Consider the following 47,477-nt stretch of genomic DNA (forward strand, 5'->3'; position numbering starts at 1 on the left):
TTGCAGTGCGGCTTGTTCCGCGAAAACTTCTCTTTGGCCATGGCGAACCAGGTTCCTTGAGCTCACGTGATGAGGGTTTCTTGGCGGCGGTTCGATAAGGCGTTTCGCCCGCCACTGCAAGCTTGGTGCGTCAGAAGGGCTTGGCGAGTGGAGCGGGTGAAGGGAATCGAACCCTCGTATTCAGCTTGGAAGGCTGCTGCTCTACCATTGAGCTACACCCGCGTACTCGGCACCAAATAGGTGGTGGGGGAGGCAGGACTCGAACCTGCGAAGGCATAGCCAGCGGATTTACAGTCCGCCCCCTTTGCCGCTCGGGACACTCCCCCACGAAGCCGGCTCCTTGCGGAGAAGGCAAATCGCAGACGCGGAAAACACTGGGTTGCGACACCCCGTGTCCAGCGGCGGCTCTTATGGTAATCCGCCGCCGCGCTGTCAACAAGTAAGGTTGAGCATGCCTCGTTGCCAAGGCGTCCGGCCCGTGACAAGGAACGAGGATGAGCCGACCGCCCCGTTCCGCTGGCGCCAAGACGCCGAACCGCTTCAGCCGCCCTGGAAACGCGCGGCCGCGCCGCGACGAGGACGACGATACGGTCATCCTCTACGGCTTCCACCCCGTGATCGAGGCGCTGAACAATCCCAGCCGCAAGATCCGCCGCCTGCTGGCAACGGAGAACGCGATCAAGCGCCTTGCCGAGGAGGGCGTCCAGCCGAAGGTTCAGCCCGAGATCGTGCGTCCGGGTGATATCGACCGCCTCCTCACTCCGGATTCGGTTCACCAGGGCCTCTACGCCGAGGCTGATGCCCTGCCCCAGCCGCGCATGCGTGATCTTCCGGACACCGGAATTGTTCTGGTGCTCGATCAAGTCACCGATCCACACAATGTAGGCGCCATCCTGCGCACGGCGGCCGCCTTCGCGGTCGACGCCATCATGACGACCAACCGTCACTCCCCGGCGGCCACCGGTGTGCTTGCCAAGGCCGCATCCGGCGCGCTGGAACATGTCCCCTTCATCACCGTGACGAACCTGTCGCGCGGACTCGATGAGTTGGCGGAACGCGGCTATCGGCGAGTCGGGCTCGATTCGGATGCGCCCGAGAACCTGGACGACATCTCTCTGGCGCCGCCTCTGGCCCTTGTGCTTGGGGCCGAGGGCAAGGGGCTCCGGCAGAAGACAAGGGAATATTGCGACGTGCTCGCCCGCATGGACATGCCCGGCGCGATCCGCAGCCTCAACGTCTCGAACGCGGCCGCGATCGCGCTGCATGCCGCCCACCTCGCACGGTCACGCTAAACCCGAGGAATGCGCTCGATGACCGGGCGCGGAAGGCCGTAACGTGGCGGCCGAAGTCCGCCGGGTTCAGCCACGCGAGGCTTCGTCGGCTTGAAAGCACGAGGCTTGCGTCTCTCCGGCGGCACTCCGCGCCTGATTTCGTTCGGTCGGTGAAGCCGTGTGTTGCGCTGTGCATCGAGGCTCCATCGATTCTCGACGCCCAGCGGCGAAGCCATGGAGGCCGGCGGAAGCGAAGATAGCCCGAGAGCGGCGGCAACCAGGAAGAATAGTATCCTCATGCGAAACATCTGGTGATTATTCGAGCTATTTCCACCGAGTTAGCGGATGTGGCCAAAAAAAGGCGCGCACCGGACAAGAAGTCGCGGTAGGCTTTTCACCTTGAAACGAAGGGCGGTCCACGCCCTCGCAATGGTGAGGATTGCAGATGGCCTATACGGGAGACGCACTGCAGGCACGGGCGAAGCCGCGAGACATGACGCGGGAAGAGAAGAAGGTCATCTTCGCCTCGTCGCTCGGCACGGTTTTCGAGTGGTATGATTTCTATCTCTACGGCTCGCTGGCCGCCATTATCGGCGCCCAGTTCTTCAGTGCCTATCCTCCGGCCACGCGTGACATCTTCGCGCTTCTGGCTTTCGCCGCAGGCTTCCTCGTGCGGCCATTCGGCGCCCTGGTGTTCGGCCGCATCGGCGATCTTGTCGGGCGCAAATACACCTTCCTTGTCACCATCATGATCATGGGCCTGTCCACCTTCATCGTGGGCATCCTGCCGAACGCCGCCACCATCGGCATCGCGGCGCCCGTCATTCTCATCATCCTGCGCCTGCTGCAGGGCCTCGCGCTTGGCGGCGAATATGGCGGCGCAGCCACCTATGTGGCCGAGCATGCCCCTCCGGGCCGCCGCGGGTTCTACACCTCGTGGATCCAGACCACGGCGACTCTTGGCCTGTTCCTCTCGCTGCTTGTGATCCTCGCGACCCGCAGCGCCGTCGGCGAAGCCGATTTCGCCGCCTGGGGCTGGCGCATTCCGTTCCTGATCTCGATCGTGCTGCTCGGCATTTCGGTCTGGATTCGTCTCACCCTGAACGAATCTCCTACTTTCCAGCGCATGAAGGCCGAAGGCAGCACCTCGAAGGCGCCGCTCACCGAAGCGTTCGGCCAGTGGAAGAACGCCAAGTTCGTCATCATCGCGCTGCTCGGCCTCACCGCCGGTCAGGGCGTCGTCTGGTACACCGGCCAGTTCTATGCGCTGTTCTTCCTTCAAAGCATCCTGAAGGTGGACGGCTACACGGCGAACCTGCTGATCGCCTACTCGCTGCTGCTGGGCACGGGCTTCTTCGTGTTCTTCGGCTGGCTGTCCGACAAGATCGGCCGCAAGCCGATCATCCTCGCGGGCTGCCTCATCGCGGCGGTGTCGTACTTCCCGGTCTTCAATCAGATCACGACCTTCGCCAATCCGCCGCTCGAGCGGGCCATCGAGCAGGTCCAGGTGAAGGTGGTGGCCGATCCGGCGACCTGCGGAAGCCTGTTCAACCCCATCGGCACCCGCGTCTACACCGAGCCGTGCGACCAGGCGCGTGACGTGCTGGCGAAGTCCTCCGTCCGGTACTCCACGGAGCCCGCGCCTGCCGGCACCCCAACCGTCGTGGACATCAACGGCACACAAGTGCCGTTTGGCCCCGACTTCGCGAAGACCTTGGCCCCGGCGCTCCAGGCTGCCGGATATCCGAACAACGCACAGAACGCCGAGATCGTGAAGATGGCGCATCCGTTCGACATCTTCCGCCCACAGGTGGCGGCGGTCATCGGACTTCTGTTCGTGCTCGTTCTGTTCGTGACCATGGTCTATGGGCCGATCGCGGCGGCTCTGGTGGAACTGTTCCCCACCCGTATCCGCTACACCGGCATGTCGCTGCCCTACCACATCGGCAATGGCTGGTTCGGCGGTCTTCTTCCGGCTACCGCCTTCGCCATGGTGGCCGCCACCGGCGACATCTATTACGGCCTCTGGTACCCGATCGTCATCGCCGTGATGACCTTCATCATCGGCGTGTTCTTCGTCCCCGAGACGAAGGATCGGGATCTCGACAACTGGCACTGACACGGTGTCATGCGGCTCCGCTACGGCGGGGCCGCTTCTTTTCGGTGCGGGATGGACGGCTGCCGCTCCGGGATGCGATGCACGGAGCAGGACATAACAGCTCCTGCGGATAAGCCTCCATGTCTCTCGATGTTGAACTTCAGCGGGCCTACTACGCCCGCACGGCTCCCGACTACGACAGCAGCCACGTGTTCAGCGATGTGGAGCACGACATCGCATTCCACATCCTTGCCGGATGGCTGCCGCGCATCGGCGTCAACAGCATTCTGGATGTGGGCGCCGGCACGGGCCGCGCACAGCGGCTGGCCAAGAGCCTGGGCATCGCGGCAACGATCACGGGCATAGAACCCGTCTCAGCCCTGCGCCGGATCGGTCATGAAAACGGGCTGGGCGAGGACGAACTCACAGACGGCGACGCGACAGAGCTTTCTTTTGCAGAAGACAGCTTCGACCTCGCGATGGAATTCGCCGTACTGCACCACATCCGCGACAACGCCAAAGCGGTACAGGAAATGTGCCGCGTCGCCCGGAAGGGCGTGTTCATCTCCGACACGAACAATTTCGGTCACGGCTCCCTGCCCGCACGGCTGGTCAAGAATTCGCTACGCGTGCTGGGGCTTTGGCGTGCATTCGATTTGATCAGGACGAGAGGACGCGGCTTCCATCAGTCCGACGGCGACGGCATCTTCTATTCCTATTCGGTGTTGGACAGTGTTCCGCTGCTCCGGGCCAAGTTTCCGCACATCTACCTGTTCTCCACGGAACCGGTCGGCTCATCCATGCTCAGGCTTTCGGCGCCTCATATCGCAGTGCTGGCCCTGAAGGAGAGAGCCGGCTCCCTGTCATGACGCGGAACGCTATTGATGGCCCGTCCTGCCTCTGCTAACCGGTCCGTGCGTGCCGGATTAGCTCAGCGGTAGAGCAGCGGTTTTGTAAACCGAAGGTCGGGGGTTCAATCCCCTCATCCGGCACCAGTTCCTCAGGCCTGAAACCATCCGAAGCCTGCGACCAGGACGCCGTAACGGGCGGCCTTGCCGATGGTGACCAGCACCAGAAATTTGAAGAACGGCACGCGCAGCATGCCCGCCACGACCGTGAGCGGATCGCCCGCGACAGGAAGCCAGGCGAACAGCAGAAGCCAGCTTCCGCGACGCTCGAACCAGCCCGATGCCGCTTCCAGCTGACGCTCGCTCAAGAACCATCGCCGTCCCGCGAAACGCGCAGCGAACATTCCGGCGTAGAAGTTGGCGACAGAGCCGAGCACATTGCCGCCGGTTGCCACGAGAAAAAGGAGGATGGGCGAACCGTGCCCCGCAGCCAGCAGGCCTCCCAGCGCGAGTTCCGAAGATGCCGGCAAAAACGGAAGGAAGGTTGCCGCTACGAAGGCAGCCGCGAATAGGCCTCCGTAGATTGCAAGATCTTCCAGACCATCCTCCGATCCGAGCCTCTACCCGCGATTGGTGAAGCGCGCATTCCCGAGACCTGTGCCGACCGTCAGGACGCCCCAGCGCTCCACATCGGTCATGAAGGGCACTTCGCTCAGCCCCTGCACGACAGCATCGTTGTGCATCAAAATCATGGTCTCGCAACCCGCGATCGTCGGAATGCCTTCTGCGATGGCGGTGGGCAGATGGAACCTGCTGGACGCCCAATTGCCCGGCAGGTTCTGAGATCCCCGCTCGATCGAGCCATCGGCATCGATCACGCCCGGGCAACCGATGCCGATGAACGGCGCCAGCGCCAGATCCTCCGCTTCCGCCTTGTCGATCATACCTGCCAGCATCGAAATCAGCTTCGCCACGGCCTCTTCACGCGACGGCTTCTCATCCCTGTGCCGCCACAGATCTGAGGCGACGACCTCCGCACGCGACAGATCCGAGGCCTCCTTCAGGCGCAGCCGTACAAGGCCCACCCGGATATTCGTACCGCCGATATCGACCGCCAGAAGCGCTCGATGCCCGGCGAACATCCATGCGGGGGCGAGATGACCTGCGCCGAGCAGCCCGGCTTCATCAGGATGATGGCGGATAGGGCAAAGCTTCACATCTATTCCGGCTCTCTTCAGGAGCGCGGATGCACGGCCGATGGCGATCTCGCCGGCGCGGCTGTTGCGGAAGCCGCCCCCTACGACGATGCGCTGGGTGCCCTTCCACTCCTTGACCTTCAGGAATCGTTGGATGATGCCTGCCAGTTCATTGGAGAAGCGCTCGATCGCGCTAAAGACGATCCCGGCCGCCTCCACATCCTCGATCAGATGCTGATCGATCGCCTTTTTGCTCAATGAAGCGCTGTCCTCCTCCCCGAGCGGATCCTCCCCGCTTTTGGCGAACAGCTTGCGCTCCTCATCCAGATAGGATCGAAATGCCCCCTTGGAGGCGCGATCGCCAATGAAGCCGCTGCTGTCGGAGAGCTCGAGATTGTAGCTGTCGACAACGATGCTCGGCAGTTCCGATGCACCGTGCTGCCCGATGAGGCGAAGTCCCGAAACCTCGTCCTTCATGAGCGCGGCCGCCGGAGATGGGGCTGCGCAGAAGAGCCCAAGACGGCCCCGCCCGCCTCCGCGGTCAACAGTGATCCAGCCATCTTTCCTGGTCCCCAGCCCTGACGTGAAACAGCAACGTTGTCGCTGCTCTTGTGTTCCTTGCCGGAAAGGGGAACCCATAGGCCGCCAGCAGGATTCACAGGCTCGTGTCTGGTCTGCTGCGAAGCTGCGTCTAGTTTCGTTGTGCGCAAGGCATCATGAGCGCCACAGGAGAGCAGGAATGACGAAGTCAGGATTCGAACCAGCTTTCACCCGCCGCGCCTGGATGGCGGCCGGCGGCGCTGCTGCCGTGTCCACCCTCCTGCCGGCCGGGGCGGCACGTGCGGCGGCACCAGCGGCCGGCCGTCAGGTGCCGGGCATCTACCGCTACCGCATCGGCGAGTTCGAGCTGACGGCGATCAATGACGGCGCGAACATGATGACGCTGAAGGACGGCTTCGTCCGCAACGCCGCTTTCGAAGACGTCAAAGCCTCGCTTCACGACGCTTTCCTGCCGACGGATGTGGTGGCGATCCCCTTCAACCAGCTCGTAGTCAACACCGGGCGCAAGCTCGTCTTGATCGACACGGGGACGGGCGGACAACTCGCGCCGACCGCCGGTAGGCTGGTCGAGAACATGGAGGCCGCGGGTCTCGACGCGAAGTCGGTCGATACGGTGATCATCTCGCATTTCCACAGCGACCATATTCTTGGCCTGCGCACGAAGGAGGGCGCCGCGGTCTTCCCGAACGCCGAGGTGTTTGTGGGCGAGGCGGAATACGCGTTCTGGATGGATGACGGCCAGATGAGCCGCGCCCCTGAGGGGCAGAAGACGACGTTCCAGAACGTCCGCAAGATCTTCGGCCCCATGGCCAAGGACCTGACGCGCTACACGGGCGAGCAGGAACTGGTGCCGGGCATCGTAGCTCACGAGGCGTTCGGCCATACGCCCGGCCACATGATCTTCCGCATCTCATCGGGCGGCGATCAGGTTCTCTTCCTGTCGGACACGACCAATCATCCTGCGCTGTTCGTGCGCAACCCCGGCTGGCACGCCGTGTTCGACATGGACCCGGTGATGGCCGAGGCGACCCGCCGGCGGGTCCTCGACATGGCGGCTGCCGAGAGGCTGAAGGTTCAGGGCTATCACTTCCCCTTCCCCGGCCACGGCTACATCGCCAAGGAAGCCGACCGCTATCGCTACGTGCCGGCTGGTTGGCTGCCGGTGATTTAGGTCGCAGAAGGCCCGCCGGTCTGCATCACGATCCAGTCCGCGAAGCGGGATTCCGCATCCGTGGACTGGAACGCCGTGATCGCCGGGACGTCATATGGATGACGGCTCTCCACGGCAGCCATCAGGTCCGCGACACAACGCGGTTGGGTCTTCAGGATCATGACGACTTCAGCTGCCCGCTCCAGCGTGCCTTTCCATTCGTAGATGGAGGTCATCCCCGGGATGATGTTGGCGCACGCGCACAGGCCCTTGCCTACAAGCTCTCTTGCGGCAGCTTCGGCGTCGTCTGCCGAAGGCCATGTGGTATAGACGAATGTGGGATGCTCCATGTAAGCCTCTTCTCTGTTCCACGGGGCACGGGCCGCCCCGCATCAAGGCGCCTGGCGGATGGTGGACCCCTTGCAGCAATCATCCGACGTGGTCGAGTTCCTGACCGCCGAGCCTCAGGCCAAATCGGCTCCACGTTTCTCTCGGGTGTCCTTCATCGCCAGCAATGCGGATGAAGCACAGAAGGCCGCCCGCCGGCTTTCCCACGTCTACGGCAACGCGCCCGCCGAAGAAGCCGATGTGGTGGTTGCGCTGGGCGGTGATGGCCTGATGCTCAATGCGCTGCACCGCTTCATGCCGAAAGACGTGCCCATCTATGGGATGAATCGGGGCACCGTCGGTTTCCTGATGAACCATTACAGGGAGGAAGGCCTGCTGGAGAGGCTGGAAGCCTCTGTCCCCACCGTGGTTCGCCCCCTGGTCATGCATGTGCTGGACACCGAGGGCCATCGGCACTTCGCACGGGCGGTGAACGAGGTTTCACTGTACCGGCAGACCTTCCAGGCGGCGAAGCTCGAAGTCTGGGTGGACGGCACGATCCGCATGAAGGAACTGGCGGGCGACGGCGCGCTGGTCGCCACCCCCGCCGGATCAACGGCCTACAATCACTCGGCCTACGGTCCGATCGTGCCGCTGAACTCCAAGCTGCTGGCGCTGACGCCCCTCAATCCATTCCGGCCGAAGAGATGGCGCGGCGCCCTGCTCCCGGATCATGTGGAAGTGCGCTTCGGCGTCCTCGACCCCATCAAGAGGCCGGTTTCTGCGGTGGCCGACCATACCGAGTTTCGCAATGCCAAGGAGGTCGTGATCCGGCTGGACCGCGACCGCAAGATGGTGATGCTCCACGATCCCGAGCACGGGATGGAAGAGCGCATCATCGCCGAGCAGTTCGCCGCTGCCCAGCTGATGTAGGTATCGCTCAGGCCGCCCGGGCGAAGTGCTCGGGAGCGTGCTGACGAAGTCTGGCTCGCGACACCTGGCGGGAGGCATCGGCTCCGCTCTGCACGAACAGGCCGGCCGCTGCTCCTTCCGTTGCGGCAAGCACGCGTTCGGCCACCAGTTGACGCGCATGCGCACCTTCGAGCCGCTGCCGCTCCGCTTCCCCCCATGCCCCGAGTGCCTGCTGGAACACGGACAGGGATGACCGCGGCATTCCGGCCTGACGGTGCAGCGCGCGAAAGGCCGCAGCTTCCGGATCCTTCAGGAGGCCACCGACGCGGGCGGGGGTCACGCCGGTCAGTTCACTGAAGGCCGCGATCACGAAAGCAAGGTTCCCCTCGCTCAGGGCTTTCAGCACAATGGCGGTGGTCAGTTGCCCCTCATCCCGAAGATGGGAGACGAGGCCCGCGAGTTCGGTTCCTGCATCTTCGGCGACGACGAGGGCGGACCTCTCGCGGCCATCCTGCGTCATATGTTCGGCGCGCCGTTCGTCCATGCCAAGCCGGTCGCTAGCCATGCTGCCCAGTTCATCGGCAATGTTGCACAGCAGCCGGTAGCGAAGGGGCGCCGGCAATTCGGGCCGCAAGAGCAGGCGGCTGCGCAGGTCCGCATCCGTTCCATGCCGTTCCAGCATCCGCACGAGGAGGCCGGGCTCCAGGCCAACTTCGGGATTGCACGCCAGAACCATGCAGATGCGGGCCGAGCCATACTCGACGAGCGCGAGGGCAACGAGTTGCGAGACTGCGTTGCGGGCCGCAATGGCCGCCTGCTCCTGCTCTCCCCGCGTCGTGACCAGTTGAACGAGGTCCGCATCGTGCAGCAATGGGGAGAAGACGAGGACCGGCAAGGCCACGTCCGGCACGTCATAGGCGAGAGCGCGGATCACGGCAGGCGGCGCCTCTGCGCTGCGGGCAAGCGCGCCGGAAAGGCTGGATCTCACCCGGAACGAGCTGTCCTCGGTGAACAGCGCCAGGACGTCGGCAACGATCTCACGCGAACTCTGCGAAAGGTCGGAATAGAGAAAGGCCCGCGCCAATGCAGCGACACCTTCGGCTCGCGCTTCCGGAGCGGCGGCCGGGGCCCAGTCCAGAAAGCGCGCGACGAGATCGTTTTGGCTCCCGCCGAGAACTGCGGGCACATCGGCATGGTGCGGCATGGGCAAGCGGGCCTCCGATACGCGATAACAGGGCCAGCTTCCTCCCGTATGGTAAACCCGGAGTTAAACCGTTGCTGTTCGCGGCATGCGAAACAGCTCACTGACTTCGGCATAGTCGGCCAGGTAGCCGCAGCGTGCGAGCGGCCTCGCCGCAGCGGTATCGAACAGCCCCTCCTTTAAAAAGGACGCGTCGATGTGAACGCCAACCACCTGTCCGAGGACAAGGAAGCGACCAAGCGCGTTGCCGTCCATGTCGCGCAGCTGCGTGATGCTGATCAGCCTGCACTCCATCGCCGCGGGACTCTCGGCGACGCGCGGTGCACGCACGAGGCGACATGCCGCCGCTGTCAGCCCCGCCGCCGCCATCTCGTCCACACCGTCCTCGAAAGGCGAGCCGGTGATGTTCATCTGCTGGGCCAGTGGTGCCGTCGCGAGGTTGAAGACGAACTCGCCAGTCGCCTCGATGTTGCGGACGCTGTGCTTCCAGCCCTCGCTGCAGAAGCCGATGATCGGCGGAACGGAGGAGAACGCGTTGAAGAAGCTGTAAGGCGCCAGATTTGGGCGGTCTTCGGCATCGACCGTCGAGATCCACCCGATCGGGCGCGGCGCGATGATGGCCTTGAACGGATCGTGCGGAAGGCCGTGCCCCTTGGCCGGTTCGTAGAAGTGGACGCCACTCACGGGGCTGACCAGCGGGTTACGATCTCCTCCAGCGGCGGCCGGGGACGGTCGGGCATCGGTGCCTCCGGGGTGCCAATGTGGATGAAGCCGGCAACTCGCTCGCCCTCCACCAACCCCAGAGCCGGTGCGGCAGAAGGATCATAGGCCGCACGTCCGGTCAGCCAATTCGCCGCGAAGCCGAGGGAATGTGCGGCGGTTATCAGGTTCATGCAGACCGCGCCGGCCGAAAGCACCTGCTCCCATTCCGGGATCTTCACATGGGCCGCCGCGCGGCTGACCACGATGACGATGAGGGGCGTGGCGAAGCGCTTCTTGTCCTCGGCGATCCGCTGGGCGTCGGCCGACGGATCGGCAAGCGCAATTTCAGCCAGCCGGTCGGCAAGCGCAGCGCGGTCGTCGCCTTGCACGAGGATGAAGCGCCAGGGGGCGAGCTTGCCATGGTCCGGCACGCGGCTGGCGATTGTGAGCAGTGTCCGTATCTGATCCTCGGTCGGGCCCGGTTCATGGAGCGCGAACGGGGGAACGGAGCGGCGGCTGAGCAGAAGATCGATCGTATCGGACATGGGCACCTCTGGGGCGTTCATCGCAAACCAGCGCTCCCACGGCAACCGCGCGCGCCTTGCAAATGCCCCGGTTTCATGGAACCCAGCCGGTATGCGTTTTCGACTTGTTCGAGTCCCCCTCCTCGCCGCATGCGCCATTCTCGCGCTGGCTTCCGCGTCCCGCGCGCAGGTGCAGGCTCCGGCGCTCGCCGACCCCTCCTCGCCTTTGCGGCTTCCTCCCGAGTTCGACCCAGGGTCACCGGGCAATATGCTGAGGCGCACGCCTACGCTTGCGCCGGTCAGCCCGTCTTCGCTGACCAAGACCGTGTTGAGCCTCAGCGCGCAGTTTGAGGAGAAAGGCCCCTCCATCAAGTCGGGTCTGCAGTGGCGAATTTTCTCGGACCAGCCCGACGTAAACGGCAATCACGCTCTGGTGATGGAAACGACCGACGCCAATCCGATGATGACGCTCGATCCTGGCGGTTACATCTGCCACGTGACCTATGGCCTCGTCGGTGCCACACGCCACATCGTGCTCGGTTCGACGGCCCTGAACGAGCGTGTGGATTTGAACGCCGGCGCGCTGCGCTTCACGGGAAGCGTGGCCGGCAAGCCCATTCCGAACGAGCGACTGGGCTTCGAGGTACGAAGGAACAACGGGGCCGGCGGTGACGAACTCGTCGCCGAGGTGAAGGCAGGCGTGCTGCTGCGGCTGCCCGCGGGTTCCTATCAGGTGACGTCCACCTATGGCACCGCGAATGCCCGGATCGATTCCGAAGTGCGGGTGGAGCCCGGCAAGCTGACGGACGCCGCTGTCCTGCACAAGGCAGGGACGGTGGACCTGCGCCTGCTGGCGCCGGACGGCGCCGAGATCAGCGACGCCACGTGGAGCATCCTGACCCCCGGCGGCGACGTGGTCTCTGATGGCGTACAGGACCAGCACAGCATCGTGCTTGAAGAAGGCGAGTATCTCGCGGTCGCCCGCGCCGATGGAGAAACCGTGCAGAAGCCGTTCGAGGTCAAGGCGGGCCAGAGCGAACGGATCGAACTGGCCCGCAATTGAGGCCTCAGCCTTGCTTCAGGTCGGGCGGCAGCGCCTCGGCCGCGATGTCCCTGACAAAGCTGTCCAGTTGCACCGTCTTCTGGTCGGGTGAGCCGAGCCGACGGATCGACAAGGTCCGTTCGGCGCCTTCCTTGCGGCCGACAACCGCCAGCACCGGCACCTTCGCAAGCGAGTGCTCGCGCACCTTGTAGTTGATCTTCTCGTTGCGAAGATCGGCATCGGCGCGAATCCCGGCCTCGCGCAGGATGCGGGTCACCTCCACTGCGTACTCGTCGGCATCCTCGGTGATCGTGGCGACGATCACCTGCTGCGGCGCGAGCCAGAGCGGGAACGCGCCGGCGTGCTGCTCGATCAGGATGCCGGTAAAGCGCTCCAGCGAGCCGAACATCGCGCGGTGCAGCATGACCGGCTGCTGCTTCTCCCCGGAGGATGCGATGTAGAACGCACCGAGACGCCCCGGCAGGTTGAAGTCCACCTGCAGGGTGCCGCACTGCCAGTCGCGCCCGATCGCGTCACGCAGCACATATTCCAGCTTCGGCCCGTAGAACGCGCCCTCGCCTTCATTGATCGTGTAGGGCCGGCCAGACGCATCGAGCGCTGCCTTCAGCGCCTCCTCGGCGCGATCCCACACCTCGTCGGAACCGATGCGCTTCTCCGGGCGCGTGGAGAGCTTGATGCGGACATCCTCGAAGCCGAAGTCGCGGTAGATGGAGAGGATGAGGTCGTTGACCTTTAGGCTCTCCTCCATGATCTGCTCGGGGGTGCAAAACACGTGTGCGTCGTCCTGCGTGAAGGAGCGGACACGCAGCAGGCCGTGGAGCGCGCCCGACGGCTCGTAGCGGTGGACTTTTCCGAATTCCGCAATCTTCACAGGCAGATCGCGGTACGACTTCAGGCCGTTCTTGAAGATGCAGATGTGGCCCGGACAGTTCATCGGCTTGAGCGCGAAGACGCGGTCGTCCTCGGTCTTCGTCGTGAACATGTTCTCGCCGTAGGAATGCCAGTGGCCCGAGGTTTCCCACAGGCTGCGGTCCATCATGTCGGGCGAGTTCACCTCGGTGTAGCCGGCGGCGTTCTGCTTGCGGCGCATATAGGCGATCAGTGCCTGAAACAGCGTCCAGCCCTTGGGGTGCCAGAACACCGATCCGGGCGCCTCCTCCTGGAAGTGGAAGAGGTCCATCTCACGGCCAAGCTTGCGGTGGTCGCGGCGCTCTGCCTCCTCGATCTGATGAAGGTAGGCGTCCAGCTCCTCCTGCTTGGCAAAGGCGGTGCCATAGATGCGTTGCAGTTGCGGCCGGTTGCTGTCGCCGCGCCAATATGCGCCGGCCACCTTCGTGAGCTTGAACGCCGTCCCGACCTTGCCCGTGGACGTCATATGCGGACCACGGCACAGGTCCAGCCACTCGCCCTGGCGATAGATCTTGAGGTCCTGCCCGGCGGGAATGGCATCCACCAGCTCGACCTTGAACTCCTCGCCGGCAGCCCGGAAGAAATCCTTGGCCTGATCGCGCGTCCAGATCTCCTTCGTGAACGGCGCGTCGCGCTGGATGATCTCGCGCATCCTCTTTTCGATCGCCGCAAGATCGTCGATGGAGAACGGCTCCTCGCGGTGAAAGTCGTAATAAAAGCCGTTCTCGATGACCGGGCCAATGGTAACCTGCGTTCCCGGGAACAGCCCCTGCACCGCTTCCGCCAGCACATGCGCCGTGTCATGGCGGATCAGCTCGAGCGCGCGGGGATCGTCGCGGCCGATCAACTCGATGCGGGCATCGTTCTCGATGACATCCGCAAGATCATGCACGGTGCTGTCGAGCGCCATGGCGACCGTGCGCTTGGCGAGCGACGGGGAGATGGCCTTGGCCACGTCAAGGCCAGTGGAGCCGGCGGGATACTCACGCGCGGCGCCATCAGGGAAGGTCAGAATGGGCATGGGATGTTCCTCAAGCGCTCAGCCCTGCACACCAAGCAGGTAAGCGGCGGTCAGTTGTTTTCGGCGGTCGGATCCTGCCGGTCCAGCCGCACGGTCATATGACGGCCGGTCCAGCGGCCATAGCGCCACGGGATATACCACCGCCCCGACGCGGGCAATTGCTGCGGCACCGGGTCAAATCCCGACGGGGACCATGGGTGGCAGCGGCACAGCCGCGCCGTCCCGATCCATCCGCCCCGCCAAACGCCGTGTCGCTCCACGGACTCTGCCATGTAGGCGGAGCATGTGGGCTGATACCGGCAGCGTGGCCCGATCAGTGGCGACACGAAGTGCTGGTAGAAGCGGATCGGAAACAGCAGCAGGCTTTTCATGCAGCCACTATATGGTGGCGCGGGCACCGGCTTGGAAAGGCTTGGCGCGAAGTGGCCGCGAAGACGCACTTGCTGTGAGTCATATCCGTGCGCTGTTCACGTTCGGTACTCCCTTGTGCGATAGTCCGCCCCGAAGGAATCACAGCGAAGACATGGCCAATCCCGATCTGTTTTCATCTGGCGGCAGCGCTGCTCGGAAGCCCGTAGCGGCGCCCGAACCACAACGAGGCACACCTGGCGAAGCCGGCTATACAGCCGCGGATATCGAAGTTCTGGAAGGGCTCGAGCCTGTACGTCGCCGTCCCGGAATGTATGTCGGCGGGACGGACGAGAAGGCGCTGCATCACCTCTTCGCCGAAGTGATCGACAATGCCATGGATGAAGCGGTGGCGGGCCATGCCTCCTTCATTCAGGTGGAGTTCGACGCTTCCGGCGCCGTGACCGTTTCGGACAACGGGCGTGGCATCCCTGTCGATCCACATCCGAAGTTCCCGGACAAATCGGCTCTCGAGGTGATCCTTACCACCCTTCATTCGGGCGGCAAATTCGGATCGAAGGCCTATGCCACGTCCGGCGGCCTCCACGGCGTGGGGGTGTCCGTGGTGAACGCGCTTTCCGAGCGCCTTGAGGTCGAGGTCGCGCGCGGCCAGGTGCTGTACCGGCAGGTCTATTCGCGTGGCGCACCGCTGACGGCGCTCGAAGAGATCGGCCCCGTTCACAACCGCCGAGGCACCAAGCTCCGCTTCATGCCGGACCCGCAGATCTTCGGAGAAGGCGCGCGCATGAAGCCGCAGCGCCTGTACACGATGACGCGGGCCAAGGCCTATCTGTTCGCAGGCATCGAGGTTCGCTGGTCGTGCGCGCCGGAACTGCTGGTGGCGGTGGAGGACGTTCCGGCCAAGGAAGTGTTCCGCTTCCCCGGTGGCCTGAAGGATTACCTCAAGGCCAGTCTCGAGGGTCAGGAACTGCTGACGTCCGAGATCTTCGCCGGCCGTGTGGAGGCGAATGAGGGACCGGGCGCCGTTGAATGGGCGATCGCCTGGACAGAGGATGGCGACGCCTTCACGCGCTCCTACTGCAACACCATTCCGACCCCGGAAGGCGGCACGCACGAGCATGGCCTGAAGGGCGCCCTGCTGCGCGGGCTGCGCGCCTATGCGGACCTTGCCGGACAGGCCAAGAAATTCAAGGACGTCAACAGCGACGACATCCTTGCCGGCTGCGCGGTAATGCTCTCGGTGTTCATCCGGGAGCCGGAATTTCAGGGGCAGACCAAGGAAAAGCTTTCGTCGGCCGAGGCTATGCGCCTCGTGGACGGCTCGATCCGCGATCCGTTCGACCATTGGCTCGGCTCCTCCCCCAGCCAGGCGCGCAAGCTTCTGGACCGGGTGATCGAGCGTGCCGAGGAACGGCTTCGCCGCCGCTCCGAGAAGGACACGCTGAGGAAGACCGCCACACGAAAGCTTCGCCTCCCCGGCAAGCTTTCGGACTGCTCGCAGAACGGTGCGGCCGGGGCGGAACTGTTCATCGTCGAAGGCGATTCGGCCGGTGGCTCGGCAAAGCAGGCGCGCCAGCGCGCCAATCAGGCCGTGCTCCCGCTGCGTGGCAAGATCCTGAACGTCGCCAATGCCGGTGCCGACAAGCTGGCTCAGAACCAGCAACTGTCCGACCTGCTTCTGGCGCTGGGCTGCGGCACCCGCTCGTCCTACCGCGAAGAGGATCTGCGCTATGAGCGGATCATCATCATGACGGACGCCGACGTGGACGGGGCACACATCGCCTCCCTGCTCGTCACCTATTTCTATCGTGAGATCCCGGCGCTCATTCGCGGTGGTCACCTCTTCCTTGCGGTGCCGCCGCTCTATCGTATGACCGTTGGGCCGGTGACCGTGTACGCCCGCGACGACGCCGAGCGCGAGCGCCTGATCGCGACGCGCTTCAAGGGCAAGAAGGTGGATATCGGGCGCTTCAAGGGTCTGGGCGAGATGATGCCGCAGCAGCTGCGCGACACGACCATGGACCCGAAGAACCGCACGCTGCTGCGTGTCGAGATCGCCGAGGACGACGAAATCGAAACCCGCAACGCAGTGGAGCGTTTGATGGGCTCCAAGGCCGATGCGCGTTTCCGCTTCATCCAGGAACATGCGCCCTTCGCGGGCGAACTCGACGTCTAGGAGAATGCCATGACCAGCCGGAGCGTGCTTGCCCTTGTTCTTCTCTCCGGCCTGATCGCATCGCCATCACTGGCACAGACGCCGCCGGCGGCTCCCTCGACTGTCACGGGACCGGCGGCACCGGCCGACCCGGCGCCCAGCCCTCCGGCAGCGACCGCACCAGCGCCTGCGCCACAGCCGACCGCGCCGCAGGCTGCCACACCGGACGCCGCAACACCCTTCTCGGACATCAAGGCTGCCCCCAACAGCGCCGACCAGGACAGCAACTCAGCTGATGCGGGCCTCGGCATCCCGACCGACATCCTGATGGTGCGTGTCTTGGGGCCCTGGGCGGCCGATGGCGGAAGCGGATTCTCCCGCGCCATCGGCAAGGTTTCGGCCGGCGCGCTGCAACTCTACGTCCAGTGGATTTCAGACGAAGGCGAGATCATCCAGACGCAGGAAATCGAGCAGGAATCGGAGACGCCGCAGCTTGCCTTGGCCTCCGTACGCAGCGAAACCGGGGACGAGGAATCGGCGGTCTATTTCGACACGCCGCAGGATGAACAGGGCTTTCGCGAGACCTTCGTGCTGATCGTCGGCGCCCCGGGGACCGCCCGCTTCGGGCCAGCCACGAACTGACCCTGCGAGACATCGGAAAGGCCACCCGGGGTGGCCTCTCCATTAGCTACTGCCCGGCGGTGATGATGCCGCGCTGGGTGACGACAGCCCATTGTCCTCCCAAGCGGCGGATCGCGAGCACCCGGTTGCCATCCGGCAGTTCATCTCCCGGCTGCACCTCCATCAGGCCGCGTCGGCTCTGAACCACTGCCGTGCCGTCATAGACGTCACGGACCGTCCACCCCGCAAGAATCGGATTGTCCGGGCGAGCCGCCGAGGCAGCAGGCGGCGGCGGAACGTCTGCAGGCGTCTGATCCGCGCGTGCCGTCACGGGGGGACGGGGCTGCGGGATTGCCGGCGGCGTCGGCGCCGCTGCCTCTTCCTGAGGCGGTTGAGTGGTTTCCGGTGCCGATGCGGTCTGGGCAGGAGCCGGCGCGGCGGGTGTCACCACACGCGGGGCTTCAGCAGCAGGGCGTTCATTCGTCGTCGACGTCGCCGGAGCGGTTCTGCTGGCTTGCTCGAGCCTGTCGAGCCGCGTGGCAAGTTCGTTGACCCTCGTCGCATCTCCTGCCGACGACGTGGACGCCGGCTGCCGTGCGGCGACTTCGTTCATCCGGGTTTCGATCCGTGAGAAACGCTCCTCAAGCTGCGTGAGGTGATCGCGGATGAGACGAAGATCGTCCGATGACGGCTGCGCCGCCTGTTCCTCGTTCCTGACCGGGACAGGAACAACAGCCGGCGGGGGCGCCTCGTTGCGCGCCTGCTGCACGGGCTCCGGAGTGTCGTCGCCGCTCATCGCGTAGAGCACGCCACCTCCCGCGACGAGAAGAAGCAGACCGGCCGCGGCAACGCGTCCAAAGCCGCCCCGTCCCTGCCCTGCATCTACAGGGGGCGGCACCTCGGCTCGGACTTGTTCAGGACGGTGGTCCATCGGCGCGACGCGATCTCCCGCGATCAGCGGGGTCGCTGCCGGAGCCGCTCCCAGCGCAGCCGCTGCGGCCAGGGGTTCGGGGTCATGGCGAACGGGTGGCGCCTCATCCAACGTCTGGACAGGAGCCACGGGCGGAACGTCGGCGGCCGAAAGCCTTTCGGGCTGGACCGGCGGGACCACGACGGTTGCGCTTTCGACGCCGGCGTCATGCGCAGGAACAACCGCCGCTTCAGGAACCGGAGCGGCGGGCAGCGGATCGAGAGCCGGCTCACCGAGCGAAGGATGAGGTCCCTCGACTGGAGGCGGCACGCTGGCGCCGCCGGCATCTTCCGCCACCACATCGTCCAGGCGGGGCTCCACGCGCTCGGGGTTCAGAGCTTCGAGCGCCTGCACATGCTCGTCGACACTTATCTCGTCGTGGGGGCGCGGCCAAATCGGACGCTCAGGCTTCACCTCCGGAATGGAGACGGGCTCCTGAACAATACCTGTCTTCTCGTCACTCGACTCGGCCATGATTTCGGAAGCCCCGGGAAGGATTGGGCTTCATTATCTGCCGCGTAATCTTGTCTGAAGCGCGGCAACACATCGGCGGCAACGCGCCCTTCGCTTGACACGCACGGAGCGCCGCCTATGTTGCGCCCAGCCGGTGACGCAATGGACCGCCGTCTTTCTCCAGCGTTGCGCCGAGAACATCTTTCTATGAGCTTTGAAACACTCGGGCTAAGCCCCAAGGTCCTCGCGGCCGTTACCGCGACCGGCTACACCGAACCGACCCCGATCCAGGCGCAGGCTATTCCTGAGGTTCTGGCCGGGAAGGATGTGCTTGGCATCGCCCAGACCGGCACCGGCAAGACCGCATCCTTTACGCTTCCCATGCTGACGCTGCTGGAAAAGGGCCGGGCCCGGGCTCGCATGCCTCGGACGCTGATCCTTGAACCCACGCGCGAACTGGCGGCGCAGGTCGAGGAAAGCTTCAATCGCTACGGCACCAACCACAAGCTCTCCGTCGCACTCCTGATCGGCGGCCTTTCCTTCGGGGATCAGGACGCGAAGCTGACGCGCGGCGTCGATGTGCTGATTGCCACGCCGGGGCGCCTGCTCGACCATTTCGAGCGCGGCCGCCTGCTGATGACGGGCATCGAGGTCCTGGTGATCGACGAAGCCGATCGCATGCTCGACATGGGTTTCATCCCGGACATCGAGCGCATCTGCAAGCTGATCCCGCCGAAGAGACAGACCTTGTTCTTCTCGGCAACGATGCCGAACGAGATCAAGCGGCTGGTCGACCAGTTCCTGCGCGATCCGGTGAAGATCGAGGTTTCGAAGCCCTCGACGACATCGACGAACATCACGCAGAGGCTCATATCGACCGGATCCGATGCGGCCGAGAAGCGCGACGCCCTTCGTCGCAGCATTCGTGCGGAAGATTTGTTCAAGAACGCCATCGTCTTCTGCAATCGCAAACGCGACATCTCTGTTCTGCACCGCTCTCTTCAGAAGCACGGCTTCAAGGCGGTGGCGCTGCACGGCGACATGGACCAGCGCGCCCGCATGCAGGCGCTCGATCAATTCAAGACGGGCGAGGCCGAGCTCCTGGTGGCCAGCGATGTCGCTGCACGCGGGCTGGACATCCCGGCTGTCAGCCACGTCTTCAATTATGACGTTCCAATCCATGCGGAAGATTACGTCCACCGCATCGGCCGTACAGGGCGTGCGGGCCTGACCGGTACGGCGATCACGCTCGTGGCACCTTCAGACCGTCGCTACCTCGAAGCGATCGAGAAGAGCACGGGCCAGAGCATCACCTGGACAGGCGAGCCGCTTTCCGAGAACGCAGAAGGCGAGACGCGCGGACGCGGCGCCGGGCGCGGCCGGAAGTCAGGCGGCGAGCGGGCCCCAGGAAAGAAGACGGACGGCAGGCGCGAGGGCCGGAAGACGGAAGACCGCCCTGCCCGCAAGCCGGATTCGGACCAGGAGAAGCGTCCGCCGCGTGAAGAGGTTCGCGCCGAACGGGTTCCGGCCGAGGCTCGAGCGGAACGTGCTCCGGCCGAAACCAGAACCGACCGGCCCGCTCAGCAGGAGCGGCACGCGGCTCATGGCGACCGCAGGCGGGACAAGGCGCCCCGTCATGGCGGGGATCGCGATGATGGGCCGCCGGTGCGCGGACTTGGCGATCACGTGCCGCAGTTCCTGCTGCGCCCCGTAAAGATCAAATCTTCCTGACGATCAGGCGTCCTTGAGAGCACGGACGAGGTCTCGCGCCCGGTCGGCACGCGCCGAACTGAAGCTCGCCTGCGCGCATCAGCATCACGGTGTGAGCGTCATGCGAAAAGCCGCGCTTCAGCGCGGCTTTATGAGGAGCCTCTTTCGAGCAGCGGTGAAGATCAGCCCGCGTGGGCCATCGTCTCGGGCTTGGCGGCGATGATTTCCACCGACTCACCACATCCACAGGCCGATGTCTGGTTGGGATTGTTGAAGACGAACCGCGACGACATCTTCTCGGTCACGTAGTCCATCTCGGTGCCGAGCAGAAACAGCACCGCCTTGGGATCGATGAGGACTCGGACGCCCTTGTCCTCGATCACCTCGTCAAACGGTGCCGCCTCGGCGGCATACTCCATCGTGTACTCCATGCCCGCACAGCCGCCCTTCTTTATGCCGACCCTGAGGCCGGCCAAGGGTGTCTCTGAGCGTGACATGATGTCGTTGACGCGCTTTGCTGCTCGATCAGTGAGCCGCATGATTGGAATGGGCATCCGGGGTCCTCGTCCTCTTGTCGGTTCAAGGCCGACCGTGAACGGAGCCATGATAATCCGTTCGACGCGATTGAGATATGGGGACGAGCGTCGCCTGTTCAAAGACCTCTGGGGCTGAAGGTGGGCACCGCAATCGTCTTGCGTCTGCCAATGACACGTCCCTTTGAAATCCTTGCGAACGCAATCAGAGAGCGACGGCTTTTCCCGGCACCAGGGGCACGAATCGAACTGGGAGCAGAGCGTCCCTCTCAAATCCGGTAGCCGTCTTGCGGAGACGGATCAGCTTTTGCTCGCGGATCGGCCCGACCGGCGCGATCAGGATGCCGCCGTCGGCCAGCTGGTCGCACAAAGCGGGGGGAACATCCTCAGCCGCCGCGGTGACGAGGATGCGGTCGAAGGGCGCCTGGCTAGGCCAGCCAAGATAGCCATCCGCCGTCAGGAGCGTCACGTTCGAAATTCGGAGCGAGGCGAGACGTCCTTCCGCGGCCGCGACCAGCGTGCGGTAGCGATCGACTGAATAAACCCGCCGGGCAAGGCCGGCGAGAATCGCCGTCTGGTAGCCGGTGCCGGTGCCGATTTCGAGGACCTTGTGGCGGTCGCCGACCTGTAGATGCTGGGTCATGTAGGCGACCACGTAAGGCTGGCTGATCGTCTGCCCACAAGCGACCGGCAAGGCGCGGTCGGCATAGGCCTGATCCGCAAGGTGCGGCGGCACGAAGAGACGCCGCGGCACCATCTCCATGGCGCGGACCACCCGCGCATCGTTGATGCCGCTCTGCCGCATGCGCAGCACCAGTTCTGCGCGGTGCCGCTGCTCGTCATCGTCGGCTACGGGGGCGCCGTCACTCATGCATCAGCCCTCGTGCCGCGCGAACGCTCCTGACAGACGATCCAACATGCTGGCGTCGGTCATGTCGATCTTGAGCGGCGTCACGGAAATGCATCGGTCTGCGACGGCGCGCAGGTCTGTCTCCGCGCCGGGATCGCCGATCTCGTGGCCGTAGACGATCCAGAAATAAGGATTGTGACGGCCATCCAGACGCCGCTCCACCTGGGCCTGCCATTGCGGCCTCTGCCCCTGGCGGGTGGCGCGGATGCCCTCAACCTCTTCGGGAGCGCAGTTCGGGAAGTTGACGTTCACCAGTCCACCCGCCGGCAGACCGGCCTCCAGAACCTTCCGGATGACCGAAGCTCCATGAGCTTCCGCCGTGGCATAGCTGACCTTCTCGCGAAAACCCGGCGGATAGGCCTGCGACATGGCGATGGCCGGGATGCCCAGCAACGCGCCTTCGATGGCCCCGGCAACCGTCCCCGAATAGGTTACGTCCTCTCCGAGATTGTGTCCGCGGTTTACCCCGGAGAGCAGCAGATCCGGAGCTTTGTCGTCGAGCACATGACGAGCACCAAGGATAACGCAGTCCGTGGGCGTGCCCTTCACCGCAAAGCGCCTCTCGCCGATTGGACGGAGCCGCAGCGGATCGTTCAGCGACAGGGAATGGGCCACGCCGGATTGATCGTATTCAGGCGCGACGATCCAGACATCATCGGAGATTTCGGCTGCGATCCTGACCAGGGCATCGAGCCCCGGCGAGTTGATCCCGTCATCATTGGTGATCAGGATGCGCATGGTCGTCTCGCCTCGGTTCCAGAGATCATCAAGCCGCGGGTTCGATGCGCTCGACGCCCCGCATATAGGGCCGCAGCACTGCGGGCACCGTGATGGAGCCGTCCTCGTTCTGGTAGTTCTCGAGCACGGCCACCAGCGCGCGGCCGACCGCCACGCCGGAGCCGTTCAGGGTGTGCACGAAGCGTGTGCCCTTGTCGCCCGCCGGGCGGTAGCGCGCGTTCATGCGGCGGGCCTGGAAGTCTCCGCACACCGAGCAGGACGAGATTTCGCGGAACGTGCCCTGCCCCGGCAGCCAAACCTCGATGTCCCAGGTCTTCTGTGACGAGAAACCCATATCCCCGGTGCACAGCGTCATTACCCGGTAGTGCAGTTCCAGCGCCTTCAGAACGTCCTCGGCAGCCGAGAGCATGCGCGCATGCTCGTCCGACGACTGTTCAGGCGTGGTGATCGAAACAAGTTCGACCTTGTTGAACTGGTGCTGACGGATCAGGCCCCGTGTGTCGCGGCCTGCGGCGCCCGCTTCCGCGCGGAAGCACGGCGTCAGCGCGGTGAAGCGCAACGGCAATTCCTCCTCCGAGAGGATGCTTTCGCGCACGAGGTTGGTCAGCGGGACTTCGGCAGTCGGGATCAGCCATCGGCCGTCCTGTATGACGTCGCCCGCCTCGGACCCGCCTTCAGCCAGACTGCCCGCACGAAACTGGTCATCCCGGAACTTCGGCAACTGCGCGGTCCCGAACATCACCTCGTCACGAACGAGGAGCGGCGGCTGTACTTCGACATAGCCATGCTCCTCCGTGTGAAGATCGAGCATGAACTGACCGAGCGCACGCTCAAGCCGAGCGATGCCGCCTTTCAGAACCACGAAGCGCGCACCGGACAGACGCGATGCGGTTTCGAAATCCATGCCCCCCGCACCCTCACCGAGATCGAAGTGCTGGCGTGGTGTGAAGCCAAGGCTGGGCTGCTCTCCGCAGCGGCTGAACTCCACATTGTCGTGCTCGTCGGCACCGACCGGAACATCCATTCCCGGGAGATTCGGGATCTCAGCGAGTGCGGCTTCGAGCGCGATGTCGAGGGCGCGCTGCTTTTCCTCACCGCTGGCAAGCCCTGCCTTGAGGCTGGCTACTTCCTCGATCAGGCCTGCGGCGCGGCTTTCATCGCGGGCGGCCTTCGCCTTGCCGACCTCCTTGGAGGCCGCGTTCCGCCTCTCCTGAAGAAGCTGCAACTCGCTGATAACGCCCCGGCGCGCTTCGTCCGTCTTCAGCAGATGACGGAGGGTCTCATCGACATCCGCCTGCGGGATGCCCCGCGCCATCAGGCGCTCGGCGAAGGCGTCCGAATTGTCGCGGATCCACCGGATGTCATGCATTGCGAAAACCGCCAGGAATGATTGGCGCGGTCAGGCCGGCGATGCGTCCTGCGAAGCACGCTTCTTTTCCAGCATCTGCACCACGAAGATTGAGGCTTCGTAGAGCAGCAAGGTAGGCACGGCAAGGGCGATCTGGCTGATGACGTCGGGCGGCGTAAGCACCGCCGCAACCGCGAAGACCGCTACGATGGCATAGCGGCGCTTGCTCCTGAGCCAAGCCGCGTCAATCACTCCGGCGCGTGCCAAAAGCGTAAGTATCACAGGCAACTGGAAGCAGATCCCAAAAGCCAGGATCAACGTCATGATAAGCGAGAGATACTCGCTCGTGCGGGCGAGCAACTGGATCGACGCCTCACCCGCCCCGCCGCTTTGCTGCATACCGAGAAAGAAGCGCATGGCCAGCGGCATGGCCGCGAAATAGACGAAGCATGCGCCGAGCAGGAAAAGAATTGGAGTCGCGATCAGATAAGGCGTGAATGCTGCCCGCTCATGCCGGTAAAGCCCCGGCGCCACGAACTTGTAGACCTGGATGGCGATGACCGGGAACGCGATGAACACGGCGCCGAAGAGCGCGAGCTTGATCTGGGTGAGCAGGAATTCCTGGGGCGCTGTGTAGATAAGCTGCAGGACCGCATCGGACCCCGCAGCAAATTCGTAAGGCCACAGCAGGACGTTGAAGATCGTGTCGGCGAAGGCAAAGCAGACCACGAAGGCGAGACCAATGGCGATCAGGGCCCTGATCAGGCGCGAGCGCAGCTCGATCAGGTGATCCATCAAGGGCGCACGCGAGGATTCGACCTCGTCCGATTCCGGTGCGCTCACTGCTCTGCCCCTGTCTGCCCGGCGCCTTCAGCGGAGGCGACCGCCTTCTTCGCTCGGGGTTTTCGCGGTTTTCTTGCCGGCGCCGAGATCTCTGCTTCAGGCGGGAAGTGCGGGCCAGCTCCGCTTGTCGGTTCGAGGAGGTCCGCAGGACGCGGCGTACCCGCTTCCGACTTCATCGGCGGGATCTCGGCCGCGCCGCCGGTCACCGCGCCGCTTGCATCCGAGGAGGCAAGAGTTGGCGCCAGGCTGGCGACGGATGTCTCGGGAATTGCCGGAGCGGTCGTCGACCCGGCGGGTTGGCCCTGAATGGCCGTCCGCACCTCGTCCCGGATCGTATGCACGGGATTGGTGAATCCGCTCGCCGTCTTCTTGAGGTCCGTCAGTTCCTTACGAAGTTCGTCGAGATCCGCTTCCTTCATGGCCTCGTTGACATGGCCCTGGAAATCCGAAGCCATGCGGCGCACGGCACCCATCCACTTTCCCGCTTGCCGCAAGGCAGCAGGGAGATCCTTCGGGCCGATGACCACGATCGCGATAACCGCGACCAGAAGCATCTCCGACCAGCCGATGTCGAACATCTTTTCTGTGCCTCAGCCCGGCCCCGAGGAGCCGGCGCGCTTCACGAATTAACTTCGGCGCGCTTGACCACGGGCTGGGGTTCGCCGGTCACCGGCTGATGCTCGATGGTGCGGGTCGGAACTGCCGGCGGCACCGGAGCCGGTGGCATGGTGGTAGCTGTGGTGGTGGTCTCGTCGTCGTCAGCCATGCCCTTTTTGAAGCTCTTGATGCCCTTGGCAACATCGCCCATGAGGTCGGAGATCTTTCCACGGCCGAACAGCAGCAGCACAAGAACGGCCACGACCAGCCAATGCGTGAGACTCATGACAGGGATCCTCGCATCCACGCTCGGCAGGCACACCTGCGCCCGCCCTTTTCTATGCCGAACCTAAGTTTCGCGGCCCACAAAGACAAGCGTCGCGGGTCGTCCCCGTCTACGGCAATCACCTCATCGTGCGCCTGCCGCTGAAACGCTAAGGCGCGCCTTCACCGTTCGGAGCCGCAGAGTCGAGCAGCGTGAGTATGTCCAGATCCGGTTCCTCCAGCGGCTCCTCATCCTCTCGCAGCGCGCCATCGTCCGCGGGCATGGGGATGTCGAGCCCGGCGGGCAGGCGCGAGTCGAGCAGTCCGGCGGCCTTTAGTTCCTCCATGCCCGGAAGATCGCCGATCGCATTCAGCCCGAAGTGGTCAAGAAAGTCCGGCGTGGTGCCGAACGTCACGGGCCGACCCGGGGTCCTGCGGCGCCCCCGGAGCCGGATCCACCCGGTTTCCAGAAGCACCTCCATGGTGCCCTTGGCGACGGAGACGCCACGGATTGCCTCGATTTCCGCTCTTGTGGCCGGCTGGTGGTAGGCGATGATCGCCAGCGTCTCCAAGGCAGCACGCGAGAGTTTCCGCGCCTCCACGGCCTCGCGGCGCAGCAACACGGCGAGGTCCGCTGCCGTGCGAAAGGCATGCCGCCCGCCATTGGACACCAGGTTGATGCCGCGCACGGCGTAGTGCTGGCGCAAGGCCAGGAGAATGCCATCGACATCCGCGCCCTCAGGCAATCGCGCGGCAAGCGAGGCATCATCCAGCGGCTCCTCTGCCGCGAACAACAGCGCCTCGGCGATGCGGACATGCTCGAAATCCACCGCATCGAAGGCGGTCGCATCGCGCAGGATCTTCGGTGTCCGGGTCATTCCTGCCGCGCCTTTCCGGCTCGCAGCAAGAGCGGCGCGAAGGGCTTCTCCTGCCGCAGCGCGACGCTGCCTTCCCTGGCCAGTTCAAGGCTTGCGCTGAAGGCCGAGGCCAGAACGGAGCGCTGCGATTGCAAGGGTGCAAGATGTTGCAGGATGAGGCTCTCGAGCGGCGTCCATTCGGCGAGATCCCCCAGCAGACGTTCGAGAGCAGCCCGTGCATCGGCGAGCGGCCACGCCGGCTGGCGACGGATCACGACCTGACTGAGGGTGCTGGTCGACCGTTGTTGAGCGTAGGCGCTGAGCAGATCGAAGAGGGATGCATCCCAAGCCGTCTTGCGCAGCATGCGCACGCCCTCGGGGGCGCCACGAGGGAAGGTATCGCGCCCAAGCTGATTGCGGCCCGAAAGCTCGTCTGCCATTCGCCTCATGGCTTCCAGCCTCCGAAGCCGGTGGGCAAGCGCGGCAGCCATCTCTTCCCCGGATGGACCATCGTCCTTGGGTGCGTCCGGCAGCAGCAGGCGGGATTTCAGGTAGGTCAGCCACGCGGCCATGACCAGATAGTCCGCAGCGAGTTCCAGACGGAGCCGTGTCGCCTCTTCGACGAAACGGAGGTACTGCGTCGCCAGGTTGGCTATCGAGATGCGCCCGAGGTCCACCTTTTCCCGCCGGGCCAGATCGAGAAGCAGATCCAGCGGCCCCTCGAAGGCATCGAGGCTGACCAGAAAGGCATCCTCCCGGTCAGCCGGGAACGGGGCCTCTTCCTCAAAGCCCCCCTGATCGACCTTCATGACGGACCGGACTTCTCCAATGTCCGCCACAGTCAATCACGCAATGGCGGCGGGCAATAGACTTCGGACGAGCGCGCGGGCCTCCTCCACATCAAAAGCCTGTGGACCACCGAGACAGGCCAGAGCTGCATCGCAGCGGTTCAAGGCCTCGCCGTCGAGCCTCGGGGAGGACGCGGCCACGGCGCGCATCTCATCGAGATCGCCGTTGCAATGAAGCGCAAGATCGCAGCCGGCTGCGAACGCCTGCTCTGTCCGCTCCGTCATGCCGCCGGACAGCGCCTTCATCGAGAGATCGTCGCTCATCAGCGCGCCGGAGAAGCCGATAAAGCCACGCACGACCTCGCCGATGACTGCGGGCGAAAGCGTGGCGGGACGGTCCGGATCGATCGCGGTGTAGAGCACGTGCGCCGTCATCGCGAGTGGCATGTCGGCAAGGCTGCGGAACGGCAGGAAATCGGTCTGCTGGAGTTGCGCAACCGGCGTGTCCACACGCGGCAGTTCCAGATGGCTGTCGGCAAGCGCGCGTCCATGGCCGGGAATGTGCTTAACCACGGGCAGGACATTGCCGGCCAGCAGGCCCTCGCACACCGCGCGTCCCATCGCGGCCACATCGGCGGGATCGGCACCGTAGGAACGGTCGCCGATGATCTGGTGAGCACCCTCGAATTGCAGGTCCAGGAGCGGAAGGCAGTCGCAATTACAGCTCAAGGCGAGCAACTCATGCGCGATCAGGCGGGCGCCCATGCGGGCCGCATCCAGCCCCGATTGCGCGTCCTTGCGGTAAAGGCTGGAATAGGCGGATGGTGGCGGATGGCGCTCCGCGAGCGGCGGGCGGATGCGCTGCACACGCCCACCCTCCTGATCGACCAGGACGGGCATGTTGCCACGGCCAAGAAGCGCCCGCACCTCCCCGACCAAGGCCCGTACCTGTTCCGCGTCGCGAATGTTGCGGGCGAACAGGATGATGCCCCATGGCTCCGCATGGTCGATGAAGCTGCGCTCTGCGTCGGAGAGTTCTGTGCCTTCGAGGCCGCAGATGAATGCGCGTGGTGTCATGGCTTTGCCCGGGATCCTAAACTGGCGCTGGCGACGAACAGTCGGACGTCACGTATTGCGCTGAACCAGGCAGTCCGCTCCGGCGGCCTTCAGGCTTGAGCACAGGTTCGAGGCTTCCGCCTGCGTCCCTGTGTTCACCCGCACGCGGTAAAAGGTGCCGCGGTCGGGTATCGAAACAGGCACGATGCTCGGCTGGCGTCCGCTCAGGAGCGAGGGATAACGCCGCTGCATGTTCGAGAACTCCGACTGCGCAAGCGCCTCGGAGCTCTGCGCCGTGAGTTGCACGCTGAAGCCTGCTCCCCCCAACGAGGCCGGCGCGATGGAGGCTGTGGTGGCCGGCGAAGACAGGGAACTGCGCTGCCCCGCAGGCCGCTGCTGGCCGGCCGGGATCGGCGGCGGCCGCAACTCACGCTTCTTGTTGATGGTCTGGTTCGCGGGCGCGCGAACCGCCGAAGGAGCAGCGGCTGCCGGTGCCGCAGATACTGCAGGTGCTGCAGCCGGTGCGGGCGTGGAAACCTGCGCCGGCAGGGTGTTCACCGGCGCTGCTTGCGCCTGGAGACCGCCCGGGCGCGCCATCGGCATGGGCACAAGCGCCAAGCCGTTCGGAGAAGCCGCGTCGGCCGCCCCCTCGCTGGTCATGATGCCGAACTCCGGCCCACGCTCCATGGACATGCCCCGATCCACCTCGCCCGTGCCGACGATCGGCCCCGTGGGTTCCGCCGGCCTGGCGGACTCGGCTGGAGCTCCCGAAAGGGGCTCGGCGAAGGAGCCATCCGGACGAATCGCGATGGTGCGGACTTTCCGCGCTCCCGGCACTGTCGGAGCCGCATTGTCCAAGGGCAGCGGTTCAGGACCGCCGTTCTCGCCCGGCAGCGGCGTCTGTGGGGTATCGGGATATGTGCCGACGGGACGCTCGCCCGGCTCCTCGGCTCCACCCACGATTTTGGCCGAACCCGCCGGCGCGGAGCCGACGCGATCATAGATCTGCTTGTTCTGGTGAGGTACTTCGTTGCCGCCGGATTCGGGCGTGGTCTTCGCCGGATCTCGGCTGGCCTCGATGAGCGGCGGATTGCCGTCACCGGACCCGGCATCGCCCCCGTCCAACATGCTGTAGGCCACGGCACCGGCGCCTCCGAGCACAGCCAGGCCGATCACGGTCATGACGGTGAAGGTCCCGCTCCGGCGTTTTGGCGCCGGCTGCTCGTACGCTTGCTGATGGTAGTCATCCGCTTCGCCATAGTAGCCCGCATGCTGCGCGTAGGCTTCATCCTGTGGGAAGTCGAACTCCTCACCCTGCTGGTAGCCACGAGGATCGTTGCGACCGAAGTACTCGGCCTCGGCGACCACATGGTCGTGGCCGTGATGCCCGGCGAGAGCCGGTTCATCCTCATAGTGGATTCGCGGATCCTGCCGAACCGGGCGAGCCGACTGCCGGCCGATGCGCGCTTCGCCTTCGGATACTAGGCGCTCCAGTTCCGCGAGCGGATCCGCGCCCCCGTTCGCGGGCCGCTGCCCCTCGCGAAGGTTTCGCAGGTTGTCGTAGTCAGAACCGTAACGGCGCTGGTCGTTCATATCGTTCCCCAGAGCAAGTTCTGCTAAGGATGAAACACGGGGAGAATGTGGCGATTACCGCCCCGCTTCTCCAGTGCTTCAGCGCATTTCTTCCGGCGCCGCCACCCCCAGCAAACCCAGTCCGGTCGAAAGCACCGAAGCGAATGCAAGGACGAGCGCCAGTCGGGCGTTCGTCAACCTTGAATCATCAGGGATAATGAACCGTAAATGCGTCGCATCATTGCCGCGGTTCCAGTGGCTGTGGAAGTCGGAGGCAAGATCATGAAGATAGAACGCGATCCGGTGCGGTTCATGCGTTAAAGCCGCCGCTTCGATCATGCGCGGGAATTCGGCGATGCGTCGGATGAGGCCTATCTCGCCGGCGTCGCTCAGGCGCGATAGATCGGCCGTTTCTGCACTAAAGCCCGCCTCCGCCGCGTTGCGCAAAACGGAGCGCGCCCGGGCGTGGGCGTACTGGACGTAGAACACCGGGTTCTCACGCGACTGCTCGACAACCTTGGCGAAGTCGAAGTCCAGCACCGCATCGTTCTTGCGGAACAGCATCATGAATCGGACGGCGTCGCGGCCCACCTCGTCGACAACATCCCGCAGGGTCACGAAGTCACCGGAACGCTTCGACATGCGCACGGGCTCGCCTGCACGGAACAGCCGCACGAGCTGGACAAGCTTCACATCGACATGCGCAAGCCCCGCGGACAAGCCGGCGCCGACGGCTTCGAGCCGCTTCACGTAGCCGCCGTGGTCCGCGCCGAGGACGAAGATCAATTCGCTGAAGCCCCGCTCCAGCTTGTCCCGCATATAGGCGACATCGGAGGCGAAATAGGTGAAGGTTCCGTCGGACTTGACGAGCGGGCGGTCCACGTCGTCGCCGAAGCCCACGGTTCGGAACAGGGTCTGCTCGCGATCTTCCCAATCCTCGGGAAGCTGCCCCTTCGGAGGCGGCAGGCGGCCTTCGTAGACGAGGTTCTTGTCCCGAAGATCGGCAAGTGTCAGGGAGACCTTGTCTTCCGGCACCGTCAGCGAACGTTCCGAGAAGAACACGTCATGACGGATGTTCAGGGCTTCCAGGTCATCCCGGATCATCGCCAGCATGGAATCGATGGCGGCCGCGCGGACCAGGGGCAGCCACTCCGCTTCCGGCATGTTCAGCAGCGCGTCTCCGTGGAGATCTGCCAGAGCCTGCCCCACCGGCTTCAGGTAGTCGCCGGGATAGAGACCTTCGGGGATCGTGCCGATCTCCTGCCCAAGCGCCTCGCGGTAACGCAGGAAGGCCGAGCGGGCGAGCACATCGACCTGCGCACCCGCATCGTTGACGTAGTACTCGCGCGTCACGTCGAACCCTGCGAATGCCAGCAGGTTGCACAGTGCGTCGCCAAACACCGCGCCCCGACAGTGGCCTACATGCATGGGCCCGGTCGGATTGGCCGAGACATATTCGACATTGACCGGACCACCCGCGCGCCGGATGGCCGATCCGTAGCGGTCGCCGGCTTCGAGAACCCGCTCGAGCAAAGTCGGCCAAACATTTGGACCCAGACGCATATTGATGAAGCCGGGCCCTGCGATTTCCAGCTCCGCGATGTCGGGATCCTCCCGCAGCCGCCCCACGATGAGCTCAGCAAGGTCGCGCGGCTTGCTCCCGAATTCCTTGGCCAGCACCAGGGCAGCATTCGTTGCCAGATCGCCATGGGCCGGATCGCGCGTCGGCTCGACCACGACCTTCGAGACATCCAGCGACATGGACGTCGCTGCATAAACGGCGTTGCGTACCCGGTCGGAGAAGTCGGTAAACAGGTTCATGGACGGCACCATCCTCATCCCGAGCGCGCGCTTCACCGGGGACGGATCGGACCCAAGGCGGCTCCACCGTCATGGCGCGAACCGGACATGGGAAAAGGGGGTCCGCGCCGCCTAACGCAGATCAGGCGTCGCGTCAAACAACCGACGATGCTCCTGGATGGCGTATCGGTCCGTCATGCCGGCGATGAAATCTGCGATGGCGCGGCTGCTGTTCGCGCCTTCCATGCGCCACTCTTCCGGCATGTCCGAAGGCCTGGCCAGGTAATGGGCGTGAAGGTCCCGAACGATTTGCTGGGCGTCCGCCATCACATGCTCAACGCGCGGGTGCCGGTACATGCGCGCAAACAGGAAGCGCTTGATGTCGAGGTCCGCCTGCTGGAGGCCGGGTGAGAAGGAGATCACCGCTTCCCGTGCGGCCCTGATATCGCCTGCGCCGCGGGGCTCGAGGGCCACGATACGGCGCGATCCCTCGCTGATCGCATCTTCCACGAACCGCGTGATCACCCGCCGAGTCAGTTCGTGGATGGCGCGGGACGCATCGAGGCCCGGCCAGAGACGATGGATGTCGTTCAGGAGGTCGGCCAGGAAAGGGACCTCCCGCAGATCATCGAGGCCGAACAATCCTGCTCGCAAACCGTCATCTATATCGTGGGCATCATAGGCAATGTCGTCCGCCAGCGCCGCCGCCTGTGCCTCGGCCGAGGCGTGGCTCCATAGCTCCAGATCCTGCTCTTCCGCGTAGACCGTGATGGCAACCGGCAGCGGATCGGGCCCAAGAGGGCGTCCGTTCCCGTCGGTCAGGGGACCGTTGTGCTTCACCAGCCCTTCCAGCGTCTCCCAGGTCAGGTTCAATCCGTCGAAGGCGGCGTAGCGCCGCTCCAGGCGCGTGACGATGCGCAGCGTCTGCGCATTGTGATCGAACCCGCCCTCGCCGTGCATGCAGGCATGCAGCGCCCGCTCGCCGGCGTGGCCGAAGGGCGTGTGGCCGAGATCGTGCGCGAGGGCCAAAGTCTCCGCTAGGTCCTCGTCGAGCCCAAGTGCCCGGGCTATGGAGCGGGCGATCTGGGAGACTTCCAGCGTGTGCGTCAGGCGCGTCCGATAGTGGTCGCCCTCGTGATAGACGAACACCTGCGTCTTGTGCTTCAGCCGCCGAAAGGCCGAGGAGTGGAGGATGCGATCCCGATCCCGCTGAAACTCGGTGCGCGTGGGGCTGGCGGGCTCCGGAACCAGCCGGCCGCGCGTGGACGCGGGATCCACTGCGTAAGGCGCCCGAGGCCGGGTCAGGTAAGCCGGATCGATCATCTAGACGCCTCTGTGGCATTGCGGTACGCGGCTGCCAGTAGGCCAAGGCCTCTGGCTTGCGGATGCCGATGACGCATCGCACATAAGGGCCGTAGCTGTCCCAATCAGAGTGCAACGCATGTCACAGGCTGAAGCCGCCCTCCCGCCCGTCACCGTCACCGAGAACGCCGCGCGGCGTATCCAGGAGATCCTGAGCGGGGAACCGAGGGGTGCGATGCTCCGCGTCAGCGTCGAGGGAGGCGGATGCTCCGGGTTTCGATACGAATTCGGGGTGGCTACCGACCGGCAGACGGACGACCTCGCGATCGAGCGCGACGGCGTGACCGTTCTGGTTGACGAGGTATCCCTGGAATACATGAAGGGGTGCGAGATCGATTTCGTCGACGAGATCATCGGCGCGAGCTTCCAGATCCGCAATCCGAACGCCACCAGCGGGTGCGGCTGCGGGACAAGCTTCGCGCTCTAAAAGCTGCGACTTAGCGAGCTTCTCTGGTCGGCAGTGTGCCGTTCACGATCATGCAGGGCCCGCAATAATCGAGATTCGAGCGCAATGTGCCGAAGCGCTGCCGCGAGCTCATACTGTATTGCAGCGGCGCCGGCACTTTAGCCGGACCCCATTTCCTGTAACTGGTCGGAATGTTTACGAGGACCGGGCTGTCGACCGATTGCTGCCTGAGACTGCGCACAACCTCTGGAATAGTGGTCTCAAACCGCCTCGGAATGCTGGTCAGGCTCAACAAGATGGGCGATATGGCGTGCCTGGTTCCTCTTCTCGAGACGTTCCTTAGCAGCCCTTGAAGTTTGGCTCCACCAAGCGCCGCGAAGCACTGCGATCATCGCAGCCGGGCCGGCTTTTTCGATCGCCGTGCGAATGACATTAGCGCTCACGCGCTCTTCGCATGACCTTTTCGAGCGGCGATCTGATCCAGGGCATCCACGACGGCATCGAAGGTGAGCAGCGTCGACGCATGGCGCGCCTTGTAGTCCCGCACCGGTTCCAGCACCGCGAGGTCTGCGAAACGGCCAGTCGGTGCAGGCGCGCCGTCCTTCAGCATTGCGCGCATGGCTTGGCGCACCTGCCGAAGCTCGTCGCCCGTGGAGCCGACGATCTGCGCGCCCATGATAGACGATGATGCCTGGCCCAGCGCACACGCCTTCACATCCTGCGCGAAGTCGGCGACGCGATCACCGTCCATCTTCAGATCGACGGTTACGGTCGAACCGCACAGTTTCGAATGCGCCGTGGCGGTCGCATCCGGCTCCGTAAGGCGGCCCAGGCGCGGGATGTCGCTCGCAAGTTCAAGGATTCGACGATTGTAGATGTCGTTCAGCATGGATGTCTCTCACCGCGTGTGGCAGTGCATGCCCGCATCGCGCGTCTTGCATCGCCAAGCCTTTCGCGGCTTAGGGGTTCGCCCCTATATAGGTGCCGAGGCCGGCTTGTAACATGCCCGCCGACATGGATGCCGAGCGTGTAAGGCGCCGGTGGAAGGTGACATGGACGCCATCGTCAAAAATCATCCGGCAGCCTTCAAGGCCGTGAAAGATCAAGATCGCCGCCCCTCTCGCGAGGAGGCCGAGGAGGCCGTGCGCACCCTCATCGCCTTTCTCGGCGACGATCCCGCCCGGGAAGGTCTTCTGGACACCCCTGCCCGCGTGGTGAAATCGTTCGGCGAGATTTATGGCGGCTACCGGCAGGACGCCGGCGCGGTGCTCGAGCGCGTGTTCGAGGAAGTGGGCGGCTACGAGGACATCGTTCTTGTGCAGGATATCCCCTTCTTCTCGCACTGCGAACATCACATGGTGCCGTTCTATGGGCATGTGCACTGCGCCTACTACCCGCGTGGCGGCGTGGTCGGCCTTTCGAAAATTGCGCGCGTCGTGGATGTCTTCGCCCGCCGCTTGCAAACCCAGGAAAATCTGACGGCTTCCATCGCCGACGCGATCGATGGCGTGCTCAAGCCGCGCGGCCTCGCGATCATGATCGAGGCGGAGCATATGTGCATGGCGATGCGCGGCGTTCAGAAATCGGGCGTCTCCACCACCACCACGCGCTTCACCGGCGTGTTTAAGGATCCAGCCGAACAGGTCAGGTTCATGACCCTTGTGCGCGGACGTCAGCGGTGAGCGTGACCTTCGCCGAAGGTCTCAGCAAGTCAGACCTGGAAGACCGGCTTGTGCTCGCGCCGAGATTTGACGCATCGGGGCTTGTCACCTGCGTCGTCACCGATGCCGAAAGCGGCATGGTGTTGATGCTGGCGCACATGAACGCAGAAGCACTTGCCGCGACGATCGAAACCCGGGAGGCGCATTACTGGTCGCGCTCCCGGAACCGTCTGTGGAAGAAGGGCGAGGACAGCGGCCACGTGCAGGATGTGGTGGAGATGCGGGTGGACTGCGATCAGGATGCCGTGCTCCTGAAGGTCCGCGTTCGCGGGACCGGCGCGTCATGCCACACCGGTCGGGTGTCTTGCTTCTACCGAACGGTACCCCTTGGCGACAAGGTGTCGCCAGATCTGGCCCTGAGCTTCGCGGATGCTGACCGTCTCTTCGATCCGGCCAACATCTACGGTAAGACCTCAGGCTGAGGCGATGTAGTCCCTCATGGCACTGGTCTCCGCCTCGAATTCCGCGAGGCGGTGTTTCACCACGTCGCCGATGGAGACAATTCCGACCATCCGGCCATTTTCCAGAACCGGAATGTGGCGGAACCGACCTTCGGTCATCTGCTCCATGATGGCGCGAATCAGCTGGCCCGGATTCGTGGTCTGGACCGGAGAAGACATATACGCCGAGACCGGCTGATCGAGGCCCGACGGGCCCGATTCAGCCACCGCGCGAACGATGTCCCGCTCCGAAAGAATGCCGATCGGAACGTTCTCGTAGTCGGTGATGACTAGTGTTCCGATCTTGCGGCGCGCCAGAAATTCGGCCGCCTGTAGAAGCGTACAATCAGCTTCCACGGTCACGACATCGCGGCCCTTGGTGTCGAGAATTGTGGATACGTACATCGGCTCTCTCCCTGCTGCAGCCTGCGATGTTCGTCCCGCAGTTCAGGAGATGATTGCCCGAGGTGGCATTTCGATCAAGGGCCGGAGTCGACCTCTGCGGCCTTCACCGCATGCCTGGGATCGAACAAGGGAAACAGGAAAAGGCCTGAGAGAAAGCCGCCGATATGCGTCTGCCAGGCGATGGTATTCCCGCCTTCGAGCGATAGCGAACTGACCGCGTAGAGCAGATTGATGCCGAACCAGACGATCAGAAAGGTGACGATCTGTTTCGACCTGAACAGGTCGCCAACCGGTACAGCAGGAACAGCGTAGGCCGCGTAACCGCGCTTCCGGAACTGACCCATCGGGGCACCCGGCTCGAAGACGAAGCGAATTGCAGCCGCCGTCATGCCCGAGATCGCGCCGGACGCGCCGATCATCGGAACGGTTTCGCCGGAATGCGTCAGAAGATGCGCGCCAGCCCCGCAGGCGGCTGTCGCTGCCATGAAGAGCAGAAACCGCACGCCGCCGAAGCGCCAGGCGACGGCACTGCCGAAGGCGAGCAGCCACAACGCGTTGACGCCTAGATGCATCCAGTCACCGTGCAGAGCCGAATAGGTGACGAAGGTCCACACATCTCCGGCAAAGCCGCCGGGGAAAAGCCCGGCCAGTGGCGAGGTGGCGTCATAACGCGCCGGGATGAAAGCGAAGTAGAGAAGGATCTGGGTGTCTTCGTCGCTGCTGAGGAACGTCCTCGCAGCATGGATCGCCACCAGCGCGGCGATCGTCCAGGCGACGACTGCGGGCGCATTCAGAATGGGTTCGTTTGTTCGCTGCAGCGCCATTGATCTGCGGCAGAAGTGTATCGCCTGCCCTGCAAAAGCAAGCGGTCATAGATGATTTGGGCACAGTGACACCCATTTGCCGAATGGCTGGATCACCGCTCGTTAACTCCCGAGGACTACAGTCCTGATGAACGGTCATTCAGGCCGCGCCTTTTCGTGACCACTCGATGTCCATGCAGCCTGTACCAAAGGAACGGCCGGAGGAGCGCAGGCGCCATGCCCGCGTGAAAGTCGCCCTGTCCGGACGCTACATGCTGTCCGATCAGCGCGAGTACCCTTGCGAGACCTGCGACATCTCTCCAGGCGGCGTAGCACTCACGGGGCCGGTGATCGGCCGTCCGGGTGAACGGGTGGTGGTCTATCTGGATCATCTCGGCCGCATCGAAGGTACAGTTGTTCGGCCGATAACGGACGGGTTTGCGCTGGAAATCGCAGCCACGCCCCGGAAACGCGAACGGCTTGCGGAACAACTGACCTGGCTGGCCAATCGCGACATTCTTGGAGTGCCAGAGGACCGGCTCCACGAACGTGGTCCGCCCAAGAATACGCGCTCCCTCATCGTTCTGCCCGACGGACGGGAATTCCCTTGCCGAGTGCTCGATGTCTCCCTGTCGGGAGCGGCCGTCGAGACCGATGTGCAGCCGCCGCTGAACCTCATAGTGACCATTGGCCGCTCGTCAGCCAGGGTAGTGCGCCACTTCGAGGGAGGCATTGGCGTCGAGTTCGTGAGGATTTCGGCCCTCCCCTTCGATGCGCCGCCCGAGCCAATTGGCTGAACCGCCCGATGCCCCCGTCCCCACACCGTTATCGGAGCTTCCCACGATGACGAACACCGCGTGCAGCAGGTCCGGCTTACGATGACGCCGCTTCTGCCAACCTGTCATTGCTCGAAGCAGGGCCGGACCACAGGGACCAGGACGGCCTGCCTCGCGCTGATTTGCGTCGCCGCCGGACTCGTCCTCCCGGCGGTTGCTCCTGCATCAGCACAGTCGACGTCGAGCCGCATGGAAGTGGTTGGCTTCGCGCGCGCTCCCATCGGCTTCATCTCTTTTTGTGAGCGGGAGCCCAGGGACTGCGTCGCGCCAGGTCAGGTGCGACGTGCAGCGTTGACAGGCAAATCCTTTGCCGAACTTGATCGAGTAAACCGGTTCGCGAACACGCGCATCAAGCCTGCGACCGACCAGGAAATCTACGGGCGAGCCGAATACTGGGCAATCCCGACAGACCGCGGCGATTGCGAGGATTACGTACTCCTGAAGCGGCGCCTGCTGGTTCGCGCAGGCTGGCCACCCTCCGCCCTCTTGATAACGGTCGTCCGCGACAACGCAGACGAGGGTCATGCTGTCCTGACCGTCGCGACGGACAGGGGCGACTACGTGCTGGACAACCAGCGCGATGCGATCCTGCCATGGCAGGCGACCGGGTATGAGTACATCAAGCGTCAGTCCCAGACAGACCCCAAGGCCTGGGTGTATGTGGGCGATCCCAGCGTGGATGCGAAGGTGACGAGCACGCGCTGACCCTTGAGCCTGGCGCCTGGCGCGCTATGACCCTTCCATGACATTCTCAAGCCTTATGAGCGTTGCGCGGCGAGAAGTTCTCGCGATCGCAGGCCTTGCCCTAGCAGCTGGGGGCCTACTCGTCTTTGCGAGCCTTGCCGACGAGATCATGGAACAGGAGCCCTTGCACTTCGACAGAGTGCTGCTTCTGGCGCTGCGGACGGGGGACAACAACGACCCCATCGGCCCGCCCTGGGTCGAAATCATGTTCACCGACCTGACAAGCCTCGGGAGCACGACCATCCTGGCGCTCGCAACCCTGGGCGTGATCGGCTACCTGCTGATTGCCCGCCGCAGCGGCACGGCGCTGCTCGTCCTGGGTGCGGTGGTCGGCGGCACGCTGCTGAACAACCTGTTGAAGCTGTTCTTCGACCGGCCGAGGCCGGATCTCGTAGCGCACATCGTGGACACGCAGACTACCAGCTTCCCCAGCGGACATGCGATGATCTCGGCTGCCACTTACCTGACCCTCGGCCTGCTGCTGGCTCGCGTCCAGACCCGCCGGATCTTTCGGGTCTACATCATTGCCGTAGCGATCGGCATTACGTTCCTGGTCGGGGTCAGCCGGGTCTATCTTGGTGTGCACTGGCCCAGCGATGTACTCGCCGGCTGGTGCGCCGGTGCGAGCTGGGCGATCCTGTGCTGGCTCCTCGCGATTTTCCTGCAAAGACGCCATCAGATCGCGCCTCCGGGCGAGGAAGGCGCCGGGCCCGCCACGGCAGAGCCCGATGAAGCCTTCCCCGCGAGTCCCGTTCGTTAATCCGTCAGGTCCTCGGCGAGGATCGCCATCTGGAAGTTGTAGGAAAGTTCGCCGTCTTCATCGTCCCGGAAGAGCACGCCGATGAACTCCTCACCAAGGTAGACCTCGGCTGACTCCATCTTCTTCGGCCGCGCAACGATGCGAAAATCCGGGTTCTTGAAAGTGCGGCGAAGATAAGCCTGCACCTGCTCGAGCTCTCGCTTGTCCAAGAGCAACCTCCATAGATGTTTGCGTATGGGCGCGGTGTGCCATGCACCGGGCACACCCGCAAGGACCGGACGGATAATAGGGCGCGCGGCCCTAGATCACAGGGTCGAAGGTCTCAACCGCCGACAGCATATGGTCCATCATCCGCGAAGGCTCCGCGCACGGAGCCGTGCCGACGACGCGGGCCGGCACTCCAGCGACGGTGGTGCAGCGGGGCACCGGGTGCAGGACGACCGAGCCGGCGGCAATGCGCGATCCCGCCCCAACTTCGATGTTGCCGAGGATCTTCGCACCAGCGCCGATGAGAACGCCCCGCCGAATCTTCGGATGCCGGTCGCCGTGCTGCTTGCCCGTACCCCCGAGAGTGACGCTCTGCAGGATCGAGACATCGTCTTCGATCACGGCAGTTTCCCCGATGACGATGCCCGTACCGTGGTCGATGAAGACGCCCTTGCCGACCGGAACGGCGGGATGGATGTCGACCTGCAACGTGCTTGAGACGCGGCTTTGGAGATACAGCGCGAAGTCCTTGCGACCCTCGAGCCAGAGGCGGTGCGCAAACCGATGAGCCTGCAGCGCGTGGAAACCTTTGAAATACAGCACCGGCTCGAGAAAGCGCGTGCACACCGGGTCGCGGTCGGCCACTGCGGCGATGTCCGCGCGGATTGCATGGCCAATCTCCGGTTCGGCCGCGAACGCGTCTTCGAACGCCTGCCGGATTGCGCCGTCGGAGAGTTCGCCGTGTTCGAGGCGAGCTGCGATGCGGTGGATCACCGCCGCCTCGAGAGCGTCATGATGGAGGATGGTGGAGTGGAGCATTCCTGCGAGCGCAGGCTCCTTCACACTTGCTTCCAGAGCCTCGTCCCGCAAGCGCGTCCAGATCGGATCCACACTCGCGAGAGGCTGTGCCTTCTTCTGAACGGTCTGCGTCATGGCCTCGTCCCGCGAGCTGTCCGAAGCCGCATGATCTAGCGTGCCTCGATGAACGTTCTCTGTAGATAGGTTCGTAATCCGCCGGCCGTTAGGTACCAGAGGCACCATTCGCTGGTTCAGAGCACATCAACCACGATGGCGCAGAAAGTCCAGCACGCCTTCCTTGAACACCTTGTCACCCACGACGCGGTTGTGATCCCGCCTGGGGATTTCCAGAACCTGCGCACCAGCGATATGGGGGGCAAGTTCATGAGGAGAGCCCGCCACATCGTCTTCCGATCCGACCGCGATGAGGACCGGGCACTGAATCAAGGCCAGCCGGTCGGGCCCAAGCGGTAGCCGTGGCGAGCGCATGACCGCGGCCAAGGCTCGGAGGTCGCTCTTGGTCGCTTCTGCAAACACCCGGAAGGTACGCGCATACGCGTCGGTCACGTCGTCCCTGTGAGGAGCCTCGAGTGCTGCTGCGATCTCTTCTGCCTTGCCCGCCCCTTCAAAGAGGCGGCTGCCCATTCCGCCGATGACGAGGCTGCGGACTCGCTCCGGCCGCTCGATAGCCATCAAGGCGCCTACCCGCGCACCCATCGAATATCCGACGATATCGGTGCGGGAGATGCCTAGGTGATCGAGAAGTGCGAATGCGTCCTCCGCCATGTCGCCGATCGTGTAGGCGGTCGCATCGTAGATCTTTTCACTGGCTCCGTGCCCACGATGATCGAAGGCGATAACCTGATAGCCGGCCTCTGCTAGCCCGGAGATCCAGCCCGTCCCTGTCCAGTTCATCTGAAGGCTCGAGGCGAAACCGTGTATCAGCAGGACCGGGTCACCCCGGCCTTCGACGACGTAGTTGAGCGTCAGGCCCTGAGACGAGAAAGTCGGCATCATTGGTGCTCCCGGCGGATCTGCCCGTCCATTAGCCTCTCGCCTTCAAGGGACGAAGGGGCTAATCTAAGGCCATCACAGCATAAACGGGACAGAGCCAGTGGCCGAGATTCGCACGCCCCATTACCATAACAGCGGCGGCTACCCTGCCATCCGCGTCGGCGCGCGCGAATTCATGTGCATCGGCGCAGCACCTCCCTACGATCACCCGCACATCTTTCTGGACATGGGCGGCGATAACGAGATCGTCTGCTCCTATTGCTCCACGCTGTACCGCTATTCATCTGAGCTTCCTTCGGGGTCCGCAGATCCCATCGATTGCGTGTGGGCCGCAGACGCCGCGCACGCGCTTTGACGGCAGGCGCTAGCCTTTGAAGGGTCGGCGCTCGGTCCTGATCGCGGGCGCGGGCATCGGCGGGCTGGCGGCGGCGCTGACGCTTACCCAGCGTGGCTTCAAGTGCCAGATCGTCGAGCGTGCATCGGCCTTGCTCGAGGTCGGCGCCGGACTGCAGATCTCTCCCAACGCGTCCCGAATCCTCGATGGCTTGGGCCTCGGCCCGGCGCTGGATGCTGCCGGCGCACGTCCTGACGCGGTGCGCATCATCGACGGGCGGAGTGGCAAGGCCATCGCCAGCGTTCCTCTCGGCGTTCAAGCCGAGAAACGATGGGGAGCCCCCTACCGCGTCATCCACCGCGCGGACCTGCAGCGCATTCTCTCGGAGGCTGCTCTCGCGGCAGGCGTTGCAATCCGGCTCGGAGCCGAAGTGGTGGACTTCGCCCAGGTGCCGGCGGGCGTTCTCGCCCATCTGCGCACCGCCGAGGGGGAGGAAACACCTACAGCCGACCTGCTAATCGGTGCCGATGGCGTTTATTCAAGCCTGCGAGGTCGGCTCGGAGCGCCTCCCCCACGTTTCTCCGGCCAAATCGCCTGGCGCGCCATCATCGACCTGCCCTCGCGAAACGAAACAGGGCTGTGGCTTGGGCCGGGTGCACACCTGGTCAGCTATTCGCTCAATCAACGCGGCCAAATGAATCTCGTCGCCATCACGCATGGCGCAGATGCCCGGCCTGGATGGTCGGAGCCGCGGCAGGCAGGCGAACTGCTTCAGTGCTTTCGTGGGTGGGCACCGGCTGCGCAGGCCTTGATTCGTGCGGCCCCCGTCTGGACCGTCTGGCCGCTTTATGACCAAGAGCCTGGTGCACTGTGGGGAGCAGGGCCAACCACGCTGATGGGAGACGCTGCTCACGGCATGCTGCCCCATCTTGCACAGGGGGCTGCCATGGCTATCGAGGATGCAGCAGCGCTCGCGGATGCACTCGCTGCCTCGCCGGATCGGCCTGAGCTCGCTTTGCGTAATTACGAGGATGAGCGGCAGCCCCGCACGCATGCGGCCATCCTCCAGTCACGGAGAAACGGGCAGATCTATCGCATGAGTGGACTCCAGGCCTTGGCAAGGGACACCGCGCTGCGGCTCATGGGAACTGAACGCCTGACCCGGCGTCTTGACTGGCTCTATGGCTACGGTCTTCCGGCGGTAACGCAGCCAACAAACGGCGCCTGACACGCGACGCTGGACAGGCAACGCATTGACTTAGCTCTGCGAACAGTCCATCTACGCTTCATCGCTTCGGCGACCATCGTTGTGCTCAGCCGCGTGAATGGGATCCTCAGGGATATCCCTCCTGCCGAGCCACCCTAATCCATTTATACGACAGCCCAGATCACGCGGGGCGTCCTTCATGGCACCCGCCATCCCCTCTCCGCGCTTGCGGCAGCGGGTTCGTGGCTTATTGAAAGCATATCAATTGACGACTTTTGCCGAACTCGGCCTGCATCCGGCCATCCTGAAGGCTCTTACGGCCGAGGGTTACGAGAACCCCACCCCGATCCAGGAGAAAGCAATTCCGTTCCTGATGCAGGGTCGCGACCTCCTTGGCATCGCACAGACCGGCACGGGAAAAACGGCTGCTTTCGCGCTGCCGATCCTCCATCGCTTGGCTTCTGACAAGAAGGTGGCGCCGCGCCGTTCATGCCGCGCTCTCGTGCTCAGCCCTACCCGCGAGCTAGCCAGTCAGATCGCTGCCAGCTTCCGCTCGTACGGCAAAGGACTGGGACTATCTGTTGAAGTGATCTTCGGCGGCGTCTCTGCCGGTCCGCAGGCCCGCGCCCTGGCCGCTGGCATCGACGTGCTGGTAGCCACTCCCGGCCGCCTTCTTGATCACCTGAACGGCGGAATGCTCAAGCTTGAGCCTGTCGAAGTTTTCGTGCTCGACGAGGCCGACCAGATGCTCGACATGGGCTTCATCCGCGACATCCGCAAAGTCGTGGCGAAGCTGCCCAAGAACCGGCAGAGCCTGTTCTTCTCGGCCACGATGCCGAAGGAGATCGGCGTTCTCGCGGCCGAACTGCTGCGCGATCCGCAGGAGGTGGCCGTTACACCGGTCGCCAAGACTGCCGACCGCGTTGAGCAGCGCATGGCGTTCGTCGACAACGCAGAGAAGCGGCCGCTCCTGGTCAATCTTCTCAAGGATCGGAACATGGATCGCGTGCTGGTGTTCTCGCGGACCAAGCATGGCGCGGACAAGATCGCCAAGTATCTGGTGGATGCCGGCATCGACGCCGCTGCCATTCATGGCAACAAGTCGCAAGGTGCACGTGAACGGGCTCTGGGCAGCTTCAAGGCTGGCAAGACCCGCGCGCTGGTCGCGACCGACATCGCCGCCCGCGGCATTGATGTCGATGGTGTGAGCCATGTCGTCAACTTCGATCTTCCCAATGTGCCGGAGAGCTATGTTCACCGCATCGGCCGCACGGCGCGTGCCGGCGCCAGCGGCATGGCGATCTCCTTCTGCGCCCCTGACGAACGGCCCTTGCTGCGGGACATCGAGAAGCTGATCCAGCAGCAGGTTCCCGCTCTGGAGGGACACGAGAAGGCTCATGCCGAAGCTGCAGCCGCAGGTCCCGCAACCGGCAAGCGCAACAACAGCGGCGGCCGGAACGGCCAGAACAACAACCGTGGCGGCGGCAGGCCCCAGCAAGGACGACCCCAGCAGAACGGGCGCCCGGGCGGGCCATCCCGTGAGGACCAGAATCGCGGTCCGCGCCGGGAGCAGCGGTCCGGTGAGCAGCGCCAAGCCGGAACACCGGGCTTCGAAGGCATGCGACTGATGCGAGCGCCTGTTCGCACTCAAGGCAACTAAGCCCGATCGGCAAGTACCAACAGAATCAAAAAGGGGCGCCCAAGAGCGCCCCTTTTTCAATCGGTCTCAGCCGTCGATCAACGAAGTCCGAGGAAGCTCAGGATCGCGATCACAACGACGATCAGGCCGATGATGTAAATGATGCTGTTCATTGTCCAACCCTCTGTGTGTACCCGAAGCTGGAACGTTCAGCCTAGGGGATGGTTCCGGGCGGATGATGATGATCGGACAGCGGATTGGTGCGGGCGGCGGGACTCGAACCCGCAAGTCCTGAGACGAGGGATTTTAAGTCCCTTGTGGCTACCAGTTTCACCACGCCCGCATTGTGCACGGCCTCTAAGGCCGCGGTCGGCTTACTGACCGCGAGACTCCCAGATTGCCGCGAGCATGCTCCGCACATCCGAAGCCGCTTGTGCGAGCACCTCCGGATCGCGGCTTCGTACCACGATGTTGGTGTTGTAGCCGGCCTCGTTCTGGAAGGGGTAGCTCCCGATCGAGGCAGATGGATAGGCGGCCTGGATGTCACCCAGGGGGGTGCCGATCTCGCCCTCCTTGGCATTGGCAAGGATCGTCTCCGACAACACCTTCGGCCCGGTCCGCAACGTTGGAAGCACTTCGTCCAACATCGCGTGCATGATCTTCGGCACGCCGGCCATCACATGGACATTGCCGATCCGGAAGCCCGGGGCCTTCGACACCGTGTTGACGATCAGGTCCGATCCGTCGGGGAGACGGGCCATGCGCATGCGGGCTTCGTTCAGACTGGCGGCCGGAAATATCTCCGACAGAAGAGCAACCGCACGCGGATCATGATCAATGCCGACGCCGAACGCCTTGGCGACAGCATCCGCCGTGATGTCGTCATGCGTGGGGCCGATGCCGCCCGTGGTGAACACATAGGTGTAGCGGCTTCGCAGCGCGTTCAGCGCATCGACGATGACCGGTTCGTCGTCCGGCACCACCCTCACCTCCCGCAGGTCGATGCCGATCTCCGTCAGGCGCTCCGCGATGTGGCCGATGTTCTGGTCCTTGGTCCGGCCGGACAGGATTTCGTCGCCGATCACTAGGACGGCGGCTGTGATGATCTCGGCGGATTCGCTGTTCATGGCGTGATCTAAGTCCGGGTGGGTACGGCCTGCAACTATCATGGCTCTACAGGAACAAAGCTCGCCCATTCTGGTTGCCCGTCTAGTTGAACCTCCGGGAGGAACAGAGCCATGGACAAGGACGAAATGATCCGCCAGCGCGCCTACGAGATCTGGAACGAAAGCGGGCAACCCGAAGGCATGGAACAGGAGCACTGGGAACAGGCCAAGCGCGATGTCGAGGCCAGCAGCCCGCCGGAACCGGATGCCGCGGGGCCGACCGGTGCCGAGATCCCGCCTTTGGCCGAGGTCAGCGATCCTCCGGTGCAGCCCACCGGCGATGAACTGAAGAAGGCCACCGAACTCGGCTAAAGCCTAAAGGCCCGACTTCTCCACCTTCGGGTACAAGATGATCGGGGCCGTGAGCACGGCCTCGAGGCCGGGTGACCTGTTCTCGAACCGCAGGCTCCCGCCCAGCTGCCCTACCAGCGCGTCCATCATGCGGGTGCCGAACCCCTTTCGGGTGGACGAGCGCCCGACGCCCCTGTCCTGCACCGACAGCCGGAACGAGGTGCGATCTTCCGAGAGCGCGACGTGGAGCGGGCCCGCCGCCCCGGCATAGGCGTATTTTTGCGCATTCGTCACAAGCTCGGCCACGATCAGGCCAAGGCTCACCGCGCGGTCCGGCGAGATGATGACGGGCGAAAGGCTGCGGGTGATGGAGCGGCCCCAATCGGCGCCCATGCTGTCCACCTGCTCCGCCAGCAATTCCTCGATATAGCGTGCAGCATCCACCGTCTCGAACTGGTCGGCGCGGTACAGCCGGCGATGGACCAGCGACACCGCGCTGAGGCGGCGGCGGGCCTCCTCGATGGCGGTCTGCAGCTCCGGATTGTTCGATTCCCGCGCCTGCATGGCGAGGAAGCTGGACACCAGCTGCAGGCTGTTCTGGACGCGGTGGTTCACCTCGCCGATCAGGAACTGCTTCTGCGTCAGCAGATGGTCCTTCTCGCGCACCGTGGCCATCAGCTGCTCGTTCAGCTCGCGCAGGCGGCGGTTCTGGTCGATCTCCGAGACATGGATGCGCAGGCGCCCGGCGGATTCGGTTTCGGCCAGCGACCAGGGCAGCGAGCGGCCGCGCACGGTCTCGCGCCAGGCGTCGAAGCTGGCGCGCGGGTTCAGCACGCCTCCGGGGCCGGGTTCCGTTCCCTTGTGTGGATTGCCGGCCCAGTCGATGACCTGCAACCGCTCGGCACGGAACCACATCACCACCCAGGGCTGGGCGGCGGACAAGGTGATGGAGAGCATGCCGCTGGCGACGTTGCCGAACTCTCCGGCACCGTCATAAAAGCGGCCAAGCTCGTTCGTCGCGAACACCGCATCGCCGTCGCGCTTCAGCAGCCAGTCGACCAGGTCCTTCAGCGAGCGCTCGCCCGGACAGGAGCCGGCGGTCACCACGTCGCGCCCGCGCACCACCGCCACGCAGTCGGCGTCCAGCATGCGGCGCACCTCGTCGAGGTGGTTCGACAGCGCGTCGTCCAGCGAACCCTCGCGCGACAGCAGCGCAACGATGTCGTCCTCGAAGCTGCGCAGGCGGATGCGCTCGCGGTAGATATCGGCTTCCTCGCGGGACTTGATGCCGCGCGACAGGGTGCCGGCCAGCGCGCGGCAGGCGGCGCGCTGCTCGAACCCGATGGCGCGCGGCGTCTCGTTGTGGCAGGCGACCAGCCCCCACAATTCGCCGTCCTTGATGATGGAAATGGAGGCCGAGGCCTGCACGCCCATATTGTGCAGGTAGGCGATGTGCACCGGCGAGACGCTGCGCAGCCCGCAATCGCTCATGTCCAGCGGCGCCTGCGGCGTGTCGGTGGGGCGCAGCGGCGCGGGCGTGTAGCCGACATCGGGGATGACGCGGATGGTGTTGCGCACATAGAGGGCGCGCGCCTGCTTCGGGATGTCCGATGCCGGGAAGTGGTGGTTCATGAAGGCGTGCATGTCCTCACGCCGGTCCTCGGCCAGCACCACGCCCGAGCCGTCCTCCAGGAATCGGTAGATCATCACGCGGTCATAGCCGGTGAGGTTGCGGAACTCGCGCGCGGCATTGGCCAGCAGCGCGGCCATGGAGGCCGAATCCTCGAACGCGGCGGCGGCGGTCTCGATCTCCGCCAGCACCTTGGCCGTCACGATGCCGGAGCTCGCGGCGGGCTCGAACTCCAGCACCAGCAGGTCGTCGCTGCGGTGGGCCAGCACGTCCAGCACCATGCCGTCGGTGGCGCGGACCTGCCCGGCGAACCCGCCGCGCGGCTGCCCGGCCGCCTCCCGCGCATC

At 64.4% G+C, this 47,477-nt stretch carries 49 protein-coding genes and 4 tRNA genes; 20 read left to right on the plus strand and 33 right to left on the minus strand.

All coding sequences use genetic code 11. The features are described from left to right. Positions 1-148: 148 nt before the first annotated feature. A tRNA-Gly gene (locus tag SCD90_RS16055) sits at positions 149-222 on the minus strand. 19 nt (positions 223-241) lie between these two features. Beyond that, positions 242-326, minus strand: a tRNA-Tyr gene (locus SCD90_RS16060). A gap of 168 nt (positions 327-494) precedes the next feature. Between SCD90_RS16060 and SCD90_RS16065 the strand changes: the two genes are divergently transcribed. The 4 genes from SCD90_RS16065 (at position 495) to SCD90_RS16080 (ending at position 4,364) form a co-directional block, all read left to right on the plus strand. Next, a complete protein-coding gene (locus SCD90_RS16065; RefSeq protein ID WP_319845732.1) occupies positions 495-1,292 on the plus strand; it encodes a TrmH family RNA methyltransferase in 798 nt (265 codons plus the stop codon). Between the two features lie 424 nt (positions 1,293-1,716). Then, on the plus strand, positions 1,717-3,390 hold the full coding sequence (locus SCD90_RS16070; RefSeq protein ID WP_319845733.1) for an MFS transporter: 1,674 nt from the start codon (positions 1,717-1,719) through the stop codon (positions 3,388-3,390). Between the two features lie 119 nt (positions 3,391-3,509). Beyond that, on the plus strand, positions 3,510-4,238 hold the full coding sequence (locus tag SCD90_RS16075) for a class I SAM-dependent methyltransferase (protein WP_319845734.1): 729 nt from the start codon (positions 3,510-3,512) through the stop codon (positions 4,236-4,238). A gap of 51 nt (positions 4,239-4,289) precedes the next feature. Continuing rightward, positions 4,290-4,364, plus strand: a tRNA-Thr gene (locus SCD90_RS16080). A gap of 5 nt (positions 4,365-4,369) precedes the next feature. Here the strand turns inward: SCD90_RS16080 and SCD90_RS16085 are convergent. Both SCD90_RS16085 and SCD90_RS16090 read right to left on the minus strand, forming a co-directional pair. Continuing rightward, positions 4,370-4,747, minus strand: coding sequence for a YqaA family protein (locus SCD90_RS16085; protein ID WP_319845735.1), 378 nt, complete (start codon positions 4,745-4,747; stop codon positions 4,370-4,372). Between the two features lie 90 nt (positions 4,748-4,837). Next, positions 4,838-5,890 (minus strand): ROK family protein, encoded by a 1,053-nt coding sequence (locus tag SCD90_RS16090; protein ID WP_319845736.1) that lies wholly within the window; start codon positions 5,888-5,890, stop codon positions 4,838-4,840. A gap of 262 nt (positions 5,891-6,152) precedes the next feature. Here SCD90_RS16090 and SCD90_RS16095 point away from each other — a divergent pair, with 262 nt between their 5' ends. Next, a complete protein-coding gene (locus SCD90_RS16095; RefSeq protein WP_319845737.1) occupies positions 6,153-7,145 on the plus strand; it encodes an MBL fold metallo-hydrolase in 993 nt (330 codons plus the stop codon). Here SCD90_RS16095 and cutA read toward each other — a convergent pair. Then, entirely contained in the window at positions 7,142-7,474 is a 333-nt protein-coding gene (gene cutA, locus SCD90_RS16100; protein ID WP_319845738.1) for a divalent-cation tolerance protein CutA, read from the minus strand. The two genes, SCD90_RS16095 and cutA, sit on opposite strands and share 4 nt — an antisense overlap. 58 nt (positions 7,475-7,532) lie before the next feature. Here cutA and SCD90_RS16105 point away from each other — a divergent pair, with 58 nt between their 5' ends. Next, positions 7,533-8,384: an NAD kinase gene (locus SCD90_RS16105; RefSeq protein ID WP_319845739.1), complete on the plus strand. Its 852-nt coding sequence runs from the start codon at positions 7,533-7,535 to the stop codon at positions 8,382-8,384. A 7-nt stretch (positions 8,385-8,391) separates the two neighbouring features. Here the strand turns inward: SCD90_RS16105 and SCD90_RS16110 are convergent, their stop codons facing one another. The 3 genes from SCD90_RS16110 to SCD90_RS16120 all read right to left on the minus strand — a co-directional run bounded on the left by SCD90_RS16110 (position 8,392) and on the right by SCD90_RS16120 (position 10,811). Next, positions 8,392-9,567: a DUF2336 domain-containing protein gene (locus tag SCD90_RS16110; protein WP_319845776.1), complete on the minus strand. Its 1,176-nt coding sequence runs from the start codon at positions 9,565-9,567 to the stop codon at positions 8,392-8,394. A 63-nt stretch (positions 9,568-9,630) separates the two neighbouring features. Further along, positions 9,631-10,248 (minus strand): flavin reductase family protein, encoded by a 618-nt coding sequence (locus SCD90_RS16115; RefSeq protein ID WP_319845740.1) that lies wholly within the window; start codon positions 10,246-10,248, stop codon positions 9,631-9,633. Further along, complete coding sequence (locus SCD90_RS16120) at positions 10,245-10,811, minus strand: nitroreductase family protein (protein ID WP_319845741.1); 567 nt, start codon at positions 10,809-10,811, stop codon at positions 10,245-10,247. Before SCD90_RS16120 ends, SCD90_RS16115 begins: the two co-directional genes overlap by 4 nt. Before the next feature lie 91 nt (positions 10,812-10,902). On the opposite strand from SCD90_RS16120, the gene SCD90_RS16125 reads away from it, so the two are divergent. Then, positions 10,903-11,853, plus strand: a complete 951-nt coding sequence (locus SCD90_RS16125; RefSeq protein WP_319845742.1) for a hypothetical protein — start codon at positions 10,903-10,905, stop codon at positions 11,851-11,853. Between the two features lie 4 nt (positions 11,854-11,857). Here SCD90_RS16125 and thrS read toward each other — a convergent pair whose 3' ends face one another. Together thrS and yidD are read right to left on the minus strand one after the other, a co-directional pair. Then, positions 11,858-13,783 (minus strand): threonine--tRNA ligase, encoded by a 1,926-nt coding sequence (gene thrS / locus SCD90_RS16130; protein WP_319845743.1) that lies wholly within the window; start codon positions 13,781-13,783, stop codon positions 11,858-11,860. Positions 13,784-13,833: 50 nt separating this feature from the next. Then, a complete protein-coding gene (gene yidD, locus SCD90_RS16135; protein ID WP_319845744.1) occupies positions 13,834-14,154 on the minus strand; it encodes a membrane protein insertion efficiency factor YidD in 321 nt (106 codons plus the stop codon). Between the two features lie 152 nt (positions 14,155-14,306). Here yidD and parE point away from each other — a divergent pair, with 152 nt between their 5' ends. Together parE and SCD90_RS16145 are read left to right on the plus strand one after the other, a co-directional pair. Then, positions 14,307-16,328, plus strand: coding sequence for a DNA topoisomerase IV subunit B (gene parE / locus SCD90_RS16140; RefSeq protein WP_319845745.1), 2,022 nt, complete (start codon positions 14,307-14,309; stop codon positions 16,326-16,328). 9 nt (positions 16,329-16,337) lie between these two features. Then, positions 16,338-16,949: a hypothetical protein gene (locus SCD90_RS16145; protein WP_319845746.1), complete on the plus strand. Its 612-nt coding sequence runs from the start codon at positions 16,338-16,340 to the stop codon at positions 16,947-16,949. A 46-nt stretch (positions 16,950-16,995) separates the two neighbouring features. Here the strand turns inward: SCD90_RS16145 and SCD90_RS16150 are convergent, their stop codons facing one another. Continuing rightward, positions 16,996-18,372 carry a hypothetical protein gene (locus tag SCD90_RS16150; protein WP_319845747.1) on the minus strand — a complete coding sequence of 459 codons (1,377 nt, stop codon included), beginning with the start codon at positions 18,370-18,372 and terminating at the stop codon, positions 16,996-16,998. Positions 18,373-18,558: 186 nt separating this feature from the next. Here SCD90_RS16150 and SCD90_RS16155 point away from each other — a divergent pair, with 186 nt between their 5' ends. Next, the gene (locus tag SCD90_RS16155) at positions 18,559-20,082 is read left to right on the plus strand and encodes a DEAD/DEAH box helicase (protein WP_319845748.1); all 1,524 of its coding nucleotides are present in this window, start codon (positions 18,559-18,561) and stop codon (positions 20,080-20,082) included. A 161-nt stretch (positions 20,083-20,243) separates the two neighbouring features. On the opposite strand, the gene SCD90_RS16160 is transcribed toward SCD90_RS16155, so the two are convergent. The 13 genes from SCD90_RS16160 to SCD90_RS16220 all read right to left on the minus strand — a co-directional run bounded on the left by SCD90_RS16160 (position 20,244) and on the right by SCD90_RS16220 (position 32,690). Then, positions 20,244-20,615: a HesB/IscA family protein gene (locus tag SCD90_RS16160; protein WP_319845749.1), complete on the minus strand. Its 372-nt coding sequence runs from the start codon at positions 20,613-20,615 to the stop codon at positions 20,244-20,246. 184 nt (positions 20,616-20,799) lie between these two features. Further along, entirely contained in the window at positions 20,800-21,465 is a 666-nt protein-coding gene (locus tag SCD90_RS16165) for a protein-L-isoaspartate(D-aspartate) O-methyltransferase (RefSeq protein WP_319845750.1), read from the minus strand. A gap of 3 nt (positions 21,466-21,468) precedes the next feature. After that, entirely contained in the window at positions 21,469-22,242 is a 774-nt protein-coding gene (gene surE, locus SCD90_RS16170) for a 5'/3'-nucleotidase SurE (protein WP_319845751.1), read from the minus strand. A gap of 28 nt (positions 22,243-22,270) precedes the next feature. Further along, positions 22,271-23,611 carry a serine--tRNA ligase gene (serS, locus tag SCD90_RS16175; RefSeq protein WP_319845752.1) on the minus strand — a complete coding sequence of 447 codons (1,341 nt, stop codon included), beginning with the start codon at positions 23,609-23,611 and terminating at the stop codon, positions 22,271-22,273. A 30-nt stretch (positions 23,612-23,641) separates the two neighbouring features. Then, positions 23,642-24,385 carry a twin-arginine translocase subunit TatC gene (gene tatC, locus SCD90_RS16180; protein ID WP_319845777.1) on the minus strand — a complete coding sequence of 248 codons (744 nt, stop codon included), beginning with the start codon at positions 24,383-24,385 and terminating at the stop codon, positions 23,642-23,644. A 44-nt stretch (positions 24,386-24,429) separates the two neighbouring features. Then, the gene (gene tatB / locus SCD90_RS16185; RefSeq protein WP_319845753.1) at positions 24,430-25,011 is read right to left on the minus strand and encodes a Sec-independent protein translocase protein TatB; all 582 of its coding nucleotides are present in this window, start codon (positions 25,009-25,011) and stop codon (positions 24,430-24,432) included. Between the two features lie 41 nt (positions 25,012-25,052). Then, entirely contained in the window at positions 25,053-25,325 is a 273-nt protein-coding gene (locus tag SCD90_RS16190; protein WP_319845778.1) for a twin-arginine translocase TatA/TatE family subunit, read from the minus strand. A 139-nt stretch (positions 25,326-25,464) separates the two neighbouring features. Then, entirely contained in the window at positions 25,465-26,172 is a 708-nt protein-coding gene (scpB, locus tag SCD90_RS16195) for an SMC-Scp complex subunit ScpB (RefSeq protein ID WP_319845754.1), read from the minus strand. Then, positions 26,169-26,960 (minus strand): segregation and condensation protein A, encoded by a 792-nt coding sequence (locus SCD90_RS16200; RefSeq protein WP_319845755.1) that lies wholly within the window; start codon positions 26,958-26,960, stop codon positions 26,169-26,171. Before SCD90_RS16200 ends, scpB begins: the two co-directional genes overlap by 4 nt. A gap of 36 nt (positions 26,961-26,996) precedes the next feature. Beyond that, positions 26,997-28,016, minus strand: coding sequence for a beta-N-acetylhexosaminidase (gene nagZ / locus SCD90_RS16205; RefSeq protein ID WP_319845756.1), 1,020 nt, complete (start codon positions 28,014-28,016; stop codon positions 26,997-26,999). A 48-nt stretch (positions 28,017-28,064) separates the two neighbouring features. Beyond that, positions 28,065-29,588 (minus strand): SPOR domain-containing protein, encoded by a 1,524-nt coding sequence (locus SCD90_RS16210; protein WP_319845757.1) that lies wholly within the window; start codon positions 29,586-29,588, stop codon positions 28,065-28,067. Positions 29,589-29,666: 78 nt separating this feature from the next. Continuing rightward, positions 29,667-31,388, minus strand: a complete 1,722-nt coding sequence (gene argS, locus SCD90_RS16215; protein WP_319845758.1) for an arginine--tRNA ligase — start codon at positions 31,386-31,388, stop codon at positions 29,667-29,669. 111 nt (positions 31,389-31,499) lie between these two features. Continuing rightward, positions 31,500-32,690 (minus strand): deoxyguanosinetriphosphate triphosphohydrolase, encoded by a 1,191-nt coding sequence (locus SCD90_RS16220; protein ID WP_319845759.1) that lies wholly within the window; start codon positions 32,688-32,690, stop codon positions 31,500-31,502. A 118-nt stretch (positions 32,691-32,808) separates the two neighbouring features. On the opposite strand from SCD90_RS16220, the gene erpA reads away from it, so the two are divergent. After that, on the plus strand, positions 32,809-33,156 hold the full coding sequence (erpA, locus tag SCD90_RS16225; protein WP_319845760.1) for an iron-sulfur cluster insertion protein ErpA: 348 nt from the start codon (positions 32,809-32,811) through the stop codon (positions 33,154-33,156). Positions 33,157-33,574: 418 nt separating this feature from the next. Here the strand turns inward: erpA and SCD90_RS16230 are convergent, their stop codons facing one another. After that, on the minus strand, positions 33,575-34,024 hold the full coding sequence (locus SCD90_RS16230; protein ID WP_319845761.1) for an iron-sulfur cluster assembly scaffold protein: 450 nt from the start codon (positions 34,022-34,024) through the stop codon (positions 33,575-33,577). Positions 34,025-34,187: 163 nt separating this feature from the next. Here SCD90_RS16230 and folE point away from each other — a divergent pair, with 163 nt between their 5' ends. Both folE and hisI read left to right on the plus strand, forming a co-directional pair. After that, positions 34,188-34,817: a GTP cyclohydrolase I FolE gene (folE, locus tag SCD90_RS16235; RefSeq protein WP_319845762.1), complete on the plus strand. Its 630-nt coding sequence runs from the start codon at positions 34,188-34,190 to the stop codon at positions 34,815-34,817. Beyond that, complete coding sequence (gene hisI, locus SCD90_RS16240; RefSeq protein WP_319845763.1) at positions 34,814-35,278, plus strand: phosphoribosyl-AMP cyclohydrolase; 465 nt, start codon at positions 34,814-34,816, stop codon at positions 35,276-35,278. The genes folE and hisI overlap by 4 nt, the downstream gene beginning before the upstream one ends. Here hisI and SCD90_RS16245 read toward each other — a convergent pair. Both SCD90_RS16245 and SCD90_RS16250 read right to left on the minus strand, forming a co-directional pair. After that, the gene (locus SCD90_RS16245; protein WP_319845764.1) at positions 35,270-35,701 is read right to left on the minus strand and encodes a CBS domain-containing protein; all 432 of its coding nucleotides are present in this window, start codon (positions 35,699-35,701) and stop codon (positions 35,270-35,272) included. The genes hisI and SCD90_RS16245 overlap by 9 nt on opposite strands. 74 nt (positions 35,702-35,775) lie before the next feature. Beyond that, positions 35,776-36,525: a rhomboid family intramembrane serine protease gene (locus tag SCD90_RS16250; protein ID WP_319845765.1), complete on the minus strand. Its 750-nt coding sequence runs from the start codon at positions 36,523-36,525 to the stop codon at positions 35,776-35,778. A 173-nt stretch (positions 36,526-36,698) separates the two neighbouring features. Here SCD90_RS16250 and SCD90_RS16255 point away from each other — a divergent pair, with 173 nt between their 5' ends. The 3 genes from SCD90_RS16255 to SCD90_RS16265 all read left to right on the plus strand — a co-directional run bounded on the left by SCD90_RS16255 (position 36,699) and on the right by SCD90_RS16265 (position 38,844). Next, positions 36,699-37,301 (plus strand): PilZ domain-containing protein, encoded by a 603-nt coding sequence (locus tag SCD90_RS16255; protein WP_319845766.1) that lies wholly within the window; start codon positions 36,699-36,701, stop codon positions 37,299-37,301. Positions 37,302-37,529: 228 nt separating this feature from the next. Continuing rightward, a complete protein-coding gene (locus tag SCD90_RS16260; protein ID WP_319845779.1) occupies positions 37,530-38,045 on the plus strand; it encodes a transglutaminase-like cysteine peptidase in 516 nt (171 codons plus the stop codon). A 37-nt stretch (positions 38,046-38,082) separates the two neighbouring features. After that, positions 38,083-38,844: a phosphatase PAP2 family protein gene (locus SCD90_RS16265; protein ID WP_319845767.1), complete on the plus strand. Its 762-nt coding sequence runs from the start codon at positions 38,083-38,085 to the stop codon at positions 38,842-38,844. Here SCD90_RS16265 and SCD90_RS16270 read toward each other — a convergent pair. The 3 genes from SCD90_RS16270 to SCD90_RS16280 form a co-directional block, all read right to left on the minus strand. Beyond that, entirely contained in the window at positions 38,841-39,053 is a 213-nt protein-coding gene (locus tag SCD90_RS16270) for a DUF3126 family protein (protein WP_319845768.1), read from the minus strand. The genes SCD90_RS16265 and SCD90_RS16270 overlap by 4 nt on opposite strands. A 91-nt stretch (positions 39,054-39,144) precedes the next feature. Further along, positions 39,145-39,984: a serine O-acetyltransferase gene (gene cysE / locus SCD90_RS16275; protein ID WP_319845769.1), complete on the minus strand. Its 840-nt coding sequence runs from the start codon at positions 39,982-39,984 to the stop codon at positions 39,145-39,147. A 126-nt stretch (positions 39,985-40,110) separates the two neighbouring features. Then, positions 40,111-40,863 (minus strand): alpha/beta fold hydrolase, encoded by a 753-nt coding sequence (locus SCD90_RS16280; RefSeq protein ID WP_319845780.1) that lies wholly within the window; start codon positions 40,861-40,863, stop codon positions 40,111-40,113. A 100-nt stretch (positions 40,864-40,963) separates the two neighbouring features. Here SCD90_RS16280 and SCD90_RS16285 point away from each other — a divergent pair, with 100 nt between their 5' ends. From SCD90_RS16285 to SCD90_RS16295, 3 genes are all read left to right on the plus strand, one after another. Further along, positions 40,964-41,218, plus strand: a complete 255-nt coding sequence (locus SCD90_RS16285; protein WP_319845770.1) for a zinc-finger domain-containing protein — start codon at positions 40,964-40,966, stop codon at positions 41,216-41,218. 16 nt (positions 41,219-41,234) lie between these two features. Next, positions 41,235-42,425 (plus strand): FAD-dependent monooxygenase, encoded by a 1,191-nt coding sequence (locus SCD90_RS16290; RefSeq protein WP_319845771.1) that lies wholly within the window; start codon positions 41,235-41,237, stop codon positions 42,423-42,425. A gap of 244 nt (positions 42,426-42,669) precedes the next feature. Next, positions 42,670-44,064 carry a DEAD/DEAH box helicase gene (locus SCD90_RS16295; protein ID WP_319845772.1) on the plus strand — a complete coding sequence of 465 codons (1,395 nt, stop codon included), beginning with the start codon at positions 42,670-42,672 and terminating at the stop codon, positions 44,062-44,064. Between the two features lie 237 nt (positions 44,065-44,301). Here the strand turns inward: SCD90_RS16295 and SCD90_RS16300 are convergent. Both SCD90_RS16300 and SCD90_RS16305 read right to left on the minus strand, forming a co-directional pair. Next, positions 44,302-44,386, minus strand: a tRNA-Leu gene (locus SCD90_RS16300). Between the two features lie 31 nt (positions 44,387-44,417). After that, entirely contained in the window at positions 44,418-45,170 is a 753-nt protein-coding gene (locus tag SCD90_RS16305; RefSeq protein ID WP_319845773.1) for a competence/damage-inducible protein A, read from the minus strand. A gap of 111 nt (positions 45,171-45,281) precedes the next feature. Here SCD90_RS16305 and SCD90_RS16310 point away from each other — a divergent pair, with 111 nt between their 5' ends. After that, positions 45,282-45,521 carry a DUF2934 domain-containing protein gene (locus tag SCD90_RS16310; RefSeq protein WP_319845774.1) on the plus strand — a complete coding sequence of 80 codons (240 nt, stop codon included), beginning with the start codon at positions 45,282-45,284 and terminating at the stop codon, positions 45,519-45,521. Between the two features lie 3 nt (positions 45,522-45,524). Here SCD90_RS16310 and SCD90_RS16315 read toward each other — a convergent pair. Further along, positions 45,525-47,477, minus strand: a 1,953-nt coding sequence (locus SCD90_RS16315) for a histidine kinase dimerization/phosphoacceptor domain -containing protein (protein ID WP_319845775.1), incomplete at its 5' end; no start/stop codon positions are given.

Origin of the sequence: Terrihabitans rhizophilus, assembly GCF_033898525.1 — a bacterium.
In the GTDB taxonomy this organism is placed as follows: Bacteria; Pseudomonadota; Alphaproteobacteria; order Rhizobiales; family Methylopilaceae; genus Flaviflagellibacter; species Flaviflagellibacter rhizophilus.

Excerpts from the sequence above, each read along its gene's own strand:
- SCD90_RS16065 (WP_319845732.1), top strand. The coding sequence starts at position 495 with ATGAGCCGACCGCCCCGTTCCGCTGGCGCCAAGACGCCGAACCGCTTC.
- SCD90_RS16070 (WP_319845733.1), top strand. The coding sequence starts at position 1,717 with ATGGCCTATACGGGAGACGCACTGCAGGCACGGGCGAAGCCGCGAGAC.
- SCD90_RS16075 (WP_319845734.1), top strand. The coding sequence starts at position 3,510 with ATGTCTCTCGATGTTGAACTTCAGCGGGCCTACTACGCCCGCACGGCT.
- SCD90_RS16090 (WP_319845736.1), bottom strand. The coding sequence starts at position 5,890 with ATGAAGGACGAGGTTTCGGGACTTCGCCTCATCGGGCAGCACGGTGCA.
- SCD90_RS16095 (WP_319845737.1), top strand. The coding sequence starts at position 6,153 with ATGACGAAGTCAGGATTCGAACCAGCTTTCACCCGCCGCGCCTGGATG.
- cutA (WP_319845738.1), bottom strand. The coding sequence starts at position 7,474 with ATGGAGCATCCCACATTCGTCTATACCACATGGCCTTCGGCAGACGAC.
- SCD90_RS16105 (WP_319845739.1), top strand. The coding sequence starts at position 7,533 with ATGGTGGACCCCTTGCAGCAATCATCCGACGTGGTCGAGTTCCTGACC.
- SCD90_RS16110 (WP_319845776.1), bottom strand. The coding sequence starts at position 9,567 with ATGCCGCACCATGCCGATGTGCCCGCAGTTCTCGGCGGGAGCCAAAAC.
- SCD90_RS16120 (WP_319845741.1), bottom strand. The coding sequence starts at position 10,811 with ATGTCCGATACGATCGATCTTCTGCTCAGCCGCCGCTCCGTTCCCCCG.
- SCD90_RS16125 (WP_319845742.1), top strand. The coding sequence starts at position 10,903 with ATGCGTTTTCGACTTGTTCGAGTCCCCCTCCTCGCCGCATGCGCCATT.
- thrS (WP_319845743.1), bottom strand. The coding sequence starts at position 13,783 with ATGCCCATTCTGACCTTCCCTGATGGCGCCGCGCGTGAGTATCCCGCC.
- yidD (WP_319845744.1), bottom strand. The coding sequence starts at position 14,154 with ATGAAAAGCCTGCTGCTGTTTCCGATCCGCTTCTACCAGCACTTCGTG.
- parE (WP_319845745.1), top strand. The coding sequence starts at position 14,307 with ATGGCCAATCCCGATCTGTTTTCATCTGGCGGCAGCGCTGCTCGGAAG.
- SCD90_RS16145 (WP_319845746.1), top strand. The coding sequence starts at position 16,338 with ATGACCAGCCGGAGCGTGCTTGCCCTTGTTCTTCTCTCCGGCCTGATC.
- SCD90_RS16150 (WP_319845747.1), bottom strand. The coding sequence starts at position 18,372 with ATGGCCGAGTCGAGTGACGAGAAGACAGGTATTGTTCAGGAGCCCGTC.
- SCD90_RS16155 (WP_319845748.1), top strand. The coding sequence starts at position 18,559 with ATGAGCTTTGAAACACTCGGGCTAAGCCCCAAGGTCCTCGCGGCCGTT.
- SCD90_RS16160 (WP_319845749.1), bottom strand. The coding sequence starts at position 20,615 with ATGCCCATTCCAATCATGCGGCTCACTGATCGAGCAGCAAAGCGCGTC.
- SCD90_RS16165 (WP_319845750.1), bottom strand. The coding sequence starts at position 21,465 with ATGAGTGACGGCGCCCCCGTAGCCGACGATGACGAGCAGCGGCACCGC.
- surE (WP_319845751.1), bottom strand. The coding sequence starts at position 22,242 with ATGCGCATCCTGATCACCAATGATGACGGGATCAACTCGCCGGGGCTC.
- serS (WP_319845752.1), bottom strand. The coding sequence starts at position 23,611 with ATGCATGACATCCGGTGGATCCGCGACAATTCGGACGCCTTCGCCGAG.
- tatC (WP_319845777.1), bottom strand. The coding sequence starts at position 24,385 with ATGGATCACCTGATCGAGCTGCGCTCGCGCCTGATCAGGGCCCTGATC.
- tatB (WP_319845753.1), bottom strand. The coding sequence starts at position 25,011 with ATGTTCGACATCGGCTGGTCGGAGATGCTTCTGGTCGCGGTTATCGCG.
- scpB (WP_319845754.1), bottom strand. The coding sequence starts at position 26,172 with ATGACCCGGACACCGAAGATCCTGCGCGATGCGACCGCCTTCGATGCG.
- SCD90_RS16200 (WP_319845755.1), bottom strand. The coding sequence starts at position 26,960 with ATGAAGGTCGATCAGGGGGGCTTTGAGGAAGAGGCCCCGTTCCCGGCT.
- nagZ (WP_319845756.1), bottom strand. The coding sequence starts at position 28,016 with ATGACACCACGCGCATTCATCTGCGGCCTCGAAGGCACAGAACTCTCC.
- SCD90_RS16210 (WP_319845757.1), bottom strand. The coding sequence starts at position 29,588 with ATGAACGACCAGCGCCGTTACGGTTCTGACTACGACAACCTGCGAAAC.
- argS (WP_319845758.1), bottom strand. The coding sequence starts at position 31,388 with ATGAACCTGTTTACCGACTTCTCCGACCGGGTACGCAACGCCGTTTAT.
- SCD90_RS16220 (WP_319845759.1), bottom strand. The coding sequence starts at position 32,690 with ATGATCGATCCGGCTTACCTGACCCGGCCTCGGGCGCCTTACGCAGTG.
- erpA (WP_319845760.1), top strand. The coding sequence starts at position 32,809 with ATGTCACAGGCTGAAGCCGCCCTCCCGCCCGTCACCGTCACCGAGAAC.
- SCD90_RS16230 (WP_319845761.1), bottom strand. The coding sequence starts at position 34,024 with ATGCTGAACGACATCTACAATCGTCGAATCCTTGAACTTGCGAGCGAC.
- folE (WP_319845762.1), top strand. The coding sequence starts at position 34,188 with ATGGACGCCATCGTCAAAAATCATCCGGCAGCCTTCAAGGCCGTGAAA.
- SCD90_RS16245 (WP_319845764.1), bottom strand. The coding sequence starts at position 35,701 with ATGTACGTATCCACAATTCTCGACACCAAGGGCCGCGATGTCGTGACC.
- SCD90_RS16250 (WP_319845765.1), bottom strand. The coding sequence starts at position 36,525 with ATGGCGCTGCAGCGAACAAACGAACCCATTCTGAATGCGCCCGCAGTC.
- SCD90_RS16255 (WP_319845766.1), top strand. The coding sequence starts at position 36,699 with ATGCAGCCTGTACCAAAGGAACGGCCGGAGGAGCGCAGGCGCCATGCC.
- SCD90_RS16260 (WP_319845779.1), top strand. The coding sequence starts at position 37,530 with ATGGAAGTGGTTGGCTTCGCGCGCGCTCCCATCGGCTTCATCTCTTTT.
- SCD90_RS16265 (WP_319845767.1), top strand. The coding sequence starts at position 38,083 with ATGACATTCTCAAGCCTTATGAGCGTTGCGCGGCGAGAAGTTCTCGCG.
- cysE (WP_319845769.1), bottom strand. The coding sequence starts at position 39,984 with ATGACGCAGACCGTTCAGAAGAAGGCACAGCCTCTCGCGAGTGTGGAT.
- SCD90_RS16280 (WP_319845780.1), bottom strand. The coding sequence starts at position 40,863 with ATGCCGACTTTCTCGTCTCAGGGCCTGACGCTCAACTACGTCGTCGAA.
- SCD90_RS16305 (WP_319845773.1), bottom strand. The coding sequence starts at position 45,170 with ATGAACAGCGAATCCGCCGAGATCATCACAGCCGCCGTCCTAGTGATC.
- SCD90_RS16310 (WP_319845774.1), top strand. The coding sequence starts at position 45,282 with ATGGACAAGGACGAAATGATCCGCCAGCGCGCCTACGAGATCTGGAAC.